This window comes from Desulfovibrio sp. 3_1_syn3 (assembly GCF_000145315.2).
Classification (GTDB): Bacteria; Desulfobacterota; Desulfovibrionia; order Desulfovibrionales; family Desulfovibrionaceae; genus Desulfovibrio; species Desulfovibrio fairfieldensis.
The window spans coordinates 2,419,968-2,477,178 of the sequence record NZ_ADDR02000001.1 but is presented as its reverse complement, the minus strand read 5'-3'; the positions used below and the strand labels follow the sequence as shown (position 1 = coordinate 2,477,178).

At 59.8% G+C, this 57,211-nt stretch carries 51 protein-coding genes and 1 tRNA gene (2 of these 52 only partly in view); 33 read left to right on the top strand and 19 right to left on the bottom strand.

The annotated features are described in order from the left end of the window. The 3 genes in view from HMPREF0326_RS10530 to HMPREF0326_RS10520 are tightly spaced (at most 2 nt apart) and all read right to left on the bottom strand, a layout consistent with a single transcriptional unit that may run on beyond the window. On the bottom strand, positions 1-463 hold the 5' end (the start) of the coding sequence (locus tag HMPREF0326_RS10530; protein ID WP_008683912.1) for a replication-associated recombination protein A. Its footprint begins 767 nt before the window's first position; 463 of the gene's 1,230 nt are visible here — the first part of the coding sequence; its start codon is at positions 461-463; the stop codon falls past the left edge of the window. Between the two features lie 2 nt (positions 464-465). Next, positions 466-1,218: a 16S rRNA (uracil(1498)-N(3))-methyltransferase gene (locus tag HMPREF0326_RS10525; protein WP_008683914.1), complete on the bottom strand. Its 753-nt coding sequence runs from the start codon at positions 1,216-1,218 to the stop codon at positions 466-468. After that, positions 1,215-2,951 (bottom strand): hypothetical protein, encoded by a 1,737-nt coding sequence (locus HMPREF0326_RS10520; RefSeq protein ID WP_008683918.1) that lies wholly within the window; start codon positions 2,949-2,951, stop codon positions 1,215-1,217. The genes HMPREF0326_RS10525 and HMPREF0326_RS10520 overlap by 4 nt, the downstream gene beginning before the upstream one ends. A gap of 229 nt (positions 2,952-3,180) precedes the next feature. Here HMPREF0326_RS10520 and HMPREF0326_RS10515 point away from each other — a divergent pair, with 229 nt between their 5' ends. The 3 genes from HMPREF0326_RS10515 to HMPREF0326_RS10505 are packed head-to-tail and all read left to right on the top strand — an operon-like array spanning position 3,181 to position 6,044. Continuing rightward, on the top strand, positions 3,181-4,218 hold the full coding sequence (locus HMPREF0326_RS10515; protein ID WP_009301575.1) for a GAF domain-containing protein: 1,038 nt from the start codon (positions 3,181-3,183) through the stop codon (positions 4,216-4,218). Between the two features lie 2 nt (positions 4,219-4,220). Then, on the top strand, positions 4,221-5,246 hold the full coding sequence (locus HMPREF0326_RS10510; RefSeq protein ID WP_008683919.1) for a rod shape-determining protein: 1,026 nt from the start codon (positions 4,221-4,223) through the stop codon (positions 5,244-5,246). A 12-nt stretch (positions 5,247-5,258) separates the two neighbouring features. Next, positions 5,259-6,044: an inositol monophosphatase family protein gene (locus HMPREF0326_RS10505; RefSeq protein WP_008683920.1), complete on the top strand. Its 786-nt coding sequence runs from the start codon at positions 5,259-5,261 to the stop codon at positions 6,042-6,044. Between the two features lie 193 nt (positions 6,045-6,237). Here the strand turns inward: HMPREF0326_RS10505 and HMPREF0326_RS10500 are convergent, their stop codons facing one another. Further along, positions 6,238-6,756, bottom strand: a complete 519-nt coding sequence (locus tag HMPREF0326_RS10500; protein WP_008683921.1) for an NUDIX hydrolase — start codon at positions 6,754-6,756, stop codon at positions 6,238-6,240. Here HMPREF0326_RS10500 and rimI point away from each other — a divergent pair. From rimI to HMPREF0326_RS10480, 4 genes are all read left to right on the top strand, one after another. Further along, the gene (rimI, locus tag HMPREF0326_RS10495) at positions 6,755-7,231 is read left to right on the top strand and encodes a ribosomal protein S18-alanine N-acetyltransferase (protein WP_232224928.1); all 477 of its coding nucleotides are present in this window, start codon (positions 6,755-6,757) and stop codon (positions 7,229-7,231) included. The genes HMPREF0326_RS10500 and rimI overlap by 2 nt on opposite strands. 20 nt (positions 7,232-7,251) lie before the next feature. After that, positions 7,252-8,016 carry a triose-phosphate isomerase gene (tpiA, locus tag HMPREF0326_RS10490; protein WP_008683923.1) on the top strand — a complete coding sequence of 255 codons (765 nt, stop codon included), beginning with the start codon at positions 7,252-7,254 and terminating at the stop codon, positions 8,014-8,016. A 192-nt stretch (positions 8,017-8,208) separates the two neighbouring features. Further along, a complete protein-coding gene (secG, locus tag HMPREF0326_RS10485; RefSeq protein WP_020990513.1) occupies positions 8,209-8,619 on the top strand; it encodes a preprotein translocase subunit SecG in 411 nt (136 codons plus the stop codon). A 79-nt stretch (positions 8,620-8,698) separates the two neighbouring features. Further along, entirely contained in the window at positions 8,699-9,730 is a 1,032-nt protein-coding gene (locus HMPREF0326_RS10480) for a Smr/MutS family protein (protein WP_008683925.1), read from the top strand. 92 nt (positions 9,731-9,822) lie between these two features. On the opposite strand, the gene HMPREF0326_RS10475 is transcribed toward HMPREF0326_RS10480, so the two are convergent. The 6 genes from HMPREF0326_RS10475 to xerD form a co-directional block, all read right to left on the bottom strand. Then, entirely contained in the window at positions 9,823-10,230 is a 408-nt protein-coding gene (locus HMPREF0326_RS10475) for a DnaJ family domain-containing protein (protein ID WP_008683926.1), read from the bottom strand. Next, a complete protein-coding gene (mutS, locus tag HMPREF0326_RS10470) occupies positions 10,227-12,968 on the bottom strand; it encodes a DNA mismatch repair protein MutS (RefSeq protein ID WP_008683927.1) in 2,742 nt (913 codons plus the stop codon). The genes HMPREF0326_RS10475 and mutS overlap by 4 nt, the downstream gene beginning before the upstream one ends. A 126-nt stretch (positions 12,969-13,094) precedes the next feature. Further along, on the bottom strand, positions 13,095-13,544 hold the full coding sequence (locus HMPREF0326_RS10465) for a LapA family protein (RefSeq protein WP_009301584.1): 450 nt from the start codon (positions 13,542-13,544) through the stop codon (positions 13,095-13,097). Between the two features lie 468 nt (positions 13,545-14,012). Next, entirely contained in the window at positions 14,013-14,507 is a 495-nt protein-coding gene (locus tag HMPREF0326_RS10460; protein WP_008683931.1) for an HIT family protein, read from the bottom strand. A gap of 64 nt (positions 14,508-14,571) precedes the next feature. Next, positions 14,572-17,259, bottom strand: a complete 2,688-nt coding sequence (locus HMPREF0326_RS10455) for a CBS domain-containing protein (RefSeq protein WP_008683934.1) — start codon at positions 17,257-17,259, stop codon at positions 14,572-14,574. Further along, positions 17,256-18,185, bottom strand: coding sequence for a site-specific tyrosine recombinase XerD (gene xerD, locus HMPREF0326_RS10450; protein ID WP_008683935.1), 930 nt, complete (start codon positions 18,183-18,185; stop codon positions 17,256-17,258). Before xerD ends, HMPREF0326_RS10455 begins: the two co-directional genes overlap by 4 nt. A 321-nt stretch (positions 18,186-18,506) precedes the next feature. Between xerD and HMPREF0326_RS10445 the strand changes: the two genes are divergently transcribed. The 3 genes from HMPREF0326_RS10445 to HMPREF0326_RS10435 all read left to right on the top strand — a co-directional run bounded on the left by HMPREF0326_RS10445 (position 18,507) and on the right by HMPREF0326_RS10435 (position 20,453). Beyond that, a complete protein-coding gene (locus HMPREF0326_RS10445; protein ID WP_020990512.1) occupies positions 18,507-19,466 on the top strand; it encodes a GGDEF domain-containing protein in 960 nt (319 codons plus the stop codon). A gap of 18 nt (positions 19,467-19,484) precedes the next feature. Further along, entirely contained in the window at positions 19,485-20,015 is a 531-nt protein-coding gene (gene folK / locus HMPREF0326_RS10440) for a 2-amino-4-hydroxy-6-hydroxymethyldihydropteridine diphosphokinase (protein ID WP_008683941.1), read from the top strand. Positions 20,016-20,159: 144 nt separating this feature from the next. Next, positions 20,160-20,453 (top strand): trash, encoded by a 294-nt coding sequence (locus tag HMPREF0326_RS10435; protein ID WP_008683943.1) that lies wholly within the window; start codon positions 20,160-20,162, stop codon positions 20,451-20,453. Positions 20,454-20,861: 408 nt separating this feature from the next. Here the strand turns inward: HMPREF0326_RS10435 and HMPREF0326_RS10430 are convergent, their stop codons facing one another. Further along, the gene (locus HMPREF0326_RS10430) at positions 20,862-22,184 is read right to left on the bottom strand and encodes a M23 family metallopeptidase (RefSeq protein WP_020990511.1); all 1,323 of its coding nucleotides are present in this window, start codon (positions 22,182-22,184) and stop codon (positions 20,862-20,864) included. A 251-nt stretch (positions 22,185-22,435) separates the two neighbouring features. Between HMPREF0326_RS10430 and HMPREF0326_RS10425 the strand changes: the two genes are divergently transcribed. From HMPREF0326_RS10425 to HMPREF0326_RS10360, 14 genes are all read left to right on the top strand, one after another. After that, on the top strand, positions 22,436-23,062 hold the full coding sequence (locus tag HMPREF0326_RS10425) for a protein-L-isoaspartate(D-aspartate) O-methyltransferase (protein WP_008683947.1): 627 nt from the start codon (positions 22,436-22,438) through the stop codon (positions 23,060-23,062). 37 nt (positions 23,063-23,099) lie between these two features. Then, positions 23,100-24,014, top strand: coding sequence for an Mrp/NBP35 family ATP-binding protein (locus HMPREF0326_RS10420; protein ID WP_008683949.1), 915 nt, complete (start codon positions 23,100-23,102; stop codon positions 24,012-24,014). Between the two features lie 147 nt (positions 24,015-24,161). After that, complete coding sequence (pgsA, locus tag HMPREF0326_RS10415) at positions 24,162-24,725, top strand: CDP-diacylglycerol--glycerol-3-phosphate 3-phosphatidyltransferase (RefSeq protein ID WP_008683952.1); 564 nt, start codon at positions 24,162-24,164, stop codon at positions 24,723-24,725. Then, positions 24,722-24,976 (top strand): hypothetical protein, encoded by a 255-nt coding sequence (locus HMPREF0326_RS10410; RefSeq protein ID WP_008683954.1) that lies wholly within the window; start codon positions 24,722-24,724, stop codon positions 24,974-24,976. Before pgsA ends, HMPREF0326_RS10410 begins: the two co-directional genes overlap by 4 nt. Before the next feature lie 2 nt (positions 24,977-24,978). Beyond that, positions 24,979-25,302: an FtsB family cell division protein gene (locus tag HMPREF0326_RS10405; RefSeq protein WP_008683956.1), complete on the top strand. Its 324-nt coding sequence runs from the start codon at positions 24,979-24,981 to the stop codon at positions 25,300-25,302. After that, positions 25,286-26,368, top strand: a complete 1,083-nt coding sequence (locus HMPREF0326_RS10400; RefSeq protein WP_008683958.1) for a tetratricopeptide repeat protein — start codon at positions 25,286-25,288, stop codon at positions 26,366-26,368. Before HMPREF0326_RS10405 ends, HMPREF0326_RS10400 begins: the two co-directional genes overlap by 17 nt. Before the next feature lie 50 nt (positions 26,369-26,418). After that, a protein-coding gene (locus tag HMPREF0326_RS16840; protein ID WP_147568320.1) for an IS5 family transposase occupies positions 26,419-27,176 on the top strand; the annotation gives its coding sequence in 2 pieces (ribosomal slippage) (positions 26,419-26,743 and positions 26,743-27,176; 759 coding nt in all). Positions 27,177-27,534: 358 nt separating this feature from the next. Continuing rightward, positions 27,535-29,028, top strand: coding sequence for a hypothetical protein (locus tag HMPREF0326_RS10390; protein WP_009301590.1), 1,494 nt, complete (start codon positions 27,535-27,537; stop codon positions 29,026-29,028). A 98-nt stretch (positions 29,029-29,126) separates the two neighbouring features. Next, positions 29,127-30,134: a class 1 fructose-bisphosphatase gene (gene fbp, locus HMPREF0326_RS10385; RefSeq protein WP_008683965.1), complete on the top strand. Its 1,008-nt coding sequence runs from the start codon at positions 29,127-29,129 to the stop codon at positions 30,132-30,134. Between the two features lie 28 nt (positions 30,135-30,162). Then, on the top strand, positions 30,163-31,245 hold the full coding sequence (gene tsaD, locus HMPREF0326_RS10380; protein WP_008683966.1) for a tRNA (adenosine(37)-N6)-threonylcarbamoyltransferase complex transferase subunit TsaD: 1,083 nt from the start codon (positions 30,163-30,165) through the stop codon (positions 31,243-31,245). 115 nt (positions 31,246-31,360) lie between these two features. Then, positions 31,361-31,732, top strand: coding sequence for a thioredoxin (gene trxA, locus HMPREF0326_RS10375; protein WP_332248508.1), 372 nt, complete (start codon positions 31,361-31,363; stop codon positions 31,730-31,732). After that, on the top strand, positions 31,729-32,658 hold the full coding sequence (trxB, locus tag HMPREF0326_RS10370) for a thioredoxin-disulfide reductase (protein WP_008683968.1): 930 nt from the start codon (positions 31,729-31,731) through the stop codon (positions 32,656-32,658). The genes trxA and trxB overlap by 4 nt, the downstream gene beginning before the upstream one ends. Then, on the top strand, positions 32,651-33,382 hold the full coding sequence (locus HMPREF0326_RS10365; RefSeq protein WP_008683969.1) for an outer membrane protein assembly factor BamD: 732 nt from the start codon (positions 32,651-32,653) through the stop codon (positions 33,380-33,382). The genes trxB and HMPREF0326_RS10365 overlap by 8 nt, the downstream gene beginning before the upstream one ends. A gap of 181 nt (positions 33,383-33,563) precedes the next feature. Next, positions 33,564-35,030, top strand: coding sequence for a cation diffusion facilitator family transporter (locus tag HMPREF0326_RS10360; protein WP_008683970.1), 1,467 nt, complete (start codon positions 33,564-33,566; stop codon positions 35,028-35,030). Between the two features lie 206 nt (positions 35,031-35,236). Here the strand turns inward: HMPREF0326_RS10360 and yihA are convergent, their stop codons facing one another. Continuing rightward, entirely contained in the window at positions 35,237-36,052 is an 816-nt protein-coding gene (gene yihA, locus HMPREF0326_RS10355; protein ID WP_232221525.1) for a ribosome biogenesis GTP-binding protein YihA/YsxC, read from the bottom strand. Positions 36,053-36,066: 14 nt separating this feature from the next. On the opposite strand from yihA, the gene efp reads away from it, so the two are divergent. From efp to lolA, 3 genes are read left to right on the top strand one after another with little or no spacing between them, the layout of a single operon-like run. Continuing rightward, a complete protein-coding gene (efp, locus tag HMPREF0326_RS10350; protein ID WP_008683974.1) occupies positions 36,067-36,624 on the top strand; it encodes an elongation factor P in 558 nt (185 codons plus the stop codon). Beyond that, the gene (locus HMPREF0326_RS10345) at positions 36,625-39,090 is read left to right on the top strand and encodes a DNA translocase FtsK (protein WP_008683975.1); all 2,466 of its coding nucleotides are present in this window, start codon (positions 36,625-36,627) and stop codon (positions 39,088-39,090) included. Between the two features lie 26 nt (positions 39,091-39,116). Beyond that, positions 39,117-39,797 carry an outer membrane lipoprotein chaperone LolA gene (lolA, locus tag HMPREF0326_RS10340; protein ID WP_008683976.1) on the top strand — a complete coding sequence of 227 codons (681 nt, stop codon included), beginning with the start codon at positions 39,117-39,119 and terminating at the stop codon, positions 39,795-39,797. Between the two features lie 325 nt (positions 39,798-40,122). On the opposite strand, the gene HMPREF0326_RS10335 is transcribed toward lolA, so the two are convergent. The 6 genes from HMPREF0326_RS10335 to HMPREF0326_RS10310 form a co-directional block, all read right to left on the bottom strand. Next, on the bottom strand, positions 40,123-41,289 hold the full coding sequence (locus HMPREF0326_RS10335) for an NAD(P)H-dependent flavin oxidoreductase (RefSeq protein WP_008683977.1): 1,167 nt from the start codon (positions 41,287-41,289) through the stop codon (positions 40,123-40,125). Between the two features lie 207 nt (positions 41,290-41,496). After that, positions 41,497-41,877, bottom strand: coding sequence for a hypothetical protein (locus tag HMPREF0326_RS10330; RefSeq protein WP_008683978.1), 381 nt, complete (start codon positions 41,875-41,877; stop codon positions 41,497-41,499). 80 nt (positions 41,878-41,957) lie between these two features. Beyond that, a complete protein-coding gene (locus HMPREF0326_RS10325) occupies positions 41,958-44,906 on the bottom strand; it encodes a PD-(D/E)XK nuclease family protein (protein WP_020990509.1) in 2,949 nt (982 codons plus the stop codon). After that, positions 44,903-48,148, bottom strand: a complete 3,246-nt coding sequence (locus tag HMPREF0326_RS10320) for a UvrD-helicase domain-containing protein (protein ID WP_008683980.1) — start codon at positions 48,146-48,148, stop codon at positions 44,903-44,905. Before HMPREF0326_RS10320 ends, HMPREF0326_RS10325 begins: the two co-directional genes overlap by 4 nt. A gap of 13 nt (positions 48,149-48,161) precedes the next feature. Further along, a complete protein-coding gene (locus tag HMPREF0326_RS10315) occupies positions 48,162-49,466 on the bottom strand; it encodes an ATP-dependent 6-phosphofructokinase (protein WP_008683981.1) in 1,305 nt (434 codons plus the stop codon). A 28-nt stretch (positions 49,467-49,494) separates the two neighbouring features. Then, entirely contained in the window at positions 49,495-50,052 is a 558-nt protein-coding gene (locus HMPREF0326_RS10310) for an HD domain-containing protein (RefSeq protein ID WP_008683982.1), read from the bottom strand. A 280-nt stretch (positions 50,053-50,332) separates the two neighbouring features. Here HMPREF0326_RS10310 and HMPREF0326_RS10305 point away from each other — a divergent pair, with 280 nt between their 5' ends. After that, complete coding sequence (locus tag HMPREF0326_RS10305) at positions 50,333-51,451, top strand: PSP1 domain-containing protein (protein ID WP_008683983.1); 1,119 nt, start codon at positions 50,333-50,335, stop codon at positions 51,449-51,451. 36 nt (positions 51,452-51,487) lie between these two features. Continuing rightward, positions 51,488-53,485 carry a methionine--tRNA ligase gene (gene metG / locus HMPREF0326_RS10300; protein WP_008683986.1) on the top strand — a complete coding sequence of 666 codons (1,998 nt, stop codon included), beginning with the start codon at positions 51,488-51,490 and terminating at the stop codon, positions 53,483-53,485. A gap of 169 nt (positions 53,486-53,654) precedes the next feature. Here the strand turns inward: metG and HMPREF0326_RS10295 are convergent, their stop codons facing one another. Further along, the gene (locus HMPREF0326_RS10295) at positions 53,655-53,843 is read right to left on the bottom strand and encodes a hypothetical protein (RefSeq protein ID WP_008683987.1); all 189 of its coding nucleotides are present in this window, start codon (positions 53,841-53,843) and stop codon (positions 53,655-53,657) included. 137 nt (positions 53,844-53,980) lie between these two features. Between HMPREF0326_RS10295 and HMPREF0326_RS10290 the strand changes: the two genes are divergently transcribed. From HMPREF0326_RS10290 to HMPREF0326_RS10275, 4 genes are all read left to right on the top strand, one after another. Continuing rightward, positions 53,981-54,778 (top strand): undecaprenyl-diphosphate phosphatase, encoded by a 798-nt coding sequence (locus HMPREF0326_RS10290; protein WP_008683989.1) that lies wholly within the window; start codon positions 53,981-53,983, stop codon positions 54,776-54,778. A 78-nt stretch (positions 54,779-54,856) separates the two neighbouring features. Beyond that, positions 54,857-54,933 (top strand) — tRNA-Met (locus HMPREF0326_RS10285). 419 nt (positions 54,934-55,352) lie between these two features. After that, positions 55,353-56,534, top strand: a complete 1,182-nt coding sequence (locus tag HMPREF0326_RS10280; protein WP_020990508.1) for an MFS transporter — start codon at positions 55,353-55,355, stop codon at positions 56,532-56,534. A 325-nt stretch (positions 56,535-56,859) separates the two neighbouring features. Next, positions 56,860-57,211 carry the start of a 30S ribosomal protein S1 gene (locus tag HMPREF0326_RS10275; protein ID WP_008683993.1) on the top strand. The gene runs 1,115 nt beyond the window's last position, so the window shows 352 of its 1,467 coding nt (coding positions 1-352); its start codon is at positions 56,860-56,862; its stop codon lies off the right edge, out of view.

The window sequence follows — 57,211 nt, the reverse complement described above, 5'->3', positions numbered from 1 at the left end:
GCCGCGCCAGCTGCATCAGCTCAGCCCGGCCCAGAGGGCGCAGGCGCAGCACATGCAGGCGAGAAAGGAGCTGGCGGGTGACACTGAAAGAAGGATTTTCCGTGGTCGTGGCCAGCAGGGTCAGCTCGCCCGATTCCACCAAGGGCAGAAAGAAATCCTGCTGCGCTTTGGAAAAACGGTGCAGTTCGTCCAGCACCAGAATTTCCACCCCGGCCAGAGCGCGGCGCAAATGCTGCAAACCCGCCTCGGGCGCACTGAGCCGCAGATATTTTTTACCCGTGGATTTAGCCAGCAGCAGGGCCAGGGTGGATTTGCCGCAGCCGGGAGGGCCGAAAAAAAGCAGGCTGGGCAGGCGCTTGGCCTGCATTAATGAACGCAGCCGATCCGCCAGATGGCTCTGACCCAAGAACTGCGCCACATCGTCGGGGCGCATGCGTTCGGGCAGCGGCTTGCTGATGGCCATGTTCAGCTCTCCGCGTGTTCCGCATTTCGGCCCGGCAATTGCGAGGCCCACCAGTGAATGCCCAAACAAAGGGTGGCAGCCGTTTCACAACGCAGAATCCGGGCTCCCAAGCTGATCGCCGCAAAACCCGCCGCGCGCAGGGCATCCAGTTCCCGCGCGGAAAAACCGCCCTCCGGCCCGATGATATAGACGGTCACACCCGTCCTGCCCGCCAGATCCGGTGTCAGCATGGGCACATTTTCCTGCATTTCCCAAGGCAGAATACGCTGGTCGGCGACGCGGGAAAGTTCCACAAGCTCGTCCACGCCCCCGGTCAAAGCCCGCACTTCCGGCAGCCAGGGGTTGCCGCTCTGCTTGGCGCCGGCGATCATCTGCCCCTGACAGGAATCGCGCGCGCCGGCCGGCAGTTTGCCCTGGCTGTGGTCGCCCTGCCAGAGCCAGACGGCATGCGCGCCCAGTTCCACGGCCTTTTCCATAAAAAAACCGCGCCGCACGGCCTTGCTGAAGGCCAGAGCCATGACAGCCAGGGATGCGGGCCGGGGCGTAAAAGATTCACGCAGGCATTCCAGGCGGGCGCTTTTTTTGCTCACCGCGCGGACAGCAAAGCGACCTGTACGGCCTTGCCCGTCCAGCAAACTCACCTCGTCGCCCGGCACAAGGCGCAGCACCTGCCCCAGATGCTTGGCTTCCTGGCCTTCCAGGCTGACTTCCCGCCCCCAGGCTTCGGGCGGCAGATAAAAAAACGGTCCGCTCATGCCACAATCACTTCCTTCATTACCTTGGCTTCCGTGCCCAGGCGCGCCTTGCGCACGGCCTTGAAGCCGTCCTGCAGCGAGACCAGACGCCCGTAGTTCTTGCGTATTTCCAGACCGGCCTTGGTCAGCGAGCTTTCAGGCACATCCAGATAATTACGCTGCAAATACCGGTCGCGCAGAATTTTTTCCACGCAGCCGATAATGTCGTCCACCAGCGCCGGAAAGAAATTGACGATCTCAAATTTGAGTTCGTTAAGCAGATCCACGGCCTCGCGCATCATCTGCCGGTAGGTGATGCGCGCGCCCTTGAAGGTGCGCTGACATATGTCTTCCAGAATGCGCACTCGCCGGGCCTGCTGAATATAGCTGAAGCGCGTGCAGACTTCCTGGTACAGGTCGCGCATGTTATCGAACACTTCGCTGTTTTCCGGCGCGAAAAGATAACTGGACAGGACTTTGCTGACATTGGCGAAAAATTCATCGCTGTAGCTGATCATCCGGCGCTGGTGCTTGCTCAACCAGGTGTACAGAAATTTGAGGCGTTTTTCGTCCGTGTCGGTGTTTTCCACCACTTCCGTACGCTTGTAGACAATGCGGCCCGTGAATTCGCCCCGGACAATATCGTTGAGGCGCAAAAACATATTGCTGGCGTCCTTGATGATATTCAGGCCGCGCAGAGGTTCGCCGGTGAGCGGGTGCAGCACTTCCTGACCGGCCACGGAAAGGGCGCGGTCCTGGCGTACGTTGCTGGAATCGAAACGGTGCTGGCGGTAGGTGATCCGGATGATCACCACCCGCTTGGCCTTGTCCAGAAAAAAGCCGTCTTTGTCGATGATGTCCAGGGCCTCTTCCTGATCTTCGTCCACAGCCACCAGGGCTATTTTTTCCAGCATGGGATAGCGCCGGTTTTCGCCGTTGGAGATGTACGTGGTCAGCGTGCGGTCGGTCTGGCCCATGACGCGCAAGAGAAAACGCTCGCCCATCTTGTGCAGTTTGCGGGCGAAGAGCGCACTGGAAGTGCGTCGCTCCGAGACGATGGGAAAGCCGTACAGTTCCATGAGATATTGATAGACGAACATGCGGTTGCGTTCGTACATGTCGCTGTCGCCGTAGACGAACTTGCCGATACGGATGCCGAAGCGCTTGAGCTCGCTGTCGATGTCCGAGGGGAAGGAGGCGAAGACCCCGGCCAGATGAAAGAACTTGTCCGCATCCCAGGCCAGCACCTGGGCTCTGTCCATGTTCAGCAGATAGGGCATGAGGGAGGGATAATTATCCAGAAGAACCGTATCCACGTAACGGAACTGCTGGCGGAAAATATCCTGATGAATGCGCGGCAGGCGCGACGCCAGAGTCTGAATGTTCAGGTCAATGACCTGATTTTCCAGCGGGCAGCAGGCGCCGTCCGCCTCAGTGATGACCGGGTGCAGTTTGTCGAATTGAAATATCTCGGAAAAATAGTCCAGCTGGCGGGCAAAGGCCACCAAGGCGAAGCCCGGCAGGTCCTTGTATTCGAACATGTCGTTGTCAAAGGAGGGCAGCAGCTCGCGCCCTTCCACCAGTGGATAATTTTTATTTTCCTGATAGGGTTTGACAAGGCAGAAACGGATATGGACGGCGTCCAGAAAGCGCTTGAGACCGTCCAGGTCGCTGACGGCAACAGGTTCGGACAACGTCGCGGCATCCTGCCAGGGCAGCCCGTCTTTGCTGAAAACCTCTTGCCATTTTATCATCCGCGATTCCTGTAACAACTTTTTTTATTTTGTTACCCTTTTTTTCGGAATAATTCCAGTACGCAGAGTATGGCTTTGTGGATTTTCCGCTCCGTTTTTTCCTTACGGCGCACGGCCCGCGCGCGGCGCAAAAGCAGTTGCGACGCCGGAAACGCTTTGCTACAACAAGCCAGCGCGTGCGGGCCGTTGCCTGGGCCGCCGCGCCCCGTCACCTTCAACCCCACGCGCTATGACCGCAAATTCTCTTGAAAAACATATTCTGAGCATTGTTTGCAGTGTTTTTGACGCCTATTCGGCCGTATTGTTCCTGCCCGACGAGGAAGGCGAGGCCCACTATCTGTCCGCGGCCTTCAGTCTGGGCGACAAGATTTCTCCCGACGTCTCCATTCTGCCGGGCAGGGGACTGGTGGGCTGGATCATCCGCAACCGGCAGCCCCTGCTGGTGCCCAATTTCGACCAGCGCCAGAGCAATCTGGGCTATTACGCCGACGGCGAGGAAGCCAGTATCAAGGCTTTCATGGGCTGCCCGGTACCCACGGGCGGCGCGCTGTGCGTGGACAGCAAGCGGCAGTATTCCTTTTCCGACAAGGACCACAAGATACTGCAGCTCTTCGCGGAGCTGATCTCCCGCCAGCAGGGCAGCCGCGGCCGACAGGAACTGGCCGGGGACATTCCCCGCTACTTCGCCGAACTGGGCGTTATTCAGGATCTGCGCTTCCGCTACAAACGCTGGCCGCAATTCTTGCAGAATTATCTGCGCACCATGGCCGACGCCACGGGCTTTGACTACTGCGCCTTTGCTTCGGTGGACGCGCCTGGCGAAACGTATTGCGTGGAGTGCGAGTCGGCCCGCCTGCTGCTGATGGACGGCGAACCGTTGATCCTGCCCATGGGCAGCGGCATTACCGGCTGGGTGTTCCGCAACGACCAGCCCGTGGTGGCTGAGGGCGTGGAGGGGGCTCCGGCTTCGGTACTGTTCGGCAAGCTGCCGGACATGCCGGATTTTCAGGCCGCCATGTGCATGCCGGTGATGGTCAATAAGAGCACGCGCGGCGTGTTGTGCCTGGCGCACACCAGTCCCCGCCAGATCGACGAGAGCATGCGCAGCTTCGTGCGCCAGGCAGTGGATCATCTGGCGCTTTTTCTGGAGAATCTGTACCTCAAAACCCGCCTGCGGACCATGCTGCCCAAGGCCCAGGTGCACAGCGACGGACCGCAGGCCTATGACCCGGATACCGCGCCCATGCCGCCGCGCAAAGAACTGTAAGTATGTTCCTGCAGCGTTTTTTTCGCTTTTTTTCCAAAGACATTGCCATGGATCTGGGCACGGCCAACACCCTGCTCTATACCCGGGCCCACGGCATTGTGATTAATGAGCCGTCGGTGGTCGCCATTGACGTGCAAAAAAACGCCGTTCTGGCCGTGGGCGCCGGAGCCAAGGAATTTCTGGGCCGCACGCCTCAGCGCATCCGAGCCATCCGCCCCATGAAGGACGGGGTCATCGCGGATTTTGACGTCACCCGCGAAATGATCGCCTATTTCGTGCGCAAGGCCATCGACGGCCTGCGTCTGGTCAAGCCCTCCATGGTCATCTGCATTCCCATGGGCATCACGCAGGTGGAAAAAAAGGCCGTCATAGATGCCGCCCTGCTGGCGGGCGCGTTCGACGTGAGCCTGGTGGAGGAACCCATGGCCGCGGCCATCGGGGCCGACCTGCCCATTCACGAACCGCTGGGCAATCTGGTGCTGGACATCGGCGGCGGCACCAGCGAGGTGGCGGTCATTTCCCTGGGGGGCATCGCCAACGCCCAGTCCATCCGCGTGGCCGGCGATGCCATGAATCTGGCCGTACAGCGCTATATGCGCGATGTGTTCCGCATGGATTTGGGCGAAAACACAGCGGAGAATGTCAAAAAAATCCTGGGCTCGGCCATGCCCCAAGCCAATGCCCCGGCCCTGGAAGTCTCCGGCAAGGATCTGGTGCAGGGCACGCCCAGAGTGGTGACGGTGAGCGAGGGGCACATCCGCGAAGCCCTGCGCGAACCCATACAGGCCATTCTGGAAACCGTGCTGCGTGCCTTGGAAAAAACGCCGCCCGAACTTTCCGCCGACATCTACCGCAACGGCATGCTCATGGCCGGGGGCGGTTCTCTGCTCAAGGGGCTGGATCAATTCATCGCCCGCGAGACCCGCCTCAAGGTCTTTGTGGACAAAGAGCCGCTGACTACCGTTCTGCGCGGCACGGCCAGGGCCATGCTCGACCGCCGGGCTTATCACTCTGTGTTCATCAACTGACAAGGATTTGCCATGTTCCAGGCGGCGTCCATTTTGCGCGAGTGCGTGGATATCGTGCGTCGGAGCGGCGCCATCATCCGCGATCACTGGTCCCGGCCGCGCTGTGTGCGGCACAAGGGCAGCATTGATCTGGTGACGGAAACGGATCTGGCTGTGGAGGCCTTTCTCAAGGAAAAGTTGGCCGTCCTGCTGCCCGAGGCGTCATTTATGGCTGAAGAGAGCAGTGCCGCGGACCAGCAGCCGGGCCCGCTTTGCTGGATTATCGATCCGGTGGACGGCACCACCAATTTCGTGCACCGCATCCCGCAGGTCGGCACTTCCGTGGCGCTCTGGCAGGAAGATCGGGTGGTTCTGGGCGTGGTCAATGTGCCCATGCTGGACGAATGCTTCAGGGCCGTACGCGGGCAGGGGGCTTTCTGCAACGACCGGCCCATTACCGTTTCCGAAGCCGCCACACTTGCCGATGCGCTGGTGGGCACGGGCTTTCCCTATGATGTGGCCGCGCGTCTGCCGGAAGTGTTGGAGCGGCTCGCCGCCGTCCTGCCCGTAACTCAGGGCCTGCGGCGCATCGGGGCCGCGTCGGTGGATCTGGCCTATCTGGCCTGTGGTCGTCTGGACGCCTTTTATGAGGCGGGCCTGAAGCCCTGGGACATGGCGGCGGGCTGGCTTCTGGTGGAAGAAGCGGGCGGCAGGGTCAGCAATCTGCGTAATGAGCCTCTGTGCTTCGGCGAAGCGCTTCTTGCCAGCAACGGCCGTCTGCACGACGCCATGGCGGCGCTTCTGCTGAAAACGGCCTGAGTCTTCCCGGAATTAGAGCAATTCACTCATTTCAAATGTGGATTGCTCTGGTGCCCGCGTGCAAGGATGCGATCGAAGGCGTTCCTGTCGGTATCCTGCGGCACGAAGCCTCGCCAACGGCTGCCGCTTCCGCAGCACGCGGGCGACGTACAGTTTGAACTGTATAATATTATTAACGGGGAATGCTGTAGGTTCAGCGCGGGCGCACGTAGCCGCCCTGAACGGCCACCCGCATAAACGGCGAGAGCAAATCGCCGAAATGCGAGCCTAGGCCCTTGAGTTCATCATAGTCCAGCAGCATGCTCCGGTCCGGATCCAGGGCTTTTTGGGCGGCCAGGGCGGCGGGCAGGCGGGCTTCAAACAGGGCCACAAAGGCTTGGCGGCTTTCCCGGCAGGGCGGGCAGAGGCCCAGAGACAATAAACGTCCGCCTTGCTCGCCCCAGTCCTCCTGGAGCATGTCGCGGGCGCACTCTTCAAAAGATTGCCCGGCCCGCACCATGGCAAAGGACGAAAAGCCCCAGCCTTGTCCCTCGCGGAAACTCAGCAAGGCCCGGCCCGTGCTGTCGCGGATCAGCAGGGCCGTGGCGCGATGACGCAGACGCTGGCGCAGCACGTCTTTTTCAGCCATGATGCAGAGCGGCGCATTGCGCCCGTCCACCACCTCCAGGAAAGAAGCGGCGTTTTTCAATCCCGGATAAAGGCTTTGATCCATGTGTGCATCCGTTTCTTCTGACGCGTCGGTCCCGGTAGCCTTCCAGCGCCTTGACGCGCGTCATGCCGTGGCCATGTGGGAGCTTGAGCAGCGCTGTTTTTCCCTGCCCTGGTCCGAGGCGCAGTGCCGCGCGGCATTTGAGCAACCGGCTTTCGCGGCTTTCGGCCTTTTTCGGGGTATGGACCTGCTGGCCTATACGTCCGTATACCATACCCTGGACGAGCTGGAAATACTCAACCTGGCCGTCAGGCCCGAAGAGCGCCGCAAGGGCTTCGGGCGACGGATTCTGGGCATGGCCTTGCAAGTGGCCCGCAAAATGGGTATGCAAAAAGTTCTGCTGGAGGTGCGCGTGGGCAATCACGCGGCCATCGGTCTGTATCAGGGCAGCGGTTTCCGCCAAGTGGGCGTGCGCCCGCGTTACTATACGGATACCGGCGAGGATGCGCTTATCTATGTCTGCCTTCTGCAAGAATGATCCCAGCCAAAGGTGCTGTTATGCAAAAAATCATCGCCGCCAACTGGAAGATGTACAAAACCCGTGTTGAAGCCGCGCAAACCGCTCGAGAACTGGCCGGAGCTCTGGCTGACGGAACGCCTCACGACAAATTGGTGCTGGTGTTTCCGCCGTTTACGGACATAACTGCCGTGGCGGAGGCCTTTACCGGCAAGAAAAATCTGGCTGTGGGCGGCCAGAATTTTTATCCTGCGGAGCAGGGCGCCTTTACCGGCGAGATCTCAGCGGACATGCTGCGTGATACGGGCGCGACATGGGTTCTGGCCGGTCATTCCGAACGCCGCCATGTCTTTGGTGAAAGCGATGAGCTGGTGGCCCGCAAGACGGCTTTTGCCCTGACGCAGGACTTTAAGGTCATGCTTTGCGTGGGGGAAATGCTGCATGAGCGTGAGACGGGGCAACTCAGGGATGTGCTTGCCCGCCAGCTTGCCACGGCTCTGGAGCCTCTGCCGGAAGCCCTGCGCGGGACGTTGCCCGGTCGGCTCGCCCTTGCCTATGAGCCTGTCTGGGCTATCGGCACGGGCAAGGTAGCCGGCCCGGTGGAGGTACTGGAGGCGCATGCTGTTCTGCGCGCCCTGCTTACGGGCCTGATCGGCGCAACGGCTGCGGAACTGCCCATTCTGTATGGCGGCAGCGTCAAACCGGACAATGCTTCCGCCCTGGTCGGGCTTGACAATGTGGACGGTCTTCTGGTAGGAGGCGCTTCTTTAGAGGCGCAAAGTTTCCTGCAGATTATCGGATCGTAGTGAACGCCCGTCCCGCCGCGTTTGCCCGCAGGCGGAAGCAGCTGGGTCGGGACGCTTTGATTACGGCTTCGTTGATTGACGGCGGGGCATACGCAACTACCGGGTTGTCGCGCGGCGTTTGCGCGATGTGAGGCCGGTGTATCCTTTTTTCTGGCGCGCCGCCGGGTTGTGCCGGGTGGTGAGGAGGAATTCGTGCAGACTCTTATTCTTACGCTGCATATCATTGTGTGCGTATTGCTGGTTATTCTGGTCCTGCTTCAATCGGGTAAGGAAGGCATGGGCGTTATTTTCGGCGGCGGCAACACCTCGGTGTTCGGCAGCGGCGGCGCGGGAGGCATTCTGGCCAAACTTACCACGCTGATGGCCATCATTTTCATGATCACCTCTTTGAGCTACACCTATGTGACGAGTTCCCGTCCCAGCAGCGAGTCCACCATTCTGAACGTCAAGATTGAGGAACCCGCATCTCCGGCCCCGGCTGCGCCTGTGACTCCCGCGCCCAAGCCCGATCAGAATGCCGGGCAGGCCGCTCCCGCGCCGCAGCAGCCTGCGGCGGCTCCGCAGAGCGGCCAGGCGCCGGCTGACGCCCCCAAAGCGCCATAAGTTTTCTGCAGACGACAGTGTTGAGCCGCGGCCATGCCGCGGCTTTTTTTACCATTTATGAAAGTCATCCGGTATCGCCATGTCCGACAATGATATTTTTGCGGAAAATCCTTTCCGCGCTCTGGATCTCAAGAATTTTCCCGACAGAAAAAAAGCCGCCGCGGCGAAAAAATGCGCCTTGCAACCGGAGAAAGGGCGGGGAAAACAGCGGGTGCACGCGGGGGCAGCGCAGGATAACGTGGATGATGCCACACTGAATCCCGAAGAAACCGAGCTGTTCATGCAAGCCATGAGTCGCGTGCGGCGGGAAGGTAAAAAAGGAAAAGGCGGCACGCATGGTTTCCGCCTGGAAGAACAGTGCTCCCTGCCTGATGCCGGAGGGCGCAAAAAGGTCCGTAAAGAGAACCGGGCCGCTACGGGCGAGGCCGCGCAAAGGACATCTGTTGCTCCAGAGCGTGTTCGTGGAGAGCAGGCCGGTCCTGTGGAGCCGGAAGCGGCAGGGGAAGCGACGCAGCAGCAGGCGACCGCCAACGCGGACGACGCTGACGCCTTGGCTTTTTTGCGGGTCATGGGAGAAGTGCGTCCCTTGCAGGCGCGGGGCCGCGAAGTCAGCCCTGAACCGCAACCGACCACCCCGCCGCCGCGGGGCGAGCTGAGTCTGCAGGATTTCATGGACGGCAAGCTGGAATTCGCCCTTTCCTTTACGGATGAATATCTGGAAGGGCATGTGGTGGGCCTGGATCAGATGATCATGAACAAGCTGCGCGCCGGTGGGCTGAGTCCGGAAGCGCATCTGGATCTGCACGGTCTGAATGCCGTGCAGGCTTTTGAAGCCCTGCGGGGTTTCATGCGGGGCTGCTGGTACAAGGGGCTTCGCACTGTGCTGGTGGTGCCCGGGCGGGGCCGCAATTCGCCTGACGGGATGGGCGTGCTGCGTGAAAAGCTGCAAAGCTGGCTGACTCAGGATCCTTTCAAGCGGGTGGTGCTGGCTTTCTGCACGGCGCAATCCCATGACGGCGGTCCGGGCAGTGTCTATGTGCTGCTGCGCAAGTACCGTAAAAAAGGCCGGATTTATTGGGAGCGCATGCCTGCGGACGCGGATTTATACTAGGGGCTGCTGACACTATGCCTTTTTGCCCGCTCGCTGCATGCGGCAGCCGTTGTCCGAAGGACTACAGACCCTGAAGTGATTTCAACGCGCACTTACTCCTGATGCCGCTTGCTCAGAACGGTGATCCGCTTCAGTAGACGCGCATAGTAGGGATCATCCTGTTCAATCTGGATGGAGCGCTGGCGGCGCATCCGGGCCTGTTGGATCATGAAGCGCAGTTTCTGCATCTGGCGCACGCGTTCCTGCTCATCCTCGCACTGTTCCAGCATATCCACAAGGCGGCTGATCTCCTTGCGCTCGGCCAGTTCCGGCGGCAGACAGCCCGCATTGCGCAGGATTTTATAGGCCATGCGCAATTCCTCGGGCACATGGCTCATATCCTCCAATTCCAGAGGCCTGCCTCGGCCGGGGAGATTGTCGAATTCTCCCTTGGCCTGCGCCTCTTCAATACGCTTTTCAGCGATGAACTGAATGACGGACCAGGGATTGGCGTCGCTCATGCTTCCTCGTTCTGATCGCCGTCATCGGCATCCGTATTCGGCTCCGTGCCCCAGAGGCTTTTCCATTCCATCAGAAGTTTGAGCGCGTCCAGCGGGCTGAGCGTCTCCGGCGTGAGATCGTACAACAAGCGAACCAGAGGATGTTCCGCTGCGGGCGGCGTGGCATTGATCTCCGGCAGATCGGCGTCAGCTTCCGTTTTCGCTTTAGGCAGATCCAGGCCGGGCAGGGACATGGACGCCACGGATACGGCTTTGCGCGAGCCTTCGCGGCCCCGCTCCAGACCGGCCAGAATGGTCCTGGCCCGCTGCACCACGGGGACGGGCACGCCCGCCAAACGCGCCACCTCCACGCCGTAACTGCGGTCCGATGGGCCGGGCACCAGCTTATGCAGGAACAGAATGTCGTTGTTATACTCGCGAATGGCGATATTCATGGTGAAAACGCCGGGAATGCGTCCCTCCAGCGCCGTGAGCTCATGGTAGTGCGTGGCGAAAAGCGTGCGCAGTTCGCCGCCGGCGCGTCTGGCCAGATCCTCCACAACGGCCCAGGCCAGGGCCACGCCGTCATAGGTGCTGGTGCCGCGCCCGATTTCGTCCAGAATGACCAAGCTGCGCCGGGTGGCCTGGCGCAGAATGCGCGCGGTTTCCATCATCTCGACCATGAATGTGCTCTGACCCTGGGCCAGATTATCCGAAGCGCCCACGCGGGAAAAGAGGCGGTCCACCAGCCCCAGCGTGGCCTCAGCCGCCGGGACCATGGAACCCATCTGGGCCAGCAGGCAAATAATGGCAACCTGCCGCAGCACAGTGGACTTGCCCGCCATATTGGGGCCGGTCAACAGGCAGAGGCGGCGCTTCTGGTCCAGACGGAAATTATTGGGCACAAAGTTGGCGCTGCCCAGCATGCCTTCCACCACCGGATGGCGACCTTCGCGGATGTCCAGATGCGCGCTGTCCGTGAGCCGGGGACGGCACCAGTTGTTCTGCCGTCCCACCTGGGCAAGGCTTTGCCAGTAATCCAGCTGGGCCACCAGATCCGCCATGTGCACGATACGCTCGCGCTGACGAGCCATATGCTCCCGCAGATCCTGGAACATTTTGTATTCCAGACTCTTACGCTTGTCCGCGGCGGAAAGCAGCTCTTCTTCCAGTTCCTTGAGTTGCACGGTGGTGAAGCGTTCCGCATTGGCCAGGGTCTGGCGGCGGATGAAATGTTCCGGCATGGGGCCCGAATGGGAAGCCCGCGTTACTTCGTAATAATAACCGAATACACGGTTATAGCCCATTTTCAACTTGGCGATGCCGGTTTTTTTCTGCTCTTCTTCAAGTAACTCCTGAAGTTTTTGTTCGCCATGCTCCACAAGATCCAGCAGTTTGTCCAACTCGGCATTATAGCCGCTTTTGAACAAACCGCCGTCGGTAATCACGGTGGGGGGGCTGTCCACCAGGGCCGCACTCAGCAGGGTTGTGCAGTCCTCCAGATGGTCCCAGGTTTTAACTATCTGGTAAAGGCTTTGCGGCAATTCGTGCCCCAGAGACTGGGCCTCCGTGGCATAACTGCCGTTCGTGCTTGTAATCAGGGCGTTATGAACCTTGGGCAGGGCGGCGAGGCTGTTGCGCAGGGCAATGAAATCACGCGGGCCGCCGCGATTGAGACTGATCCGGGTGGAAAGACGCTCCAGATCGTAAACTTCGCGCAGGGCTTCCCGCAATGCGGCGCGGCGGTTGTCGTCGTCATGGAAAAAGGCCACGGCTTCCTGAATGCGCGCGATGGGTCCGGCCTCCCGCCAGGGATGGCGGAGCATGTCTTCCAGAAAGCGGCCGCCCATGGGCGTCATGGTATCGTCCAGCACGTGGCGTAACGTACCCTTGCCCTTGCGGCCGTTGAGGCGGGTAAAGATTTCCAGGTTGCGCTCGGTCACTTCGTCGATCAGCAGGCGACGGCTCAGGTCCAGCGGTTTAAACGGCATGAGATGATCGGGATCGCGCTTCTGGGTTTGATCCAGATAAACCAAGAGCGCGCCGCAGGAACGCATCAGTTCGTTTTTGCCTTGCAGACCCAGCGCTCCGGCTTCCTGTACACCCTGTGCCCTGAGAGTGCGCTCCGTGGCGCGTTTGAGGTCAAAATGCGCGGCGGGCATGCGCACCATGCGCACGCCTTCCAGCAGGCAGTGGGGCGGCATTTCCAGCCCTTCCGGCACCAGAAGTTCGCGCGGCGCCAGCTTCTGAGCCCATTGCCAGAGCTCTGCCTGACGTTTGAACTCCACGCCTGACCACTGCCCGGTGGAAATGTCCGCCCAGGCGAAACCTCCCCGGCCTTGGCCCGTATCGTAGCAAAGCGCGCCCAGATAGTTGTGGCTTTTGGTGTTCAGATTGGCGTCTTCCAAAACCGTGCCCGGCGTGATCACGCAGGTGACGGCCCGTTTGACCAAGCCCTTGGCGGCCTTGGGGTCTTCGGTCTGGTCGCAGATGGCTACGTGGAAGCCCTTATCGATAAGCTGGGCCACATAGCTCTGCACGGCATGCCAGGGGACGCCGCACATGGGCACAGGATTTTCGCTGTCCTTGCTGCGGCTGGTCAGTGCGATCTGTAATTCGCGCGCCGCAGTCACGGCATCATCGAAAAACAATTCATAAAAATCGCCCATGCGATAAAAAAGCAAAGCATCAGGGTAGTCAGCCTTGATGTGCATGTATTGTTCGAACATGGGCGTCAGTTTGGTGGGAGTTTCTGGCATGGTAGTTACGCTGCGCTAAAAGGTGTTGCAATCGTTTAGTTATAAACGATAACCTATTTGCGCCATCGCGTAAACCATATAAAAAAGAGAACCGCGCCCGGGGGACCGGGCGCGGTCAGGCGGGAATTATGCTTTATCGGGATCAGGAACCTGAACGTCTTCGGGCAGAGCACTGGGCGCGGCTGTGGGCTTGTTTTCCCCTGCGGACTTGTCGGCATTGGGCGAAGTACTCTGCGTCTTGCGCAAAAACGAGCTGCGCGAGGTTTCCGCGCCCAGTTGCTTGCGCAGTTTTTCCATTTCGCGCTCAAGGCTGCTGACGCGCCACTTGCTCTTCATAAGGCGCGCGGAGAGATTGACCTTGTCCCAGACCAGGAAGGCGAGCGCCAGCACAGCGCCCACAAAAAAGGCCGCTACGATCAGGAAATAGAACGGCAGGGGAATGGAGGCCATGGGTGGCAGGAAGAAAAGATTGAGCGTCAACACCAGATTTTGGGAAAGGGCGTTCTGGTTCTGGAAAAAGAAGACCAGAGCCAGGAAAAAAAGGATGGCGAGCAACAGAACCTTGACATACCGCATAGATATACTCCTCGAGGCTACAAGCTGTCCCAAAATTCTTTTACAGCATTTTGCGTTTGAAATGTTACGCACTTCAAACTCTACGCCGCCCGCGTGCTGCGGAAGCGGTAGCCGCTGGCGAGTCTTCGAGCCGTACGGATACCGACAGCAATGCTAAAACGCGGTTTATCGCTGCCATCAATGCCCGTAAGCCCTTTGGGCTAACGGGCACGTCAGGTCGCCTCCGGTCGCTTCCTTGCGCTTGGCACGGGGTCCGCTCACGCGACCACCAGGGCAATTCACTCATTTCAAGCGTGAATCGCTACCAAGACATTTTGAGAAAACCGCTTTGCCTGACGGCAAAGCGCTGAGCACATCGTAAGCAGATTAACATGCAAATGCGCTGTCAGGCGCGTCGGAAGCGCTATCCATTCATGTCATCGCCACGCTCAATTCCATCCGATGGCAACCGAAGAGGAGGGCAGGCGATCAGGCCTCTTTTCCGTCGCGGCTGAAATAGGGCCGCAAAGCCGCATAGGTGCGGCTGAGATGTTCCGGCATGGTACGTACTTCATCAAATACGGCCATAAAGGATGAATCGCCGTTCCAGCGCGGCACCAGATGAAAATGCAGATGCTCCCGGATGCCCGCGCCTGCGGCCTGGCCCTGATTGAGACCTATATTGATGCCCTCGCAGTTGAAGTGATCCTTGAGGATCACCGTGCAGCGCTGGATCAGATCCATGATTTCGTGGGTTTCCTCGGCGGCCAGATCGGCAAGAGCCATAATGTGCCGGTACGGACAGACCATGATATGCCCGTTATTATAGGGATATTTATTCATGATCACAAAAGCCCGCGTGCCGCGATAGAGCACCAGCCGCTCCTCGTCTTCGTCCGTGGTATCGGGCAGACAAAAAACACAGGTATCGGGCTTGGGTCCGAGGATGTATTCAATGCGCCACGGCGCCCAAAGTTGTTTCATGACCAGACCAGCATACACTGCATGGGGGGAGGGAGCAAGCGTTGATTGCTCGCGCATGCTCCGGTCACGGGCGTTTATTGTTGTTTTCGGACGCATTCTGCGCCAGTCGGCGGGCCAGGTTGAGCTGGCTTTCCACATTGGGGGCTTCGCCGTCCAGCTTGGCGACAAGTACGGCTTTCAGAATGCGGCCATACAGCGGCCCCGGCGCGAGCCCGAGACGGCGCAGTTCCGCACCGCCGATGTCGGCTCTTTCCCGCCGCCATTGGGTGATGTAGCGCGAGAGGTTTTTCTGCAGGCCGGGATTGTCCGTGGAGGCCATGATATACAGCAGGCACTCCAGAGCAATGGGACGCAACAGGGCGCACAGAGCGCTGACTTTGGCCGTGCCCATGTCGTCCTGGCGCTGCCAGGCCTCCAGTTTGCCGCGCACGGCGCGCATCTGTTCACGCTGCCCTAGGATTTCGGCCTTCTTTACCTGCGGCAGACCCAGCCGCAGGTAATGGGCTGAAGTGTCCGCATAGTTCATGTTAAGGTTGAGCCCCAGAAAATAGACCAGCCAGGCCTGCGCGGTTCCGTCGAAATAGAGCAGACGGTACCAAGTAAGCATTTCCTTCAGGCGGTGCAAAAGATTTCGCCTGTTGGGCGTCAGGCCGAGCTGGGGCGCAATGGCCTGCAAAATGCCCAGTTCGTCCAGGCGGGAAAAACAGGCCGGAGGATCCTCCTCATCGCAGATATGCTGATATTCGTTGAACAGGCGCGCCCCGGAGAGACGGTCCATGAGCTTGAGGGACAGGGCGTTCTTGATCAGCTTTTCCGCTCCCGGGCCGATGCGGAACTTATAGCGCTGTTCAAAGCGCACGGCCCTGAGGCAGCGGGTGGGGTCCTCCACAAAGCTCAAGGTGTGCAACACGCGGATGACGCGCTCCTTAATGTCGCGCTGGCCTCCGAAAAAATCCACCAGCTGGCCGAAGGGCGTGCTGTCCAGACGCACGGCCAGAGCGTTGATGGTAAAATCTCGTCGGAAGAGATCCATCTTGATGGAGGAGAGTTCCACCGTGGGCAGGGCCGCCGGGTATTCATAATATTCCAGCCGGGCCGTGGCCACGTCGATGCGCGACTCAATGCCCTTGCTGTCGTGGAAGATGACCACAGAGGTCAGGAATTTCTGATGCTCGCGCACCCGGCCGTTCAATTCAGCCGCCAGAGCCTTGGCCAGAGCGATGCCGTTGCCCTCCACCACCAGATCGATGTCCTGATTGGGCCTGTCCAGCAGCAGGTCCCGTACAAAACCGCCCACAGCATAGACCGGCAGGCCCAGTTTTCTGCCCAATTGCCCGGCCAGATGCAGAAGCTCCCGGATTTCAGCCGGCAGGCGGTCCTGGATGAGCTTGCCGATATTGCGTTCCTTGCTGTTCTGGCTTTTGCGGTCCAGCAGGCGGCCCGGCTCGTCGGCAAAGACATTGATCAGGTCCGTGCGGGTGACCACGCCCGCCACTTTTTCGCCTTCCACAATGGGCACCAGGCGCTGGCGCGCGTCCACGATGACCGCGGTGAGCTCCTTCAGGCTGGCGTCGGGCGGCAGGGTGCGCACCCGACGCTGCATATAGTCCTCCACCGGCAAGTCGCCCAGGCCGTGAGCGCTGGCCCGGGAAGCGGTCTGGGCATCCAGCAGGCCCACGCAGGAACGCGTGCCCGGTCTGAACACCGGCACGGCCTTGAGACCGAAGTGGAGCATCAGCTCGTCGGCCTCCTGAATGCTGGAGGCGGATTCAATGCCTACCGCAGGCGCGGACATGTATTCGCGCGCCGTTTTGTCCGGATTGGCCTGATCGTACAGACGGCGCAAAATGGTTTCGCGCACTTCATTGATGGTCATGGAACGGACGGAGGCCGATGCCGCATAGGCATGGCCGCCGCCGCCCAGTTCCGCGCAGATGTCGCCCACGTTCACCGCGTCGCTGCGACTGCGCGCCACCACCTGGATGCGGTCGCCCATGATCCCGATGGCGAACAGGACGGAAAATTTTTCCATTTCCATCAGCCGGTGGGCCAGATAGGCGAAGTCCCCCAGGTAGTGTTCCATGGAGGCTTCGGCCAGGACCACAGGCGTATTGTTGATGGTATAGGTACGCGCCGATTCCAGCAGGCTGTTCAAGGCCTGGATGTGCAGGCTGGTCAACTCATGGGCCGCCATCTCATTGATCTGATTGACGTCCATGCCCTGGCCGAGCAGCCAGGCCGCAGCCTGAAAATCTTCCGCCGTGGTGGAGGAGTAGGTGAACGAACCCGTGTCTCCGTAAATGCCCAGCCCCAGCAGCGTGGCCTCGTCGCTACCCAGACGGACGTTTTGCGTCTCGAGGTTCTGGACCAGCAGGCTGGTCACCGCGCCCACCTGGGCCAGATGCACCGCATCCGCCGCGATATCGTCCGGCGAGTCGGGGTGGTGATCCCAGGCTTCGATGCGTATGCCGGGTCGCTCCAGCAGGGGAGCCACATGCCCCACGCGGCTGCGCTGGCGGGTGTCCACCAGTACCAGCCGATCGAAATCCTCCCAGCGCAGGTCGGCGGCCTCGGCAAAGCCATAGGCGGCGGGGTTCAGGTTGGCGTATACTTTTTGCAGGCCACGCTCCTGGCTGCCCGGGAAAAGCAGCATGCAGGGCGCATAGAGATGCCGCGCGGCCAGCATGGCCGCAAAGGCGTCGAAGTCGGCATTGGCGTGACAGGTGATCAAAGTGGCCGTAGCGGCGCTCACAGCTGGCTCCGGGGATGGAATTGATGATGAATGCCGCGCAGGCGTTCCGCCTGGACATGGGTATAGATTTCCGTGGCGCTGATGTCCGCGTGCCCGAGCAGGAGCTGCACCGCGCGCAGGTCCGCGCCGCCTTCCAGCAGGTGTGTGGCAAAGGAATGCCGGAAGGTATGGGGAGAGACTGCTCGACGGATACCCGCCAGCAGGGTGTATTTCTTGACCATTTTCCAGATATACTGACGGCTCAGAGCCCGGCCGGAACGGTTGACGAAAAGCTGGTTGCCGCCGGGGGAAAACAGCGGCCGCCAGGAGCGCAGATAGTCGCCCAGCAGAGCCTGGATCATGTCATGCAGGGGCACCAGGCGTTCTTTGGCCCCTTTGCCGAATACGCGCACCAGCCCTCGTTGCAGGTCCAGGTCGGCCACACTCAGGTTGCAGAGTTCCGACACCCGCAGACCGGCGGCATAGAGCATCTCCAGCATGCAGCGGTCGCGTCGGCCGCTTTTTTCGTCCATATCCGGCAGGACCAGCAATTTTTCCATTTCCTCGCGGCTGAGCACTTCCGGCAGATGCTGGGGTAATTTGGGATTTTCCAGTAAAAGCGCTGGATTGGTTTTCAGGGTTCCTTCCTCCACGGCAAAGGCGAAGAACGCCCTCAGGGCGGAAAGACGGCGGGCCAGCGTGCGCCCGGTATTGCCTCTGGACCGCAGCCAGGCCAGATACAAAAAAATTTCCTGCTCGTCCAGGCAGGAGGCACTGCCGCCGCTTTGGGCCAGTTCTTCCTCAAACAGAAAAAAACTTTCCAGATCCTGACCGTAGGATTCCACTGTCCGGGGCGAAAGACCGCGCTGCGCCAGTAAATAGTCCAGCCAAGCCGGGAGCTGATTGGAGAGGGGAGGGACAGCTTGCGATTGTTCCATGCCTGTCATGCTAGCCGCCTTGCCCGCGCCGGGCAAGTGCCCTTTTAGAGCAGTTCACGAATAGAATGAGCCAACGGCTTTGCGCGCTATCCATAAGCAGGCAGAGCTTGCCTGCGAAGGCGACAGTGATTGCGGCGATGTAACCGTGTCGTTACGCATGCAACGCTCGGCGCAAGAATTGGTCTGCGAATCCTTGTTGCGAAATGCGGGTAGACGGGCTTTTCCTGCCGCAAACGAGCATTTCAAGTGGTAAATGCTGTAGAAAAAAACGGCTGTCCGGGGCTTGGCGGGCTTCCCTCCGGCCGACGAATCGGCTATGTTCAAGACATCATGTATATCATTCACAATGAAGCAAGTGTTGGCGCGCTGGGGCGGCGCAGCGTGGCGCTGACCAGCGAGATCATGAACCGTCACTATGTCCGTGACGAAGAATTCGTCTGGGACCAGCTTGTGGAAAATGTGATGTGGATCGGCCCCCTGCGTTCCCAGTTCGTCACCGGCCTGGATAAGGCCAAGGCGCTTCTGGACCAGGAGAAGGACGTAACCTTCACCATGGAGCAGGAAGAGTATCTGGTGCCCTATGAGGATGAGGAATCCTGTATTGTGTCCGGCTGTTATTACGTGACGTCGGACCCGGAGACCAAACTCTTCATCCGCTGCCACCAACGGGTGAGTTTTTTCTATCGCCTGTTCGGCGACCGGCTTAAAGTGGTGCATATGCACCTTTCCCATCCTTATGAAGTTACAGACCCGGACGAGTATTTCCCTTTCCGCTTCGGCAAGGAAGCCTATGAATATATAGCCAGCACCCATCAATTGGCCTTTACCGACAGCCTTACGGAATTGGGCAACCGCAACGCCTATGAAACCGATCTGCTTGAGCTTTCCGGGCGTCTGTCGGAAATAGATTCGCTGGCTATGGTTCTGTTTGATCTCAATAACCTGAAGCTGATCAATGACAGCTTGGGGCATCTTGCGGGCGATCAGCTGATCCGCAGTTTCGCCTTCCTGCTCAAGGAGTCCATGCCTGCCACAGCCAAGCTGTACCGTTACGGCGGCGACGAGTTTGCGGTTTTTCTGCCCGACGCCGACAACGGCATTTTGGAGCGGGCGCTCCGGGAGCTGGAAGACCGCAAGGAAGCCTACAATATGGCCAATACCACCCGCCTCAGTTTTGCGGCGGGGCACGCTTTTTTCAAAAAAGGCCAGGACCATACGCTTTCTGACCTCATCAAGCGAGCGGACAGCCGTCTTTACGCCCGCAAGCGGGCCATGAAACAGTTGCTTTGAACCTTCGCGGCGATACCTATGACGGAAAATCACACGGCGCTGCATGAAGAGATTCGGGCGTATGTGGGGCTGGGTTCCAACAGCCCCGAGGCGGAGGCCATGCTGGCGCGGGCTCGTGAAGGACTTTCCCGCCTGCCGGAATTGCGCCTGAGTGCGGCGTCGCCCTTGTACAGCACGGAACCGCAGGGGTATACGGAGCAGCCTTGGTTTCTGAACCAGGTGGTGGAACTCATACTCGCGCCGGTATGGCGTCCACGGCGTCTGTTGGCGGCCATGCTCCGGCTGGAAAGCACCCTCGGGCGTGTCCGCAGCCCGGACCCGGCTTTGCGTTACGGCCCGCGCGCCATTGATGCGGACCTTCTGCTCTTCGGCGAGGAGCATTGTTCCGATCCCGCCTGTCGCGTACCGCATCCGCGTCTGGCGCAACGAGCCTTTGCTCTGGTGCCTCTTCTGGATATCGCACCTCAGGTCCGCATTGAGGGAACCGCCGCCACGCAATGGCTGGCGCGCCTGAACTACAGGCTGGACGGGTGCAGAATTTTTCAGTGACGCGTTCCCCCTCTCTGTGCTAATGTCGTCAGCGGTCCGAAGCGGCATGACGCCCGAAAGACGTGGAGCACAAGCTCCGCGCGAACCATACGCCATATTCCGTTGCGGCGCAGCATGCTCGGAACGGTGAAAGGAGCATAACGAATGTTGAAATGGCTTATTTTGATCGTGGCGATCTATGTTCTGTACCGTCTCTTCGCCAATGACGTGCTTAAGAAAAAAAAGATAAACAAGGAAGAGAGCGCCGCTGATCTGGAACGGAAAGTGGCCGCCGGTGAAATGGTCAAGGATCCCGAGTGCGGGACCTATGTTTCAGTGGACGGCAATATCTCCGTGCGCGACGGCGACAAGGTATACCGCTTTTGCAGCTATGACTGTCGGGACAAATTCCTGCAGCGCCTGGAAGAAGGCGGCCGCGAACTGCCTCCCCGCGAATAATTTCTGCTTCGCCGCCGCGTAAGGCAGAGGCGCATACCTGCCTTTGGTCCGACTCGCCGATCCGCAGTCAAAATTGACAGCCCCGCTGATGTCTTCTGCATCAGCGGGGCTGTTTCGTTACCTGGAATTATGCAGCTTCCCTGGCAGCATCTGCGGCAAGAGCATGTTTGCGTCGCCGTCTGCGCGGAGTCTTTTTGCCTTAGAGCAGATTGCCTTTGAAACGCTATACGTTTCAAAGGGATCATCCCGGCAAAAAACGTGGTTTTCGCCGGGATCCACGCCGCGTTGCTCTCGATGCCTGTACGCCCTTTGGGCTACAGGCGCGGCCCTACGGGCCGCCCGTCGGGTCGGTCTTCGCGGCGCGCATCACAGTGTTTGGCGTTAGAGCAATTTCAAAGTGAAATTGCTCTAATTGGCAGCGGCTTCCAACCTGCCGGTGATATTGTCGCGCACCCACTTGGGGTCGATCCATTCCAAAGGCGTCACTTCAACGCCGCCCACCAGCATGCCGAAATGCAGATGATCTCCGAAAGCCAGGCCGGTGCTGCCCGTACGGGCGATGGTCTGGCCCTTCTTGACCACGTCGCCCTTGTTGACCTGGATTTCACTCAAATGGGAATACAGGGACATGAGCCCGAGGCCGTGGTCAATGACCACGAGGTTGCCGTAAATACCCAGATCGCCCGTATAGACGACGCGGCCGCTGTTGGCGGCGGGCACGTCGGCATTGCGCACTGAAGCCAGGTCGAAACCCAGGTGGAAGGATTCGCCCACCAGTTTGCCCTGATAATGGAAGAAACGGTGATCGGCAAAACCGGCCCGCGCGGCGGAGCGGGGCAGCCGCGTGAAGGCACCGCTCCAGAGCATGGCCGCCGCGGTATCCTTGCCGATTTCACGCAGGGTCTGCACATTGGCGGCGCGTACCTGATTGTTGATATAAAGGTAGCATTCAAGCGGATTGGCGGCGTTGGGGGCCAGATTGCGCAGTTTGTTCTCCACCGAAAGCAGAAAATCGTCCTTCAGTTCCAGGCTGTCGCTTTTGAAGTTGCGTTCATAGGCCATGACCGTCAGGCGACTTTTAGTCACATTGCCGGCCAGGTCCGTGGCCGTGATCTCCACCGCGTTTTTGAAGTCGCGGGCGGTCATGGTATAGGGGAAGGGGAAGAAGCAGAGGTAGCTGCCGTCCTTTTGCAGGAAGCCGGGCACAAAATAGCCTGCCACAAGCACGCCGCTGTTGCTTACGTCTTCATCAATGGTGTAGCGAACCACCGCCGACCCGCCCCGGCGCACATTGGGCGGCAGGGTTTTGACGGAAATGCGCGGCGGCTGGGTGTCCAGGCGCATGGGCAGTTGCACGGTGCGGGTGTTGCCCTGGCCGAAGCCTGCCAGAGAGCCGTCCGTGGCGCGGATTTCCAAATCAAAAGCTCCTTCGCGCAGGTTGGCGTCCTTCAGGGGGACGTTCACCACCCGCTCAGGCAGGTACTCTTCAAAATGCTTGTTGAAGATCACATTGAGCACGTTGTTTTTGCGAATGCCCACAGTCAGCGCGCGGATGCCAGAGGGATCGTCCATGCGGATCTGCAGCACTGTGGCCGGCGAGACTCTGCCGGTATTAGGCGAAACCTGGACGACCGGGCCGTCCATATCCTTAAAAAAAGTATAGCCGCCGACAACCAGGGCGGCTACGATCAGCAGAACTAACACAGTGGAAAATATACCTTTTTTGCGCATCAGGAACTCCTCGTGACGGTGTTTGAAATGTTTGCACAAAGAACGGTGATTTTCAAGGAAAAGTCTTGATATTTTCTTGACCGTGCATGAAGCGCCCCTGTCCGTCGGCGTGCCCGCGCATTGACTTGACTGCTAAAATCTGTTTCTTCTTCCGCAGTATGCAGAGCGGCAGATATCCATATGACCAGGCTTTCCCCAACGCGCAGGGCGCGCGGGACCAGCAGGTAGACCCCAAGCGCTTGCGCCGCCGGATGGTGCGCGAGCAGCTGGAGGCCAGAGGCATCAGCCATTCCGGCGTGCTGGCGGCCATGGCCGCCGTGCCCCGGCATCTTTTCGTGCAGGAAGCTCTGCGCGCCCAAGCTTATGAGGATACCCCCCTGCCCATCGGTTACGGTCAGACCATTTCTCAGCCCTATATCGTCGCTCTGATGAGCGAGCTGCTGGAAGTGGAGCGGGGCATGCGCGTACTGGAAATCGGCACCGGCTCCGGTTATCAGGCGGCCGTGCTGGCCACCATGGGCTGCATCGTCTTTACCGTGGAGCGTCTGCGCGAACTCTATCTGAATACCGGCGCCCTCTTGCGGCAACTGGGCCTTCGCGGTATCCACATGCAGCGGCGTGACGGCACCCTGGGGGTTCCTGAGGCGGCTCCGTTTGAGCGCATCATCGTTACCGCAGGCGGCCCCGAGATCCCCCGTCCTTTGCTGGAGCAGTTGGATGAGGGCGGCATTTTGCTCATCCCCGTGGGCACGCGGCCGCGCACGCAACGGCTGATGCGCCTGCGCAAAGAACAGGGCCGCATCTGCAGCGAGGATCTCGGCTCGGTCATCTTTGTGGATCTGGTGGGCGACCACGGCTGGCAACCGTCGTCCCGTTGAGTTTCTGGAATTCTGCCAACATAATGAAGGAGATGTCATGTCTTCCTGTTCTTCCTGTTCTTCCGCTTCATCCTGCTCCAGTTCCACGGACAAGGGGGGCGATGGGAACTGCAATGATCTGATGGCCCGCCAGGACAGGGTCATTGCCGCCACTTTGGGGCATATCCGCCATAAAATTTTCGTCATGAGCGGCAAGGGCGGCGTGGGCAAAAGCTCGGTGACGGTGAACACCGCCGCCGCCCTGGCCCGGCGCGGCTTCAAAGTGGGCATTCTGGATGTGGATATGCACGGCCCCAGCGTGCCCAACCTGCTGGGCCTCACCAGCACCGTTGAAGTGGACCCCGGTAGCGAGCTGATGCTGCCCGCCGCCTACAATGAGAATCTGTCCGTCATTTCCATGGACTCGCTGTTGCAGGACAAGGACCAGGCCATTCTCTGGCGCGGGCCCAAAAAGTCCTCCGCCATCCGCCAGTTCCTCGCGGACGTGAAATGGGGCAATCTCGACTTCCTGCTGATTGATTCGCCTCCCGGCACCGGCGACGAGCACATGACCGTGCTCAAGAGCATCCCCGACGCGCTTTGCGTGGTGGTGACGACCCCGCAGGAAATTTCCCTGGCCGACGTACGCAAGGCGGTGAATTTCCTCCAGTATGCCAATGCCAATGTGCTGGGCGTGGTGGAAAATATGAGCGGACTGGTCTGCCCGCATTGCCACACTGAGATTGATCTCTTTAAGAAGGGCGGCGGCGAGGAGCTGGCCCGGCGTTACGGGCTCAAGTTCCTGGGAGCCATTCCCCTGGACCCGGCCACGGTGGTGGCCGCCGACCGGGGCGTGCCCGTGGTCTATCTGGAAAGCGACGGCCCGGCCAAGTCGGCCTTCCTGGCTCTGGCCGATGCCATTGCGGAGGCCGCGGACAACAGCCTGGAAGCCCTGTCCAGCCCCAATTCCTGAGCTTCAGGGGTCCCTTCAGCCGGAGGGGCCCCTTTTTCATGCCGAGACCGCGCGAGTCCGCCGCAAGGCGGGATATTTCTTCTTTTCTCCCCCGCGCTTTTGTGCTAGAAAAACAAAAAATTCCGATGGAAACGCCAGAGAGGAACAATGCTCAACCTTGCCAATAAAATTACCTTGTTGCGCATTCTGATGGCGCCTCTGGTCGTTGTTCTGCTGTATTTCGAAGGCCCCGCATTTTGCATATTGGCCGCGCTGGCCTTTATTTTCGCCGCCATAACCGACTGGATGGACGGCTACATCGCCCGGCGTGAAAACATGGTCACCAGCATGGGCAAATTTCTGGATCCGCTGGCCGACAAAGTGCTGATCTGCTCGGTGCTGATCATGTTCGTCAAGCTGGGCTGGGCTCCGGCCTGGGTGGTGATCGTCATCGTCTGCCGGGAACTGGTGGTGACCGGCTTGCGCGCCATGGCCATCGACGAAGGCATCGTGCTGGCCGCCGACAAGTTCGGCAAGGCCAAAACCGTGCTGCAGATTGTGGCCATCGTGCCCTTGATCCTGCATTATCCCCTGTTCGGCGTCGCGCTCTGGCCCATCGGCGAAGTGCTGCTCTATGTGGCCTTGGCCCTGGCTCTGATCTCCGGCGTCAACTACTGTTATTATTTTTACCGGCATGCCTGCGATAAGGTTCAGCCCGGGAAGGTTGCATGAGCACGTTGCAGATCCGCCTCAAAAACTGCATCCAGACCATTCTGGATCTGGAGCCCGACATGCGTGCCGGGATCTGGGGGCGACATTTCGACGAAGAGCTTTCCACCCTCAAGGACTATTTGCAGCGCGTGGACCGTATGAATCTGGCGGAGGACGACGTGCAACGTCTTGAAAACGCCACGGCCAGTTTTCTCGCTGAACTCAGGCTTTTCCGCAGGGGGCAGCCGCAACAGAAACGTCTTTTGCAGTAATCATGTTCTGGCGTGTGTTCATTCTCGTGGCTCTGGGGCTCATCAATGTGGTTCTGTTCAGTCGCATGATCTGGGGGCCCACCGGTCTTATGGAATATCGCGAACTCAAGCGGCAGTACGCCGCCCTGCAGGAGCAGGTCGCCGGTCTGGACGCGGAAAATCTGGCGCTGAGCCGGGAAATCCGTCTGCTGCAGTCTGATAACCAGTATGTGGAAAAAATGATTCGCCAGCGCCTGCATTACGTGCGGGATAACGAAGTGCTGTATCTTTTTGGAAAGTCGGCCAAAACCGGACAGGGAGCCGCGGACAATGACGGAAAAAATTGAATGGTATAAAGAGGTTCTGGAACTGGAACCCAATTCCAAGGTTTTTTTCCCTCTGGCGCGTATGCTGGCTGAGGAGCAGCGCTTTGACGAAGCCGTGGCCGTGCTGGAACATGGACTGGAGCGCCATGGCGAGTTCCTGGAAGCGCGTCTTTTTTTTATTGAGCTTTTGCATAAAACTGGCCGCCGCGAGGCCTGCGTCAGGCAAATAGACAAACTCAGTTCCATGTTTTCCGCGTATGCGGGTTTCTGGCAGGCTTGGGCCGCCTGCCTGTCCACGTCGGACGGTTCGCCGGATACCGCCTCGGTGCTGCGTTTTCTGGCCGCGCATTTCATGCGTGGCCCCATCTCCCTGCATGAAGTGCTGGACCGCGGCATTGCCTCGCTGCTGGATGAGCCGCAATCGCAACAAAATTCTTCTGGTTTTCGGTCCCGGACAGTGGACGCCGCCGCGCAAATGCCGGGTCAGCCTGCACCGGGCCAGGACGCGCCCCTGAGTGAAAGCGCGCCTCTGCCGTTGTTGCCGGAGGAAGACGATCTGAAGCTTGATCTGACTCTCAAAAAATTTTCCGCCGGAACAGCGGTTGAGGATGACGACGCCCCTTTTGAGGAAGCGGACGGAGAAGGTTTTGATCCCGACACGGCCATGGCCGAGGACGAGGCCCTGCCGGAGCCTTTGGAAATGCCGGGCAGGGAAAAAACTGCTGTCGTAACGATTCAGGCCTCCGATGTCGTGGACACGCAACCGGCGAGCAACGCGGACGACGCTGACGACAGCGAAGAGCGCTTTTCTCTGCGTACCCGCTCCATGGCCGAAGTTCTGGCGGAGCAGGGGGATATCAAGGGAGCGCTGGATATTTACCATGAGTTGGCTGCGGTGGCGGTTGCCCCGGAGGAGAGCGCCGACCTGCAGCAGCGTATTGCCACCTTGAGCGCGCGCCTCGGCAGCGCGCAGGAGATGGAACAGGAACAGCCTCCGCAACAGGAGGAATCCGCCAGCGGCAAAGACAAGCTGATCAGCATGCTTGAGGCGTTAGCGGAGCGCGTGGAAGCCAGGGCGCAAGACTAGGGCCTGTTAACACTATTTGACAAAGAGCGAGTATTCCGTAAGAATGTCTTATGCAAATTACTCGCGAACAATATGAGAGAATCGCTGACTGCTTCCCGCGCCAAAGAGGTAATGTCCGTTTTGACAATCTCCAGGTGTTGAATGCGATTCTGTACGTTGCGGAGCATGGGTGTAAATGGCGTGGACTGCCGAAAAATTTTGGCTGTTGGCACAGCATCTACACGCGCATGAACCGCTGGAGCAAGAACGGAGTTCTTGACCGTATATTTGAACGCCTTCAACAAGAGCAGATACTCCGCCTTAAAATAGAAGCAGTTTCTCTCGACAGTACTATTGTTAAGGTTCATCCCGATGGAACAGGGGCCTTAAAAAAACAGGTCCGCAGTCCATCGGAAAGTCCAGAGGCGGCTGGACGACCAAGCTTCATATGGTTGCCGCGAATGCTGAATGCGCGTTGAATTTCAGCCTCACTCCCGGCAACGCCGGCGATGCCCCCGAGGGGCGCAGGCTGCTTGTCCAGTTGGGGCCGATGCCAGCGCCGTGCAGCTTGCTTATGGATGGCGCATATGAGGGTAATGAAACGACTCGCTTGGGACGTGAGTTGGGCTTCACTCCGGTGGTGCCGCCCAATCCCAACCGACTGAAACCGTGGGAGTATGACAAAGAGCTATACAAAAGACGTAATGAGGTAGAACGGCTTTTCAGGAGGCTCAAAGGCTTCCGCCGTGTTTTTACTCGCTTCGATAAGCTCGATGTCATGTTCCTGGCCTTTGTCGTCTTTGCGTTGATTGTTATAGCTCTGAAATAGTGTTAACAGGCCCTAGAGCATTTCAACTTTGAAATGCCTAACGCCGAACACGGTGAGGCGCGCCGCGAAGACCGACCCGACGGGCGGCCCGTAGGGCCGTGCCTGTAGCCCAAAGGGCGTACAGACATCGAGAGCAACGCGGCGTGGATTCCGGAAAAACCGCGTTTTTTCCGGAATGCCCCCTTTGAAACGCAAAGCGTTTCAAAGGTAATCTGCTCTAGAGCGGGTTAACTTCGTAATATTGAGCTGCTCGATGAGGATTTGCCCTCAAATCCTTGCCGGGATGTATTTGCAGGTGGGTGCGGCCCGCCGTTGCGCAAGCTTCTCAAGCGTAAAATGCTCTAATGCACGGGGGAATATGGTGTCGAATTCTTTTTTGCGTTGTTTTCTGCTGCTGATGGCCGTGTCTCTGGCGGCTGGCTGCAGTTCCTACCAGCCCACCAAAAACGCCTGGAAGAGCACCAAGGGCTTCTGGAATACCTATGTCAGTCCTCCGGCCAGCGTGGATTATGACGAAAAGGGCGATCTTTCTCCCCGCGCGTTGGCTCTGACCAACTGCATGATGGGCATCGACGTGGAACTGGGCCGCCTGGAGCGGGTCATGCTCAACGCGGACAAGCCCCCGACGCGGGAATGGATCAGCAATTTTTTTGCTACCTTCCCTTGGATCAGCGGTTTTGCCGGCGTCAAGTATGACGGCACCATCTTGGGACAGGAGCCGGCCACTTCCATGAAGGATCTGGATTTTATTCCGCTGCTCTATGAGGATAAAAAGCAGAACAGCCGCGCTTTGCGCGCCGATGTGCAGAATACGCCGTTGGGACCGGAGGTCATGCTGGCCGCGCCGCTGTATGATGGCGTGGATTTCCTAGGCGTGGTAGTGGCCTATTTCGACATGCGGGCTCTGATGCAATATTCCGGCAGCCCGGAAAATATGGTGATTTTGTCTCCCCAAGCCCTGCTCTGGCCCGGCAAGTACGATTTCGCGGCCACGCCGCTGGCCGGCGTCGACTGGTCTGAAGTGGTGAGCAAAAGTTCGTCCGGCACCTGCACCAACGCCACGGGCTCCTTCTATTACATGGTACGCTATCTGGGCAATCTGCCCTTGGTTTTCGCCGTGGCTGAATCCGGCACCTTCCCTGAGGGCAAGGGCGATCTGGAGCAGGGGCTGCCTTTCTTCCCCAAGGAACGTGAAAAACTGCCGCCCCCGCCGCAGCCGGAGCACAAAGATAAGACTGACATGTCCGGCGCGCCGAGCTTTGGCGCTCCGTCGGAAGAGGGCGCTCCGGCCGCCGACATGGGCACGCCCGGCAGAACCGCGGGCAAGCCGTCCAATGAAATCCAGCCGGGCAGCCGTGACAGCATGTTGCTGAAAGGCAAGGGCGCCGAAAAGTCGCGCGTGCAGGAACGTCAGCTGGAAGGCGAAAATGTGCCGGTAGAGCGGGTACAGCGCCCCAGAAAGGCCGCACCGCAGCAGCCGCGCCGCAGCATGCCGTCTCCGGACTTGGTTCCGGACGCTGATATGCCCACGTTGCCGGGCGGCCGTCCGAGTCCCTTTGGGCCGCGTGAAGAAGCTCCGGTCGTCAAGCGCCCGAGCCCCTTCGGCCCCCATACGGAAAGCCCGGCCGTGCCTGCCGGGGAAGAGGCCGCTCCCGCGACAAAGCAAGAGTCTTCGGCGCAAACGTCGTCGACTCAGACCAAGGAGCCGAAGCAGGAAGCGGCCCCATCCGCCGAACAGTCGCCTGCCGCAAGCGGCGCTGCGACGGAACAGGCTCCGGAAAAGGAAGGCGAGCCGCAAGCGCCCGCAACACTGCCGGGCGGACGGCCGAGTCCTTTCGGTCCACAGAACTGACGCATCGCAGAATGCTGGCATGCGCCGCCCTCAGGGTGGCGCATGCCTTTCCGGCCCCGGAGTAATTCCGCTTCCGGGACGTTATCAAGGAGGCTCTCATGGCTGACATCACGGTTACCGAGCACCTTCTGCTACACCAAAAGCGCACGCCACAGGCTACCGGGCAGTTCACCGGCCTGCTTTATGATCTCATTCTTTCCGGCAAGTCCATTTCCCGCCGCATCAACAAGGCCGGTCTGCTCGATATTCTGGGGGGCACCGGCGAAGTGAACGTTCAGGGCGAAAATGTTCAGAAAATGGACGCTATCGCCAACCGGATCATGATTTACCGCATGGAACGTTGCGGCGCGCTCTGCGCCATGAGTTCCGAGGAAGAGGCCGAGCTCATCCGCGTCAGTCCGGAGTTCCCGCGCGGCGATTATATTCTGATTTTTGACCCGCTGGACGGTTCCTCCAACATCGACGTCAACATCAATGTGGGCACTATTTTCTCCATCCTGCGTCGGCCCGAGGGGCACACGGGTGAAGTGACGCTCGATGAAGTGCTGCAACCGGGCGTACAGCAGGTCGGGGCCGGCTATATTCTGTACGGGCCGTCAACCATGCTGGTGTTGAGCACCGGACAGGGCGTGCACGGCTTCACGCTGGATCCGGGCGTGGGAGAATTTTTGCTTTCCCATCCCGATATGCGTATTCCGGAACAGGGGCATATCTATTCCGTCAATGAAGGCTACTGGCAATACTGGGACGAAGCTACACGCGAAGCCGTGAACTGGTTCCACACCTGCGAGAGCCAGGACGGTAAGCCCTATTCCTCCCGCTATGTGGGCGCGCTGGTGGCGGACTTTCACCGCACCCTGATTTACGGCGGTATCTACATGTACCCGCCGGACGCCCATAAGCCTGACGGCAAGCTGCGCCTGATGTGCGAGGCCTCACCTCTTTCGTTCCTGGCGGAACAGGCGGGCGGCAAGGCCAGCGACGGGCGGGGACGCATTCTGGAGCGCAAGCCCGAGCGCCTGCACGCGCGTACGCCCCTGTTCATCGGTTCGCGCAAGGATGTGGAAGCCGTGGAGCGCACGTATGCACAACATGCCAAGGCCTGAAGCCGTAGCGGCGCGGGGGCTGTGATCCATGCTTTGTCTCGGCATTGAAAGCTCCTGTGATGAGACGGCTCTGGCTCTGGTGGAAGACGGTCGACTGCTGGCCTCGGTTCTTGCCAGCCAGGCGGACGTGCATGCTTTGTTCGGCGGAGTGGTGCCGGAATTGGCCTCGCGGGAGCACTACCGCTATATCGGGCCGCTTTTCGACGAACTGATGCGCCGTTGCCGACGCCAAGCCGTTGACATTGACCTTGTGAGCGTGGCGCGCGGTCCGGGTCTGCTGGGCAGTCTGCTGGTGGGCGTGGCCTTTGCCAAGGGCTTGGCTCTGGGATTGGGGGCGCGCTTCTTGGGCCTCAACCATCTGCACGCGCATTTGCTGGCAGTGGGGCTGGAGCGGGAGCTGCGTTTTCCCTGTTTAGGTTTGCTGGTTTCCGGCGGTCACACCCATATTTACCGGCTTGAGTCTCCCTGGCGTTGCCTGCCGCTGGGCCGGACTCTGGATGACGCGGCGGGTGAGGCCTTTGACAAAGTGGGCAAACTGTTGGGCCTGGCCTACCCCGGCGGGCGCCTCATGGACGCATTGGCCACCGTCGGCAGGGCGGATGCCGGACTTTTTCCGCGCCCGTATCTTGACAACGACAATCTGGATTTCAGTTTCAGCGGCCTGAAAACAGCGGCCGCCTCCTATATTGAGCAGCATCTGGACGGCCTCTGGCCGCATCCGTTACAGAAGGTTGAAGATGCGCCCGAGGCTCTGAGGGACTGCTGCGCGTCTTTCAACTTGGCGGTGGTGGATACGCTGTGCGTCAAGGTTGAGCGCGCTCTTGACCGACAGCCGGATCTGCGCACGCTGATTGTGGCCGGTGGGGTTGCCGCCAATTCGCTGCTGCGCAGCCGCATGATTGAGCTCATGCGGCGACGGGGCGGCGACATCCTTGTGCCGAACCCGACCTTATGTACGGATAATGCCGCCATGACGGCCTATGCCGGCTGGCTGTTGGGTAAGGCCGGTTTTTGCCATGATCTGCGCATGGAAACCATTCCGCGCGGCAGGGCGGTGCCCGAGGATATGGTGTGTTGCGCGGATACGGCACAGGTCGGGGAACCCGCCTGAAACGCGCAGATTGTCTTGACACCGGGACGTTAGATATCTACTCTCAACAGGCACAGAAGCGGACGCGGCGCCCCCGCCGGTCCGTCTGTACAATGCGCGCCGCGCGGCCATTGGCATTGCCGAGCCGCCGTGCGCGACCCTAAGCAACCCAAGGAGTAATCATATGGCTGAACAGGTCACTGATGCCACTTTCGAGAGCCTTGTTCTGAAATCCGATCTGCCGGTTCTGCTTGACTTCTGGGCTCCCTGGTGCGGCCCCTGCCGCGCGGTGGGTCCGATCATTGACGAACTCGCCAAGGAATACGAAGGCAAGGTGCGTGTGGTTAAAATGAATGTGGATGAGAATCCCGCCACGCCGACAAAATTCGGCATCCGCGCCATTCCCACCTTGGTAGTCTTCAAAAACGGCGAAACGGTGGAACAGATCACCGGCGCCGTCACCAAGGTGGCCATGAAGGAACTGCTTGATTCAAAGGTCCTGGCATGAAGGCATACGACGCCGTTGTTATCGGCGGCGGACCGGCCGGCATTACGGCTGCCCTTTACTTGGCGCGCTCCGGTTGTTCAGTGTCGTTCTTTGAGCAGCTGACTCCGGGCGGCCAGGTTCTGCAGACCGAATCCCTTGAAAATTACCCCGGCTACCCCCAGGGCATCAAGGGTTATGAGCTGGCCGATCTTTTTGCCGCCCATCTGGACGGCCTCGACATTGACCGGCCTACCGGCGCCGTGGAATCCGTTTCCGGCGCGGCAGGCCGGTTCAATGTGCGCGCCGGAGGCGATGAGGAATACGCCGCCAAAACGGTGCTCGTCTGTTCCGGGGCGCGTCATCGTCAGTTGGGACTGGAAAATGAGGATCGTCTGGTCGGACGCGGCGTCTCCTACTGTGCCCTCTGCGACGGTAATTTTTTCCGTGGGCAGACTGTGGCGGTAGTGGGCGGCGGCAATGCCGCCCTTGAAGAATCGCTGTATCTTGCCAAAATCGTGGGCAAGCTGCACCTGATCCATCGGCGCGAGGGCTTTCGAGGCCTTAAAGTCTATCAGGACAGGCTGGAGAGCATGCCCGACAAGGTGGAAATCCACCGTAACACGGTCATCACAAGCCTGAATGGCAATGAGCAGCTGACAAGCCTCAATCTGCGCAACATTCAGAACGGCGCGGAAGAAGAGCTGCCGGTGGACGGACTTTTCGTCTATGTGGGATTTGCACCGGTAACCTCTTTTCTGCCTCAGGAACTTCAGCGCGACGACCAGGGCTTCATCGTAACGGATACGGAAATGCGCACAAGTATTCCCGGCATTTTCGCCGCCGGGGATATTCGCTCCAAACTCTGCCGTCAGGTAATCACCGCTGCCGGTGACGGCGCAACGGCTGCGCAAGCGGCTTTTGTCTTTTTGGAACAGCTCCATGCATAAAAAACTGCTTCGCTGCTTTGTGCTTGCCGTCAGTTTGTTTGCCGTGTCCGGTTGCGGCATCATTGATATGATCTATCTGCCGCCGGCTGAAGACACCGCGCAGGAGATCTTTGAAGCCGCCAACGACGCCATGAGTGAAAAGAACTACGTGCGCGCCGTGGAGCTGTACAACAAATTGCGCGACACGTATCCGTTCAGCCCTTATACCATTGATGCTGAACTTTCGCTGGGCGACGCCTATTTTCTGGATGAGGAATACGAGCTGGCCGCCGAAACCTACAAGGATTTCGAGTCGCTCCATCCCCGTCATGAAGCCATACCTTATGTGCTGTATCAGACGGGCATGTCGCTCATGAAGCAATTCCGCTCCATTGACCGGGCTACCACGGAATTGCAGGAGGCCTACGATTACTTCAACCGCCTCTCTCAGATGTATCCCGATTCGCCCTACGCCAAGGGCGCGGAAGAACACATGCATACCTGCCGCAAACTCATGGCCGAACACGAATTGTACATTGCCGACGTGTTCTGGCACATGAAAAAATACGGCCCGGCTTGGCGGCGGTATGAATTCATCATGGAAAACTTCAAGGACGTGCCGGAAGTGGCGGAACACGCCAAGGAAAAGAGCTTGGCCGCTTACCACAACTACCGCGAGGAACAGGCCGCGGAGACGCGCGAAAAGCGTCAGGGTTCCTGGCGGGAGTGGTTCACCTGGTTGTAGCGGCGTGCTAGAGCAGTTCACGCATTTCATGCGTGAACTGCTCTGCAAGGACCTGTCTGCAAATCCTTGCCACGAAATGCGAGTAGGCGGGCTTTGCTCGCCGTAAACGAGCATTTCAAGTTTGCATGCTCTAAAGGAAGCGAAAAAGCCCCTCCGGGGGCTTTTTTTATCGGGAGTAGTTATGGAGAGCCTTCGGCACGAAGACGGCGCCGCCGAAAAGCACCGCGCCGCGCTGGCCTCGCTGTTCGCGGCCTTTGCCCTGACCGGTTTGAAGTTGGCCGTGGGGCTGTACACCAACAGCCTGGGCATTCTTTCCGAAGCGCTTCACAGCGGCCTTGATTTGCTGGCGGCGGCCATGACCCTGGCGGCGGTGCGCATTTCGGCCCGCCCGGCCGACAGTCGGCATCCCTACGGGCACGGCAAGGTTGAAAATCTTTCCGCTCTGGCGGAAACCCTGTTGTTGTTCCTGACCTGCTTCTGGGTGGTCTATGAAGGCGTGCAGCGGCTTCTGGAGGGTGTCAGTCCCATAACTCCTTCGCTCTGGGGCGTGGCCGTCATGGCTGTTTCCATGGGCATTGATATCAACCGTGTGCGCGTTCTGCGGAAGGTGGCCCGCCAGTACAGAAGCCAGGCGCTGGAGGCCGACGCCCTGCACTTCTCCACGGACATCTTGTCCTCGGCCGTGGTTCTGGTCGGCGTGCTGGCCGTCTGGCTGGCCGCTGCCCTGAATCTGCCGGAACCGCTTTACCGGGTGCTGGCCCAAGCCGATACTGTGGCGGCCTTGGTGGTGGCCCTGCTTATTTTCCGCGCCAGTCTGAGCATGGCTGTGGAGTCTATTAACACGCTGATGGATTCAGGCTCGACCAAGGAGCAGAGGGCGGTGGTCAAGGCCGTGCGGCAGGTGCCCGGCATCACGGCGGTGCGGCGGATACGCTTGCGCAATAGCGGCCCGCAGACCTTTGTGGATCTGAGCATTGGCGTGGAACCGGGCATCCGCGTCCGTGACGGACACAAGCTGGCCCATGACGCTGAACAGGCCGTGGCCGCCATCCTGCCGGGCTCGGATGTGACCGTGCACGTGGAGCCCTTAAGCTCCCGCTCCCGGAAGGACGAGAATCCTTTTTCTCTGGTGCAGCGCACGGCTTCGGAGCACGGCCTGGCGGTGCATAACGTGCATGTGCTGCGCACCGGCGCTTTGTTCCACATTGAACTGCATGTGGAGCTGCCCGGCACCCAGCCTTTTGCCGAGGCCTACGCGCGGGTGCGTCCCTTTGAAGAAGACTTGCGCCAAGCCCTGCCCGGTGCGGAAGTGGTCAGCCATCTGGAACCTGAGGGCGCGGCCAGCGCACTGCATGCCGGAGCCGCCGTTTCCGTGCCCCTGTCCGAGCTGGCTTGGCGGGAAGTGCATGCGGCGGTGGAAAAAGAACCGCTGGTCTGCGACCCTCACAAGTTTTCCACCTATGAGCTGCCGGAGCAGGGCATCTGTATTTCCTTCCATTGCGGCATCAACGGCGAGCTGAGCGTGGTGGAGGTCCATAACATCTGCGTGCGTCTGGAAAAACAGCTGCGCGTCGCCGTGCCGCTGCTGGGCAGGATCATCATTCACATGGAGCCGGACGCCGTCTCGGCGGAGCAGCAGGCGGACTGACCCTGGCGTACGTCAGGGCATTTCAACGTTGAAATGCTCTGGCGAGGCTCGGGAGCAGCCTCGCGCTACGAACCGTAAGCCTAATTTATTTGCGCTGTTCTCCTCTTGGCGAGTCCTCGATCGTTGCGTGCAAGGCAGCATGCTTAAGTGGCGGAGTAAGCATGACGTTACCTTTGAAATGCATGGCATTTCAAAGCGGATATCCTCTAGCTCGACATGGTCGGGGTGCCGTCTTCCGACTCTCCAGCTGCATCTCCATCGGCTTCAGCGGTTCCGGCTGCCGCGATCAGGGCACGCCAGAATTCCTCCATACCCAGGCGGCTGCTGGAGGAAGTCAGTACCGGTTTGACATTCAGCAGTTCCTGCCATTCTTTTTGCCGGGCGGCGCGTTCACGCTGGCTGCATTTGTCGGCCTTGGTCAGGACGGGCAGCAGCGGCAGGCAACAGCCACGGGCAAAGGACGCTAGTTCCAGGTCAAGCTTTTGCGGAGGCAGGCGACAATCCAGCAGCAGGGCCAGCGCCTTGAGAGTCTTGCAATCCGCAAGATAGTGCTCCAGCAGTTTCGCCCACTTTCGGCGTTCCTCATGGCTGGCCCTGGCGTAGCCATAGCCGGGCAGATCCACCAGATAAAAGTTGTAGGGCTCCACCCGGTAAAAATTGACGGAGCGCGTTTTCCCCGGTGTGGCGCTGACCTTGGCAAGTTTTTTGCGTCCGGCCAGAGCGTTGATCAGGGAAGATTTGCCCACATTGGAACGCCCGGCCAGGGCGATTTGCGCTTCCGGCAGGGCCAGGAGCTGATCCAGGGTATAGGCTGTGGTTTCAAGCGTCAGACTGATGTTCATAAAAACCTCATGTATAACTTGAACTTTGTGTCTTGACAACACGGCTGTTTTCAACAAATATATCCAATTCGGAACTACACATGTTCGCGGAAGAACATTTCCGCCATACGGTAGCCGCTCTCGCGCCGCTTGGCAATTGAGACCGGCGCAATTTTGCCAATACAGAACATGCCGCGGCATGGCAGGAGGGACGCATGTATTCAACCACCGACTTTCGCAAGGGCCTTAAAATCGAAGTGGAGGGCACGCCCTACGAAATAGTGGATTTCCAGCACTTCAAGCCCGGCAAGGGCGGGGCCATGGTCCGTACCAAGCTGCGCAATATCCTTACCGGACGCATGCAGGACATCACGTTTCGTTCCGGCGAAAAAGTGGGCAAGCCCGACATGGAAACCCGCGACATGCAGTTTCTTTATCGCCAGGACGACGAACTGATTTTCATGGACATGACCACCTATGAGCAGGTGCAGATGCCTGTGGCCTCCACCGGCGGCAAGGAAGGTTTTCTCAAGGACGGTCAGGAATGCCGCGTGCTGCTTTACAAGGGCAGCCCCCTGGATATCGACATCCCGTTGAGCCTGGTGCTGGAAGTCACGGAAACCGAACCCGGCGCCAAGGGCGACACGGTGAGCAACGTCACCAAGGCCGCCAAGCTGGAGACCGGCATCACGGTGCAGGTGCCGATTTTCGTGAACACCGGCGACCGGATCAAGGTGGATACCCGCACCAAGGAATATTTGGGCCGGGAATGATTGCAGCCGTTCTTTGTCCGGGAGGGTAGCCCTACGGACGCCCACAAATTCAGCCGCGAACTGTTCGGCCTTTTTCTGCTCTTCTGGGCATTGTTGTTGCTGCTCAGTCTTGCCAGCTTCGACGCCAATGATCCCAGCCTCAACCACGTGGTCAGCGGTTCCGTGGAAGTGCAGAACAAAGCCGGATTGTTCGGTGCCTACGCGGCGGGTTTTCTCAATGATGTCTTTGGCGTGGCCGCCTTTCTCTGGCCGCTGGTCTTCGGCGCGCTGGGAGCGGCTTACGTTTCTCCTGCCTATGCCCTGCACTGGTGGCGCTGGTGTGGTTTTTTCCTGCTGACAATCTGCCTGCTGGTCATGGGCGCGGCCTGGGATCTCTCACTGGGCGATCTCTGGGGCGGCGGCATGGTGGGCAGCGCCCTGCACGACAATGCCGGCCGTTATCTGAGCCCCGGCGGTTCGGCCCTCTTATGGCTGTTCGTCCTGCTGGTGGGTTTGCAACTGGCCTGCAATATCTCCTGGTTCAGCCTGGCCGCGCGTTTCGGGCATTGGTTGCGTGGTCAGCTCGGCAAACGTATTGACGGCAGGTTCAAGAGTGCTGAAAAAAATTCTGAACCTGAAATGCCCCGCTCAGCCTGGAAACTGCCCCGGTTGCGCTTGCCGCAATGGAGCTTTTTGACCCAATGGCGGGATAAACTGGGAGATATCCGTCCCACGGCGGATTCACTGCCCGAGGTCTACGAGGAAAAGCGTTCCGCCAAGAGCGGGGCAGGCAAAGCCGAGCCTGCCGTATCCGTTGTGCCCGTGGATGCCGACAGCGACGATCCCTTTGCCGTGGCCGAGGACTTGAGCGGCGCGCCCCTTGTCTCCACGGCGGCGAACCCGGAAAAAGAACCGGAAGCCGCGCCTGAGGAGAGCGCGCCCGCCGCTCCTGAAGTTCGCCAGCCCGTTCAGGCGGACAAGGCGGCAAGCGCAAAGGGTGAGGCCGCGCCCGAGAAACGTGTCTGGGACAATCTGATCTCCGCCGCATTGGGCAAAAAAGCCTCGGTGCCGTTGCCCGCTCTGGATCTGTTGACGCCGCCTCCCAAGGCCGCCCACGGCGGCAGCCGTGAGGACCGCGAAGGCAAAGGCAAGGCCTTGATGGCCTGCCTTAAGGATTTCGATATTCAAGGCGAGCTGGTGCGTATTACGCCCGGACCCGTGGTGACCATGTATGAGGTGCGCCCGGCCCCAGGCGTCCGCGTCAGCCGTATCGCCAATCTCAGTGACGATCTGGCCCTGGCGCTCAAGGCCATGGCCGTGCGTATCCAGGCTCCCATTCCCGGTTCGGACACCGTGGGCATTGAAATCCCCAACGACAATCGCGAGACCGTCAATTTCCGTGAACTGGCCGCCTCCGAACCTTTTCGCAAGGGATGCGGGCCGCTGACCATGATTCTCGGCAAGGACATTGCAGGCAAGCCTTTCATGGCCGATCTGACCCGCATGCCGCATCTGCTGGTGGCCGGAGCCACGGGCGCGGGCAAAAGCGTCTGCCTCAACGGCATTCTGATCAGCCTGCTGTACCGCACCCAGCCTCAGGATATGCGTCTTTTGTTGGTGGACCCCAAGCGCATCGAGATGGCGGTTTACGCTGATGAGCCGCATCTGGTGCACCCCGTGGTCACGGAAATGGCCGAGGCCAAGAACGCTTTGGACTGGGCCGTACATGAAATGGACCGCCGCTATGAGGCCATGGCCCGCCTGGGCGTGCGAAATGTGGCGGGCTTCAATCAGAAGCTGGCGGCCTTCAAGAATGAACTGCCGCCGGATTTCGCGGATCTGGAGCCCTTGCCCTATCTGGTTGTTGTCATCGACGAGCTGGCGGACCTGATGATGACCGCCGCCCGTGAGGTGGAAACCAGTATTGTGCGTCTGGCCCAGCTGGCGCGCGCGGCGGGTATTCACATGATTCTGGCTACCCAGCGTCCCAGCGTGGATGTGGTCACCGGTCTGATCAAGGCCAACTTCCCTTGCCGCATTTCTTTCCAGGTCACGTCCAAGCACGACTCGCGCACCATTCTGGATCAGGTGGGCGCGGAACATCTGCTGGGCAGGGGCGATATGCTCTTCAAGCCCAGCGGCGGCCGTTTGCAGCGCCTGCACGGGCCTTTTTTGAGCGATGAGGAAGTGCAGTCCGTGGTGGCCCACTGGAAGCGGCATCTGAGTCCCTCTTATCAGGTGGACTTCGCCCAGTGGGGCGTGGAAACCGCCACGGGCCAGGGCGTGGGCGGCGGCGACGCGGCCCAGGACCCGCTGTACCCCGAAGTGCAGGCCTTTGTCAGCGAACAGGGCCGGGCATCCATATCTCTGGTGCAGCGGCGTTTCAAAATCGGTTTCAATCGTGCCGCCCGTCTGGTGGAACAACTGGAGCAGGACGGCATCATCGGACCGGCCGACGGCAGCAAGCCCCGGCCCGTGGTCAGATAACGAGCTGACGTTTCAGCGGAGGTTCCATGCGTATATCCGGCATGTTCATTGCGGCGGGCACGGCCCTCTGCGCCTTGCTCTGGCTGACTCCCGCCGCCAATGCGGCGGATCTGGCCGCCGTCATCCAGCAGCGCTACGAGACACTGAACTCCTTTTCAGCGGATTTTGAGCAGACTCTCACCCATAAAGAAAGCGGCTCGGTGGAGCGGCGGCAGGGCAGCCTCTTGTTTCAGAAACCCCTGTTGATCCGCTGGCAGACCGCCAAACCCCATGAGGAAACCCTGGTGGTCACGGCCAAGGAAATCTGGGATTATCTGCCGGATGAAGAAGTGGCCTACCGCTATCCGCCTGGCTTGGTGCGGGATTCGCGCAGCATCATTCAGGTGATCACCGGCCAGGCGGCGCTGACTAAGGATTTTGACGTCAAGCCCGAAGGCAGCGAACAAGGTCTGGCCAAGTTGCGCCTCTACCCCAAGGAACCCGCTCCGCAGATGGTGGAGGCCCTAATCTGGGTGGAACCGGACAATGGTTACATCCGCCGGGCCAGCATCGTGGATTTTTACGGCAACACCAATGAGGTGCGTTTCACTTCCTTCAAGCCCGACATGCGACTCAAGGCCTCGGATTTCAGCTTTACGCCGCCCAAGGGTATTGAGGTGGAGGACCGTATCGACCATGACGTGCCGGAACGGGAATTGTTCAAGTAAGCCTGAACATTTTCAGGTTGAACCGCTCGCGCCATTGGCCTTGAAGAACTGAAAAGACCGGCGTGCCGAAGTTGCTCACAAAACGCCGTGGTGCCCCTGCAATTCAGGGTACCACGGCGTCTTGCATTGCCGATCGTCGCTTAATAGCGCAAATAAATTACGCTGCGCCTACGCGGCGGGTGTCTGCTTACCCGGCCGCAAGAACAATTTCTCTTTGAAATTGCACTATTGTCTGACAGATGACACAAAAATGAAAAACCGGCAGGATGCATGAAATTCTTTAATCATGCTCACCCTGCCGGTTTTTACTTATTACGAATCCGTTTTACAGCGTCTGCTCCGCCTTGTTGCCGTAGCCCAGTATGGACTGTACATTCTGCACGCTCTTGCTCAACGAGTTCATGGCCTCATCAAATTCGTGCTGCAGGGAATCCATAAGTTCGCCCACGGTAATGATCTTGTTCACCCGGAATACATTGGCTCCGCAGAAGGCAAAACCGCGCTCCAGATTGCCGCGCATGGCGTTGATCAGGGCCTGGGCGATGCAATACGGGGTCTTTTCCTGCTGGCAGGTGCTCACGCAGTGGAAGATGCACTTGAAGGGCTTTTTCAGGCCTTCGCGCGCGGCGCTGATGAAGTCGTTGCACAAGGCACGGCCCGGCATGCCCACAGGGCTGCGGATGATGGTCACATCTTCCTGTTTGGCCGCAAGATAGCTCTGCTTGAAGCGCTCGTCCGCATCGCATTCATGGGTAGCTACAAAACGCGTTCCCATCTGAACTCCGGCAGCTCCCAGATCCAGGAATCTCTTGATGTCCGCGCCGGTATAGACGCCGCCCGCGGCAATGACCGGCACGGCGCGGCCGTACTGGTCCTCAAAGGGCTTAACCGCATCCACCACCTGGGGCACCAGCACCTCCAAGGCATGCGCGGGATCCTGAATCTCTTCGGGTTTGAAGCCCAGATGGCCGCCGGCCTTGGGGCCTTCCACCACAAAGGCGTCCGGCAGGTAATTGAAACGGGAAAGCCATTTTTTGGCAATGACGGTGGCGGCTCTGGCCGAGGAAACAATGGGGACGAGCTTAGTCTTGAACTCCTCCTTCTTTTCCTCGCAAAGCTGGAGCAGATGGCGCGGCATTTCCAGCGGCAGACCCGCGCCGGAGAAAATGATGTCCGCCTTGTTTTCAATGGCCGTGCGCACCATCTGGCTGAAGGTGGTCAGGGCCACCATGACGTTGACGCCGATGATGCCGTTGGAAAGTTCACGGGCCTTGATAATTTCATTGCGCAGAGCGCGCAGATTGGCTTCCAGAGGGTTTTTGGCCACGTCCGGTTCTTTCATGCCGATCATGGCTCCGGCAATAACGCCGATGCCGCCCTGATTGGCGACCGCCGACGCAAGGCCGGAAAGAGAGATACCCACGCCCATGCCGCCCTGGATAACGGGCACTTTAGCCGTGAGATTGCCGATTTGCAAAGAAGGGAAGGGCATTATGACAAGACCTCCGTCTTGAACCAGTGCGGGGTTACCGCCGCCGACCCCCCCGGTCGGCATGGGACGGTTATCCCCAACCATCTGGCAGAAAGCATAGCGGGAAAAGTCACAAGACGCAATAAAATGCGCCGGAAAGCGGTATTTTTTTTATGCCGGGTGGGGCAATGCCGCGCTATTCGGTCCACTGCGAAATGCAGAGACTTACTAACTATAACAGGAAAGGCTGTTTTCAACAGCGGGTTCTTCACAAAAATGTGCCACCTTCATCGTTTGACATGATTTTCTATGCTCCATCAGACTCTCCATAACCGAATCAACAAGGTTTTCTTTCGTATATCCATCGAATGAATATGAGATATCCCAGTATTCGTTCAGATCGGTTTGCAGATTAAAAGAGGCCGTGATCTCTCCATAGCCGTGGGAAACAAAGATGATCTGATTTATATTTAAGCGCGGGCGCTGCCTGACCTTTTGAGTGATGTCGAAAAAATGTCTCCCGCTGGTTTCGCGGATATTTTCACAAAGTTCAAAAAAGGGAGCGCAGTTGCGCGGAATGTTGTCCTTTTTATGCCGTGACGTCAGCAAGGGTAAAGCCTGATTATGAAAAAGCAAGGCAGCCGGCAGGAGCAATCCATCATTGTAAACGGATTTTCACGCTGCGTGATTCAGGCCATGCACAAACCGGCATAGGGGCACCAGGCGCAATGCCGGTCCGGCCGGGCCGCGAAGTGCGGGGCGCTTTCCAAATGGCGCAGGACCAGAGCCAGGCTGAGATCGCAATAAGCAAGGGCAGCCGTCAGGTCTTCTTCCGCAAGGCCGCCGAACAGGGGAATTTCCGCCCCGTCTTCCTTGAGTTCGACCAGGGCCGCATCGCCGGGAGCGCCCATATTTTTTGCCTTGATCATGGACAGGTAGCAGGGCAGTTGCAGGCTGGGCAGGCGTTGGCGCAACTCCTCAAACAGTGCCGACATGCGGTCTTCCCCCATGGCTGTTTGCGCTTTTATTCCCGGGGCAGAGCAGGCCTGGGCCACTCTTTCGAAGAAGGGTGCGTCGGTCCAGAGGCTGCCGTCATGGCGTTTGATGGTGCCGGTCTTATAATCAAGTACATACAGCAGGCCGTCGCGCCGGTCCAGGCGGTCTAGGGTGCCGGTAAAGGCATAGCGTTGTCCGTTGAGGTCCAGATCCACGTTCAGCTTTTCTTCCAGAGCCAGGATCAGCGCGCTTTCGGGCTGCCGCGCCAGGAAGCGTTCCAGCCTTAACGGCGCGGCTGTTTCCAGCATCAGGCAACTATCCGCGGGCAAAATCCGGCGCAGGTCCGCCGCTTCCAGAGCTTCGTAAAAGCGGGCCCGCACGGTTTCCATGGAGATATCGCCCCGCCTTACTTCCTTGTGCAGATAGGGCTCGTACAGCGCGCGCAGGGTATTATGAATGCATATCCCCACCGCCGCCGGGTCATCGCCCTCGTTGATCTCCCGCTGGGGCGCGAGACGGCAGAGATATTGCCAGGCGAAGCGCAGGGGGCATTGCAGATAGACATCCAGCCGGGTGGTGGAAAGCGGCTCGCGCAAGAGATGTTGCAAGGCCGTGTCCAGGCCCGCGCCGCGCGGCAGGCTTTTGGGCAAGACCTGACTGGCGCGCACCGTACAACGTGCCCCGGCCAGAGGCTCCTCTCCGGGCGTGAGCAGCGCTCCCCGGCGTTGTTCCTCCTCCCAGATCAGTTGCTCCACAAAGCGGCTGCGGCTTTTTTTGCCGTCAAAAAGGGCGGAGCGGGTGATGCCTTCCTGCCAGAAAAAATGAACTTCCTCCGCCCCGGCGCACAGGCGATAGAGGGTATGCGCCGCCGTGCGCTCGCGTCGCCGGGCGTCGGGCAAGCCGAGGACCTGGCGCAGGGAATCCGGCAGCAGTGGGTCCTGGGCCGGATTGCCGGGCAGCTTGTCGTCCGTGGCGTCCACGATCAGCACGCGCTCAAAATGCAGCAGGCGGGTTTCCAGCATGCCGAGCACCTGCAGGCCTGTGAGCGGTTCGGCCTCAAAGGGCACGCGCTCCTGTTCTAGTACCTGTCGGGTGATGCCGTGCAGTACGGCCGGAGGAAAAGGGGTCTGCGCAAGACAGGTTTCACGCAAGATGGGCGCGGCGTGGCGCATGAGACGGAACATGGCCTCCGCGTCCAAAGGAAAATGCCGCCACATATCGCCGCCGTAGGCCAACAGAAAGTCGCAGATGCCGTGCAGGCATTCGGCTATATCTTCCGTGCTGCGGGCGGCGGACAAGGCTTCCACCGTGATGGCCAGGCACTGGGAGAGCAACGTGTCCAGCGGGGCGGGCAGAGCGGCGCGGCATTCGTCGGCCAGAGCCGCCGGATCCACAAAACGGTTGCCCGTGCGGACTAGAGCTTCCAGGCGGCGCAAGGCGTCGCGTAAAAAGAGCGTTCGGCCGCTCTCGTCCTCTATCCGCAGCATATTCAGATAGGGGTGCCGCAGGCATTGCAGCAAGGTACGCCAGTAATAGCGCCCATCCTCGGACCGTCCCTCCTGCAGGCGCAGCAGAGCGTCCAGCAGGCGGTTGAGGGGCGAGCGGGTCAGAGGATAACCCATGGATACATTGACGTCCTTGTCCGGCAGATGGTGCAGCACTGGCATGAGCAGGGCGCTGTCCGTGAGCAACACGGCGGTGGAGGGCATGCGGCCGTTCGTCTTCGTATCCTTTTCCAGCGTGTCACGCATGGCCTGAAGCTGTGAATGGCAGTCATAACCGGCGAAAAAGGACAGACGCGGCTTGTGCGCCGCTTCCAGCGCGGCGGGCTCCACAGCCGGTTTGGCCCTGGCCTGCCAGCGACGCAGCCATGCCGCGTGTTCGGCGCAGGCCCAGTGCGCTGGTTCATTTCCGGCCAAGGCAGGATCAGTATGCAGGCAGATATGCGCTCCGGCCCGCCAGAGCGAGCGCAGCAGCACATCCTCCGTGCCGCTCAACACGGAAAAGCCCGCCACCAGCACCGGCCTTTCGGCACCGGGCACGAGCAGAGGCGGAATATGTGAAGCCTGGCGGCTGGCCATGTACTGATCCAGCCCCGGCGTGGTCCATCGGCGTTCGTTCAGGGCCGCCAGATAGGCGCGGCCGATCCGCCCCAGGGCTCCCAGCAGAGCCGCCGCGGGCGCGGCCACTTCATTCTCCACATAGGCCAGGTCCGCGGTTTCCAGGCCCTGGCCGAGCATTTCTTCCAGCAGGGCGGCCAGGCGCAGGCCCCAAGGCAGAAAAAGCGCCATGTCCATGCGCGCGAACCGGGCGGAAAGAGCCGCGTCATCCTCGGTCAGGTTCTGCACGCAGCCGTGCAGCAAAGCCACGCGGTCCAGCATGTTGGCCGTATGCAGGGGCACGTCGCTGGTGCCAGCCCGCCAGACCTTGACCATATCAGCCAGGGTGAGAACCTTCGGCAGCAGGCGCGGCTTCCTCTCTTTGGCATAGAGCTGCAAAAGATAACGCCAGGGGCGGTTATGCGGCACAATCAGCAGAGCGGAACCGGAACGGCCGCCGCTGCAATCTTCCAGCACGGCTTTCAGATCGGGCAGAAAAGGCCGCTGCCAGGGAAAAATCAGAAAGGGCGAACGGTTCATCATAATCGGGTCTCCGGCGACGGCAGGAGCTCGCCGCACGTCTCGCACAGAGGCGAAACCCGCGTCGCTTCCACTAGTTGGAAGCGACGCTGATCCAGATAGACCAGCAGGCCGCGCGCCGTGCCGCCGTAGTCGCCGCTCTGCTCAAGGCAGCTCAGATAGCGGCGCACTTGGCTGATGTGCTCCGCTTCGAGGCGGCCGCTTTTATAGTCGATGACCAGCGGTCCCCAGGATTCGCGCACCAGCAGATCCATGCGCAGCACATGGCCCTGTTCGTCCATAAGCGACTGTTCGGGCCAGCCCTGCTCAAACCAGCGCCCTGCCTCGGGCTGGGACGCGAACCAGGCCAGAGCCCTGGCCAGCGAGTCGCGCAGGGCCGGATCATCCGGCACAGGCAGGGGATAGTTGCGCAGGCCGAAAGAGAGGGCGGCCCTGGCGTCCTCCTCCGCCTGCCCGGTAACGCGCAGATGCTCCAGGCAGAAATGGAGCAGGCTGCCGCGGTCTTCGGCCTTGAAGGCAAAGCCGCCCAGCGGATTGCGGAAGATCTTTAAACGGGGCAGCCACTGCATGGGCCGCCATTTCTGTTCCGGTACAGCCGCCTCGGTAAGCGGCGCGGCAAGCGGCTCGGGGCAGATCTCGTCGTCCGTTGCCCCGTTGCGCGGGCACTCCACCGGCGTGCCCCGGCTGTAGGGCAGCCTCAACTCGGCCTCCTGCCAGAGAATATCCAAGGCCGCGCAGAGCGAGCCGCTTTTGTTGTCCAGACCCGGCGTGCCGGTACGGAAAATGTGCAGTTCGTCCCTGGCCCTGGTAAAGGCCACATAGAGCAGATCCAGATTTTCGCAAGCCTGCCGCGCCAGATCCTCATAGTAGATTTCGCCCAGAGCCTTGCGATTGGGCACCGCCATGCGCAGTCCGTCGCGTTCCAGCAGAACGGGACGCCCTGACGGGCGCACGTTGAAGCTGGTCCAGGGCAGAATCACCACCGGAGCTTCCAGCCCTTTGGATTTGTGGATAGTCATGACGCGCACGGCATTCATGTTTTCGGGCATGGGCACTTTTTCTTCACCGCTTTTGTCTTGCCAATGCTCGAGAAACGTGGACAGGGTAGCAAGGCCTTTTTCTTCAGCGCTGTGCAATACTTCCATAAAACGGCGCAGGAACGTCCGGGCTTCCGGAAAGCGTGCTTCCACGTCCAGGCGCGTAAACCATTCCAGCACCGTGTCATAGGGTGTCATCAGGCCGGACTGACTGTGAAAGGGGGCCAGCAGGTTCCGCCAGATCAGCGGCCAGCGCCGTCTGAAACGCAGATGAAATGGCCCTTGGCCCGGCTCCGCGCACCAGCCGTGCAGTATTTCCCAGTCGAGTTCCGCCGCCTGCGGGTGTTCAAGCACGATGGAACCCGTGAGCATGGTCCAAAAGGCGATGTCGTCGTCGGGATTGTCCAGAAAAGCCAGCAAAGCCACAGTCTGTACAATGAGCGGGTGTTCCGCCAGCAGCAGGCTGTTTTCCGTGATGACCGGAATGCCCTCATGTACCAGACCTTCGGCGGTCACGCGGGCTGTTTCATTGCCGCGCACCAGCACCAGCACGTCGGACCAGAGCCTGCGCGGGCCGATTTCGTCCCGCAACAAATCGCAAAGGCGTTCCAGCACACAATCCCGCAAGTCGTCCTGCGTGGCGCCCTGAATCTCTTCGGCCCGTACCAAGCCGCCTTCCCGGGCCTTGGGCGGACATTGCTGCGCCGCGCCCGCAAAGGCCCGGCTCAAGCGTCGCGTGGCCGTAGTCAGAACTTCCGGGGGCGTATCGCCGGGCAGCAGGGCGGCCAGCACCCGTTGCGCTGTAGCCGCATTTTCCAGTGGGGCAAAAATCCGGTTGTTGTGCTCCACCACTTCCCGGCGGCTGCGCCAGTTGCGGGGCAGATTGCGGCGTTCCCCGCCGGGAGCCAGCCGCGTCAGACCCTGATCGTCAAAGACCGCGTCGAACAGCTCCGGCTCGCCGCCGCGCCAACCGTAGATGGATTGCTTGACGTCGCCCACCCAGGTCAGAGAGCCGCCGCGCGACAGGGCCTCTTCAAGCAAGGGACGCAGGGCCTGCCATTGCTCGCGGCTGGTGTCCTGAAATTCATCCACCAGAAAATAGGTCAGGCGCGTGCCTAGGCGGCAGAGCGCTTCCGGCACGCCGCGCTCGCCCTCCAGCACTTCACGGGCCAGACGCGGCACCAGCAGGCCGGGCAGCGCGCCTTCCTGTTCCTGATTTTGCAGAAAAGCGGCCACCAGAGCCTGTGCCAGGCGCACAAAAGGGGCGATGCGCAAGGCCTGGACAATCAGCGAGCCTTCCCCGGCCCGGCGACGGGCGTGGGCCGAGTAAACGGCAAAGGCCTGCGCGGTTGCTTCCGGCACCACGGTATTTTTGAGAAAGAGTTCTTCAGCTGTTTCCTTACTTGCAAAGGCGGAAGAACATTTTTCCACTTGGCCCCAGGAAAGCTGTTCCACAGCGCCCAGAGCCGGTTTTTTCCAGCGCAGACCCGCAGCCTGCGCGGAGGCCAGAAGTTCCCGCGCGGCCTGCACGGCGGCCTCATCCATTTCTTGAAGTTTTTCTTTAAGAACGGCCTCCGGCGTCAGATCCTCGAACCGCCCCAGCAGCACATCGTCCAGCAAATTCCGCAGCTGGCGGAGCAGTTTTTCCCCGGCCAGAAAACCCTTGCTTTGGCCGTGCACCACCAGAGCCCGGCAGGCCTCGCGCAAAAGATCGCGCATGGCCGCGTCTTCCCGCCAGGCCCGTTCCATAAAAAGGTCCAGGTAGGGGGCCAGAGCCTCCTCAGTGGCGAAGACGGGCTGGAAATCAGGATGGAGATTCAGCTCCAGGGCGGCGGCCCGCACGATAAGATGCAGCAGGCTGTCAATGGTGCGGATGTTCAGGGCGCTCAGATCGCGCATGATAACATCCACCCAGCGGCGGGCCTCGTCTGCATCAAGGGGAATGTCTTCCGCGCGCGCACCCAGAGCCGCGCTTTTCAGGTGGCGGATGACGCGGTCGCGCATTTCAGCGGCCGCGGCGTTGGTAAAGGTGACGGCCAGGATGTCGCCCCAACCGCACTGGCGGCCCTCCGGCGCCAGCGCGCAGGCCGGAGAGGCCGCCACACCCGAGGCATGCCCGCACTCCATCAGGCGCAACAGAAAACAACGGGTCAGCTCATAGGTTTTGCCGGAACCGGCCGAGGCCTTGACCTGGCAGAGACGAGACATGTGGAGAGCGGCTCTATTCGGGCGGCAGCATGCCCTTGAGCATGCCCTGGCCCGTGGATTCCAGCACCGCGCGCCAGAGATCGGAATAAATGTTCAGCTTGCGGCGCGTTTGGGTGACCAGTTGCAGGGGCAGATGCACATAGCGGTCCTGCAGTTTGGCCACCACCATGTCCGTACGCCCGGCCATGGCCGCATGCACCGCGTACTGGCCCAGAAAGCCGCAGTAAACCTTGTCGTTGGCGTTGGCCGGTACGGAGCGGATGATGTAGCTGGGGTCGATGTATTTGATGGAATGCTCCATCTGGCGGGCGTTGAGATAGGTATTGATTTCCTTGCGCAAAAGGTCGGCCACTTCGCCCAGCACGGGATTGCCCGAGGCGTCGGTGCCCGCGCTGTGTTTCAGCAGATGCTGACCCGCGCCCTCGGCCGCCACAATGACCGCATGCCCTCTGGACCGCAGGCGTTCTTCCAGGGCGGGCAGCAGGCCGCCTTCCCCCTCCAGGGTGAAAGGCGCTTCCGGAATCAGCACGAAGTTCACTTCCTTGAGGGCCAGCGTGGCCCGCGCGGCGATGAAGCCGGACTCCCGCCCCATGAGTTTGACAAGGCCGATGCCGTTGGGCGTGCCGCAGGCTTCGGTATGGGCGCACTCAATAGCCTCGGTTGCCTTGAATACGGCGGTTTCAAAACCAAACGACTGGGGGATGAAATTAATGTCGTTGTCAATGGTTTTGGGAATGCCGATCACCGCGATCTTCAGGCCCCGGTTCTGCACTTCCCGGCTGATGGAAAGCGCCGCCTTCATGGTGCCGTCGCCGCCGATGACGAAAAGGGCGTTGACGTTGCAGCGCTCAAGGGTGTCCACGATTTCCTCGGGCGACTGCGGCCCGCGCGACGAACCCAGAATGGTGCCGCCGAAGCGATGGATGTCGGCCACCACGTCCGGGGTCAGCTCCCGCAGGGCGTGCCGGTACTTGGGGATGAAACCTTCCAGGCCGTAGGGAATGCCCACAATGGAAGGCACATTGTAGGCGTGGTAGGCCTCCATGACGATGGCGCGGATCACGTCGTTGATGCCGGGGCACAGGCCGCCGCAGGTGACGATGGCGCACTTGGCGCGGGAGGAGTCGAAATAGAGCTTTTTGCGCGGCCCTGCCGCCTCGAAACAGACGCAGCAGGCCTTTCCGTTGTGTTCGCTCAGTTCCTCATCCACAAAAATCTGAATACGTTTTTCGTCGGCCCAGGTGCGGTAGGGCAGATGCGATTCCAGCTTGCAGGGCCCTAGGGTGCGGATGCTTGTATCCAGCGCGCATTCTTCCATGATCTGCCTCATAAAAAAAGTAAAAACGCTATTTGCTCAGACCCAGTTCCGCGGCCTTGCCGTGCATGGCTTCAATGGACAGAGCCAGAAAATCGTCCAATTCCAGCCCGGCGTCGGAGCACTGGCGGATATTGTCGCGGTTCACGCTGGCGGCAAAGGCTTTGTCCTTCATCTTTTTCTTGATGCTTTTGGGCTCCATGCCCTCCAGGCCGGTGGGGCGCATACGCGCCGCCGCGCTGATGAGCCCCGTGACCGTCTCGCCGCAACGCAGGGCGTAATCAAAGCGGCATTGCGGAGCAGCACCGTTCATTTCGCCGTTATGGGCGCGGATGGCGGCCAGAGCTTCTTCCGGCAGCATGCCGGTCAGCATGGTCGCACTTTCCAGGCCATGTCGTTCAGGCGCTTCAGCGGTGGTGGGATAGTCCAGGTCGTGCAGCAGCCCGGTCAGGCCCCAAAGGTCCTCATCCTCGCCGAAACGGCGCGCCAGAGAGCGCATAATGGCCTCTGCGGCCAAAGCGTGCTGCAACAACGATACCGGCGTGCCCTGGTCCGCCAGCAGTTTCAGGGCTTCATCTCGTTCAATCATCATCAGGCCCCCTTTATGCTCTAAATGTAAAACAGGGGCGCAACGATGGCAAGGCGAGACGGCAAGATTAGGAACGTCCGGGGTCTCAAAAGATATGGGGATGCCGAGGCCGTGTCCGCGCGTTTGCCTGCCGCCTTCCCTTCCGCGCGGGGCAGCGACACATGACCGGATAAGCTTAAACGAAGCGCACCGCGACCCGCCGCTGTTGACAGCAGGGGCAATATGGCCGAAAAGCAATGTCTTAGACACATTCTTCTGACGTTTTACCGCAGTGATGCTTATGCCCATATTTGGTGTTAAATTTCGTGAGCTCGGACAGACGAGCTACTATTCCGGCCCGCCGGAGCTCAAGCGCGGCGACCATGTTCTGATTGAGGCCGATCAGGGCCTGACCCTGGCCGAGGTTGTTTCCGGCCCGCTTGAAGGCCTGCCCGGCATGGAAGAGCAGGACCTACCCGACATTCTGCGCCAGGCGGACTCCACGGATCTGGAAACCGGCAGGGAAAACGAGGCGCTGGCCCGCGAGGCCACGGCCTATTGCCGCCAGTGCATCCGCGACCGCCGCCTGGACATGAAGCTGGTGGACGTGGAGGTCTTTTTTGACCGCAGCAAGCTGATCTTTTACTTCACGGCGCCCGCGCGCATTGACTTCCGCGATCTGGTGAAGGATCTGGTGCGAGAATACCGCGCCCGCATTGAGCTGCGCCAGATCGGCGTCCGTCATGAAACCCAGATGGTGGGCGCGGTGGGCAACTGCGGCATGGTCTGCTGTTGCCGTCGCTATTTGCGCAAGTTCGCCCCGGTGACCATCCGTATGGCCAAGGAGCAGAACCTTTTTCTCAATCCGGCCAAAATTTCCGGCATCTGCGGTCGGCTGCTCTGCTGCCTTTCCTATGAGCAGGAAAATTACGACCATTTCCACCGCCATTGCCCGCGCCTGGGCAAGAAATACCAGACCGACCGGGGCGGCATGAAGGTGCTGCGGGCCAATATGTTCCGCAATTCCCTGTCCGTGATCACGGAAAATAACGAGGAGCTGGAACTGAGCCTGGACGAATGGCAGGCTCTGGCTCCCCACCGGCCCGAGCCCCAGCAGCAGAGCGGCCAACCCAAGCCGACCGCCAAGCCCCGGCAGGGGGACGGTTTGCTGGTGGTTTCCGTGACGCCCGACACGGTGGAAGACCCTGGTCTGTTTGATGACCTGCTGCCTCCGGACGAAAGCCGGGCCCATGAGGACGGGCAGGCTGCTGAGCGGCCGGATACGGCGAATTTTGCGGAAAACCGGGAAGAGAAGGGCGGCGCGCCCGCCGGACCAGCCGGACCATCGGGAGCCGGCGAAGCGGGCAAAGGCCGCCGCAAGCGTCGGCGCAAGCCCGCGCAACGCCCGGAAAACGAATAGCGTATTGGGGTTCAAGTCAACAGCACGGAGCCTTGTGTGAAAAGTTTTTTCATCACCACGCCCATTTACTACGTCAATGCCAATCCCCATCTGGGACACGCTTACACCACCATTGTCGCGGATTCCCTGGCCCGCTTCCATAAACTGCTGGGCGAGGACACGCTCTTCCTGACCGGCACGGACGAGCACGGCGACAAGATCGTGCAGGCCGCCGAAAAACAGGGACAGACTCCCAAGGAATTCGTGGACGATATCAGCGGCCGTTTCCGGGCGCTCTGGCCGCAACTGGGCATTGCTAATGACCGTTTCGTGCGCACCACGGACGAGGCGCACAAGCGCACGGTGCAGGACTTTCTGCAAAAAGTGTATGACGCCGGCGACATCTATTTCGGCGAGTTCGGCGGCCATTACTGTTACGGCTGTGAACGCTTCTACACGGAAAAGGAGCTGGAAAACGGCCTCTGCCCCCAGCATCTGACCAAGCCGGAATTTATCAGCGAAAAGAATTACTTCTTCCGCATGTCCAAATATCTGCCCTGGCTGCGGGAGTATATCAGCCAGCATCCGGATTTTATCCGGCCCGAGCGCTACCGCTCGGAAGTGCTGGCCATGCTGGAATCGGGCGCGCTGGAGGATCTGTGCATCTCCCGCCCGAAAACGCGTCTGACCTGGGGCATTGAGTTGCCATTTGACAAGAATTACGTCTGCTACGTCTGGTTCGACGCCCTGATCAACTACATCAGCGCTCTGGGCTGGCCTGACGGGGCCGAATACGTCCGTTACTGGCCCGGCGAACATCTGGTGGCGAAAGACATCCTCAAGCCGCACGCCGTATTCTGGCCCACCATGCTCAAGGCCGCCGGCCTGCCGTTGTACAAGCACCTCAATGTGCACGGCTACTGGCTCTCGCGGGATACCAAGATGTCCAAATCTCTGGGGAATGTGGTGGACCCCCTGGAGACGGGCCGACGTTTCGGGCTGGACGCCTTCCGCTACTTCCTGTTGCGCGAGATGCACTTCGGCTCGGACGCCAGTTTCAGCGAGGAATCCCTGATCGGCAGGATCAACGCTGACTTGGCCAACGACCTGGGCAATCTTTTCAGCCGGGTGCTCTCCATGACAGCCAAATACTTCGGCAGTTGCGTGCCCCAGCCCAAACAGCGCGAGCCGGAAGACGAGGCCATGGTGGAACTGTGCGCCACGGCCATGCGCAATTTCTCCCAGTTGTTCGGCAACGTGCAGTTCGCCCAAGCTCTGGAGTCGCTCTGGGAGCTGGTGCGGGCCCTGAACAAATATGTGGACAGCCAGGCCCCCTGGGCCCTGCACAAGCAGGGCAATATGGAGCGGCTGGCCACGGTCATGTACATTCTGCTGGCGGCCATGCGCAAAGTTGCGCTCTGCCTCTGGCCGGTCATGCCCGCCGCGTCCCGCCGGATGCTGGAACAATTGGGCCAGCCCGTGGAAGAGGGGTTGCCCCCGGTGCCCAACCTGGATGATGAAATCATTTGCTTCGGCGGGCTGTCAGCTGGCACGCAGGTGTCGGCAACGTCCAATCTTTTCCCGCGCATCGACGTGAAGAAAAATACCGACGCGGACGGGGACAAGGCGCCCGCGCCGAAGGTTAAAGAAAAACATAAAGAAAAGAAAGCGGACAAGCCCGCCGAGGCCAAAGCCGCGGCTCTCGCGCCCGCCGCAACAGCGGGGCGGCCCGAGGTGGACTTTGATCACTTCAAGGCTCTGGATCTGCGGGTGGGCACGGTACGCGTGGCGGAACGGCATCCCAACGCGGACCGTATCCTCCGTCTGGAAATCGATTTCGGGGAAGGGCAGTTGCGCCAGATCCTTTCAGGACTGGCGGAATATTATGCCCCCGATGATCTGGTGGGCAAACAGGTCTGCGCCGTGCTGAATCTGGCGCCGCGCAAGATCCGGGGCCTGATGTCCCACGGCATGGTGCTTACCGCCCAAGGCGGGGACGAGCTCAGCCTGCTGGCTGTGGCCAAGGCCGTTCCCGACGGCAGCGAAATCGCCTAGAACCTTTTTGACACTACGTTCTTTTGCCCGCTGGCTTTGTTGAACTTCGCCTTTTATTCCGGTCGAGTACCATAAGAAGTACACTCCCTGCATAAAAGGCTCGTTCTCCTTGCCAGCGAACAAAATCCCAGTAGTGTCAGGAGGCCCTAGCAAAGAAAAAAAGCGGATCTTAGTCGCGTTTCTGCTCCTTGCGGAAAAGAAACTCCAGAGCTTCCGCGTCCACAGGCGTAAGGTTGAAACGCATGCCCGCTTCGTCCAGCAGGCTGGACAGGCTTTTGTGGGGGTCGCGTTTGTGTTCCTCATTCAGATAGGCAATAGCTTTGCGCACAAGTTCGCTCTGGGGCATGATGGTCGGCATCGGGGTATCCTCACTTTTTCTGTTAGATAGCCACGACGCGGCTTTTTGGCAATGCCGCGTTGTAAACGACTGTGCCACGGCCGGATCGAAAAGCAGCGGACTGCCGCGTAGCGCGGCGGGCCGCCCGGAGACCCAATATGGATAATCTGCTCACCGCCCTTATTCTGAGCATCGTGGAAGGCCTGACTGAATTTCTGCCGGTCTCCTCCTCGGGGCATCTGATTCTTGTGGGCGATCTGCTTAATTTTGTGGGAGAGCGGGCCGCCACCTTTGAGGTTGTGATTCAACTCGGGGCCATTATGGCCGTGGTGGTGCTGTACTGGAAACGCTTCTGGGGCCTGGTCCAGCCGCAGCCCTACGTGCGCTTCGCGGGCATGCGCGGCATCTGGCTGCTGGTCCTCACCTCGCTGCCCGCCTGCGTGATGGGCCTGTTGTTCCACTCCCTGATCAAGGAATATCTGTTCCGGCCTTCCACCGTGCTTATCGCCTTGGTGGTGGGGGCCGTGTGCATGATTCTTGTGGAACGGCGCAAGCATAAGCCCACCTGCATCAGCCTGGACGACATGACGCCGCGTCTGGCCCTGGGCATCGGCTGTTTCCAGTGCCTGGCCCTCTGGCCCGGTTTTTCGCGCTCAGCGGCCACGATCATGGGCGGCATGCTGCTGGGGGCCAAGCGGCCGCTGGCGGCGGAATATTCCTTTATCGCGGCGGTGCCCATCATGGTGGCCGCCACGGGCTTTGACATGCTGAAGAATCTCAGCCTGTTCACCTCGGCGGACATTCCCTTTTTCGCGGTTGGCATAGTGGGCTCCTTTATTTCCGCCCTGTTGGCGGTCAAAGTTTTCGTGGCCCTGGTGGGGCGGATGACCCTGGTGCCCTTTGCCGTCTATCGTTTGCTGCTCGCGCCCTTTGTCTATTATTTTATGGTTAATTGACGGATGGTACAAAAAGCGCTTGCCAAGCCCCGGCAAATTGTATAAAGAATTCGACGCGCCACTATGGGGGCGCAATACGGCAAGGTAGCTCAGTTGGTCAGAGCATGCGGTTCATACCCGCAGTGTCGGGGGTTCAAATCCCTCCCTTGCTACCAAATTTCGTCCTGAACAGGATAGAAAAAACCCTGAACGGCATAATTGTTCAGGGTTTTTTCTATCCTGTTGCCGACCACCGGGAAAAACTCCGCAATCCTCCCGGCGATAAACGCGTATGGTCTGTGGGCCTATCCTCGTGACCGGAGGGCAGGACAACTTCCATGGAAAACACTCGCCCCAGGGGTCTTGCGCCGCTATAACACAAGGCCCCTGGCGTTTCCGCGCCGAACTTCCCTCGCGCTCAGAAAGCCTTTGACAGCCGGGTAAAAGTGGTGTTGTTAGAGCGGATTAACATAAAAAATATCCGCCGGGCGGCCGTGAGAACGGACGCCATATCCGCCCGCGCGTCAGCCGTCGGCGCGGCTTGCCTGAACCGCTTGTGGACAGCGTCCGCACAATTCCCGCACAGGAAGATGCCATGCTTTCCCGCGCCCGCTATATTTTGCTCAATGCCTACCATATCCTGATTGACGGGCTTTTTGACGCGGTTCCCATTCTGCTCGCTTTTATGGTCATTTCCTTTGGCGAAGGTGAAAAAGCGGTGGGTCTGATCGTCTCCGTGGGCACCGCCGCGGGTACGGCAGCCGGTCTGGGCACGTTGCTTCTGGCCCGGAAACTGGGCTTCATGCAGACCATCACCCTGGTGACAGCCGTGTGCGGGGCCGGATTTTTCGCGGCCACCTTCTCCGGCAACATCGTGGTCGCCGGCCTGTGCTTTATCCTGGCCGTGGCGGGCTACAACGTCTTTCATAATATTGCCTTTTCCTACCTTACGCTGCACACCGAAAGACGCCGCCTGGGCAGAGTCATGAGCGATTTCACCGCTATCGGCGATGTGGGCAGAATCCCCCTGGTTTCCCTGGCGGCCTTTGCCGCCGCATATTCATTCGGGGGCTTTCCGGGCTGGAGGGTCGTCTGCATCACATACGGGGCGGCGGCGCTCGCTGCCGCGCTCTGGCTCTTTTTTTCCTGCCGGGGCGAACGCCCCGAAACAAGGGAGGAAGCCTCCGAAGGCAGAAGCTTTCCCTCGTTCGGTATCTTCAAGGACAGGGAAATATTCCTGGCCATGCTTGCCAGCATTCTGAACGCGTTCAGCAACGATCGAATATTCACGTTTCTGCCCTTGCTGCTGATCGGCAAGGGGGTGGACCCTAAAATCATCGGTTCCTTCGCCCTGGGGTTTTCGGTGGGCTCTTTTCTCGGCAAGATGGCCTGCGGCCGCTTTGTGGACAGTTTCGGACCGCGAAAGGTTTTCGTGGCCGCCGAACTGCTGCTGACGGTCCTGCTCTGTGCCCTGATCATGGCGGACCAGCTTGTCCTCATCGTCAGCATCGCCTTGCTGCTCGGCATTGTGACCAAGGGCACCGTTCCGGTCATCCAGGCCATCATCACCGAACCCGTACGGGATGCCGCCTCCTACAGCGACGTGTTCTCCATCAATTCCTTTCTGCGCGGCATAACCAACATGCTGACCCCGCTTCTTTTCGGCTTCCTGGCCTCCGCCTGGAGCATGAATGCCATCTATGCGATCATGGCGGTGGTGGCGGCGGTGGCCGCCGTGCCGGTTCTATTGATGCGCAGGTTCGATTCCGCCCGTTGAGCACCGTCGCTCATGGTGAGGTTGTAAAAAAATATTTCAAGTTTTCCATAAAGAAAAATTTGCCGCAAAACGGGATGTGTGCTTGTGTCGCTGAAAAATCCGGATAGCCTGCTGCGATTTCTTCCGCCCGACTGCTGGTCAAAAATTATGCATGTGTAAAATTTTCATTCAGTTTCTAGAAAAAATTCCGTCCCCTTATGCCCCGGAAACCATATGGCGGGCCGCAATCCGCACGCCGCGCTGCCTGGGGCTTCATTGTCATCCGTAAAAGGATAGGCTATGATTACCAACTTAACAAAATGCCCAGTTTGGAGGAGCAGGAAATATGACTGAGGAAAAAATAGAAAGCCCCGCGCAGGAAGAAGCCACTGAAGATTTCGCCGCCATGCTGGCGGCGCACAGCGCTTCTTCCGGCCGTTTGCAGCCGGGCCAGAAGGTCAGCGGCACCGTCATTGCCATCACCGGCGACAGCGTCTTTGTGGATATGGGCATCAAGGTGGACGGCATCATGGAGCGCAAGGACATTCTGGATGCCGAGGGCAAGGAAAGCGCGGGACCTGGCGACAGCGTGGAAGCCTGGGTCATTGCTGTCTCCCCGCAGGAAATCCGCCTGTCCCGCTCCATGAGCGGCAGCGGGGTGGCCGCGCTGGAAGAGGCCCGCGACGCCGCCCTGCCGG

Bases quoted from the DNA above. Each gene is read 5' to 3' on its own strand.
- HMPREF0326_RS10525 (WP_008683914.1), bottom strand. From the start codon at position 1,218: ATGAGCGGACCGTTTTTTTATCTGCCGCCCGAAGCCTGGGGGCGGGAA.
- HMPREF0326_RS10280 (WP_020990508.1), top strand. From the start codon at position 55,353: ATGCTTTCCCGCGCCCGCTATATTTTGCTCAATGCCTACCATATCCTG.
- HMPREF0326_RS10290 (WP_008683989.1), top strand. From the start codon at position 53,981: ATGGATAATCTGCTCACCGCCCTTATTCTGAGCATCGTGGAAGGCCTG.
- HMPREF0326_RS10390 (WP_009301590.1), top strand. From the start codon at position 27,535: ATGGTGTCGAATTCTTTTTTGCGTTGTTTTCTGCTGCTGATGGCCGTG.
- xerD (WP_008683935.1), bottom strand. From the start codon at position 18,185: ATGACAGGCATGGAACAATCGCAAGCTGTCCCTCCCCTCTCCAATCAG.
- HMPREF0326_RS10520 (WP_008683918.1), bottom strand. From the start codon at position 2,951: ATGATAAAATGGCAAGAGGTTTTCAGCAAAGACGGGCTGCCCTGGCAG.
- HMPREF0326_RS10445 (WP_020990512.1), top strand. From the start codon at position 18,507: ATGTATATCATTCACAATGAAGCAAGTGTTGGCGCGCTGGGGCGGCGC.
- HMPREF0326_RS10325 (WP_020990509.1), bottom strand. From the start codon at position 44,906: ATGATGAACCGTTCGCCCTTTCTGATTTTTCCCTGGCAGCGGCCTTTT.
- trxB (WP_008683968.1), top strand. From the start codon at position 31,729: ATGAAGGCATACGACGCCGTTGTTATCGGCGGCGGACCGGCCGGCATT.
- tpiA (WP_008683923.1), top strand. From the start codon at position 7,252: ATGCAAAAAATCATCGCCGCCAACTGGAAGATGTACAAAACCCGTGTT.
- HMPREF0326_RS10460 (WP_008683931.1), bottom strand. From the start codon at position 14,507: ATGAAACAACTTTGGGCGCCGTGGCGCATTGAATACATCCTCGGACCC.
- HMPREF0326_RS10365 (WP_008683969.1), top strand. From the start codon at position 32,651: ATGCATAAAAAACTGCTTCGCTGCTTTGTGCTTGCCGTCAGTTTGTTT.
- HMPREF0326_RS10420 (WP_008683949.1), top strand. From the start codon at position 23,100: ATGTCTTCCTGTTCTTCCTGTTCTTCCGCTTCATCCTGCTCCAGTTCC.
- fbp (WP_008683965.1), top strand. From the start codon at position 29,127: ATGGCTGACATCACGGTTACCGAGCACCTTCTGCTACACCAAAAGCGC.
- HMPREF0326_RS10305 (WP_008683983.1), top strand. From the start codon at position 50,333: ATGCCCATATTTGGTGTTAAATTTCGTGAGCTCGGACAGACGAGCTAC.
- mutS (WP_008683927.1), bottom strand. From the start codon at position 12,968: ATGCCAGAAACTCCCACCAAACTGACGCCCATGTTCGAACAATACATG.
- rimI (WP_232224928.1), top strand. From the start codon at position 6,755: ATGTGTGCATCCGTTTCTTCTGACGCGTCGGTCCCGGTAGCCTTCCAG.
- HMPREF0326_RS10480 (WP_008683925.1), top strand. From the start codon at position 8,699: ATGTCCGACAATGATATTTTTGCGGAAAATCCTTTCCGCGCTCTGGAT.
- yihA (WP_232221525.1), bottom strand. From the start codon at position 36,052: ATGCCGCGGCATGTTCTGTATTGGCAAAATTGCGCCGGTCTCAATTGC.
- HMPREF0326_RS10335 (WP_008683977.1), bottom strand. From the start codon at position 41,289: ATGCCCTTCCCTTCTTTGCAAATCGGCAATCTCACGGCTAAAGTGCCC.
- HMPREF0326_RS10510 (WP_008683919.1), top strand. From the start codon at position 4,221: ATGTTCCTGCAGCGTTTTTTTCGCTTTTTTTCCAAAGACATTGCCATG.
- HMPREF0326_RS10465 (WP_009301584.1), bottom strand. From the start codon at position 13,544: ATGCGGTATGTCAAGGTTCTGTTGCTCGCCATCCTTTTTTTCCTGGCT.
- HMPREF0326_RS10405 (WP_008683956.1), top strand. From the start codon at position 24,979: ATGTTCTGGCGTGTGTTCATTCTCGTGGCTCTGGGGCTCATCAATGTG.
- efp (WP_008683974.1), top strand. From the start codon at position 36,067: ATGTATTCAACCACCGACTTTCGCAAGGGCCTTAAAATCGAAGTGGAG.
- HMPREF0326_RS10515 (WP_009301575.1), top strand. From the start codon at position 3,181: ATGACCGCAAATTCTCTTGAAAAACATATTCTGAGCATTGTTTGCAGT.
- HMPREF0326_RS10435 (WP_008683943.1), top strand. From the start codon at position 20,160: ATGTTGAAATGGCTTATTTTGATCGTGGCGATCTATGTTCTGTACCGT.
- HMPREF0326_RS10505 (WP_008683920.1), top strand. From the start codon at position 5,259: ATGTTCCAGGCGGCGTCCATTTTGCGCGAGTGCGTGGATATCGTGCGT.
- HMPREF0326_RS10295 (WP_008683987.1), bottom strand. From the start codon at position 53,843: ATGCCGACCATCATGCCCCAGAGCGAACTTGTGCGCAAAGCTATTGCC.
- HMPREF0326_RS10315 (WP_008683981.1), bottom strand. From the start codon at position 49,466: ATGGAAGAATGCGCGCTGGATACAAGCATCCGCACCCTAGGGCCCTGC.
- HMPREF0326_RS10320 (WP_008683980.1), bottom strand. From the start codon at position 48,148: ATGTCTCGTCTCTGCCAGGTCAAGGCCTCGGCCGGTTCCGGCAAAACC.
- HMPREF0326_RS10475 (WP_008683926.1), bottom strand. From the start codon at position 10,230: ATGAGCGACGCCAATCCCTGGTCCGTCATTCAGTTCATCGCTGAAAAG.
- HMPREF0326_RS10425 (WP_008683947.1), top strand. From the start codon at position 22,436: ATGGTGCGCGAGCAGCTGGAGGCCAGAGGCATCAGCCATTCCGGCGTG.
- HMPREF0326_RS10360 (WP_008683970.1), top strand. From the start codon at position 33,564: ATGGAGAGCCTTCGGCACGAAGACGGCGCCGCCGAAAAGCACCGCGCC.
- HMPREF0326_RS10310 (WP_008683982.1), bottom strand. From the start codon at position 50,052: ATGATTGAACGAGATGAAGCCCTGAAACTGCTGGCGGACCAGGGCACG.
- tsaD (WP_008683966.1), top strand. From the start codon at position 30,163: ATGCTTTGTCTCGGCATTGAAAGCTCCTGTGATGAGACGGCTCTGGCT.
- HMPREF0326_RS10430 (WP_020990511.1), bottom strand. From the start codon at position 22,184: ATGCGCAAAAAAGGTATATTTTCCACTGTGTTAGTTCTGCTGATCGTA.
- pgsA (WP_008683952.1), top strand. From the start codon at position 24,162: ATGCTCAACCTTGCCAATAAAATTACCTTGTTGCGCATTCTGATGGCG.
- HMPREF0326_RS10500 (WP_008683921.1), bottom strand. From the start codon at position 6,756: ATGGATCAAAGCCTTTATCCGGGATTGAAAAACGCCGCTTCTTTCCTG.
- folK (WP_008683941.1), top strand. From the start codon at position 19,485: ATGACGGAAAATCACACGGCGCTGCATGAAGAGATTCGGGCGTATGTG.
- lolA (WP_008683976.1), top strand. From the start codon at position 39,117: ATGCGTATATCCGGCATGTTCATTGCGGCGGGCACGGCCCTCTGCGCC.
- HMPREF0326_RS10400 (WP_008683958.1), top strand. From the start codon at position 25,286: ATGACGGAAAAAATTGAATGGTATAAAGAGGTTCTGGAACTGGAACCC.
- HMPREF0326_RS10410 (WP_008683954.1), top strand. From the start codon at position 24,722: ATGAGCACGTTGCAGATCCGCCTCAAAAACTGCATCCAGACCATTCTG.